A 55,886-nucleotide genomic window follows, 5' to 3' on the forward strand; every position below is an offset into this window, starting at 1 on the left:
CAGACGACCTTCGCGGTCACCTGGCCCAGCCGGGGAAGGGCGAGGCGGACGATCGAACCCTTGGGTGTCTCGCCATATTCGCGCACCATGAAGCCGAGCGGCGAGATGTTCACCAGCAGAACGTCGCTGCCCTGATGGTCCTTGACGAACATGCGGGTCGGCAGCGCCACCTCGTCGCGCGGCGCCCGGCGCTGCTCGGCATATTTGGCGTCGTCATCGACATCGGTCGTCAATATTTGCGCGCTCTTGGTCATGGTCTCATGTCCTTGTTACCACACGAGAATTGCCTAGCGGCTTTGCCAACTCCTTAAATGTTTCGGTGAATCAGGGGTTAAGCCCGATTATTGCGACCAAGGTCTATGATCGTAACCGAAACGATCATGCGCGCCCCGTCAGCGACGAAGATCGGAGGGGAGCGTCGGTTGGCCGATGATCGCCTCCATCCGCCGCCAGCGGGCTCTGGCAGCCGCGCCGGAACGTGCCAGATCGGCGGCCACCATGTCCTGTCCCAGGCCATAGTTGATCACATAGCTGCGATAATTGTCGGTGAAGCTCAGCGACTGTTCGGCGCGCTTGCGGCTGACCAGCTGGTAGCGCTGGATCAGCTCCAGTGCTTCCTCGCGGTTCACCTTTCCGTCGAGATAGTCGGCGGCGATCGTCATGCGCGCGCCCGCCAGCTGGTGGAGCAGATCGAGCAGCCTGTCGTAGCTGGCCGCCGTCGCCGGATCGAGCCCGGCGATCGGATAGAGCTTCGCCGCCTCGAACCGCGCGCGCTGGGCGCCGGGAAAGGCCAGGCCGATTCCGGCATTGGCAGAGCCTTCGGCGATGAAGCTCTGCGGGCTGAACAGCGGATAGACGGTGAACTCCACCCACCCCCTGGCGCGGGCAAGGTTGCGCTCCAGCAACATGTTGAGCGCATGGTGCCCGGGATAGCCCTCGTGGCAGCCGAGATCGACCGCGCGGTCGATGCGGATCGGCAGGTCGGTGTTGACCTGGATCAGGCTGTGCGCATCGCCCTTGTACCAGTTGTAGCCCGACCAGCTCTTGCCGGTGACGAACTCCAGCTCGAACCGTTCCTGCGCGGGCAGGCGGAGATGCGCGACCGTCCGGGCGCGGCATTCGGCGATTGCGGCGCGCATGACGGGATCCAGCTTGGCGGCCGGGATGACGAAGCGGTTCTGCCACGCATCCACCCGCTCCCACAGCGGCCCCTTGCCCGGAACCATCGCCTCGATCTTCGCCAGCACCGGATCATAGCTGGCCAGAGGTTTCAGCTTCGGCCGCACCGCGAACAGCCCCTCCGCCTCGTCGGCGAAGCTGAATTTCGCGCCCGCAATCATCGCCAGCCGGGTTTCGGCGGCCTTGAGCTGGGCGGCGAGGAAGCGGCGGCGCTGGCGGTCGTCCGGGGTGAGCGTCTCGGGCGGTACGGCATTCAGTCGCGTGGCGAGCGTCCGGGCGTCCCGGCGCAGCGTGGCGATGTCCCGTGGCTTCTCCTTCGCGGCGTCGGCCCAGGCCTGGGGCCCATAATAGGCATCGACATAGCCCTTTTCGCGCTCGCCCGCTTCCAGCGTCAGGTGGACAAAATCCTCGGCGATCCCGTCGAGCGGCGATGGTGCGCGCTTGGCGCCGATGGCGAGGAACAGGGCGGCGGCGAGGAGGAGGGGGCGGATCATGGAGCGACCCTATCCGCTCTCCCCCTCGTGATGAACTTTTTTCAGCATCCGTCGGGCGCCGCATCCCAGCCCGGCGCTTCTGTCTCCTGGGTTAGTCCGGTTGCCGGTCCGGATAGCGGCCCATTGCGAGATAGCAGCAGGCGGCCAGCGCGAAGGAGGCGGAGGCCGCCATCAGCGCGACATTGTAGTTGCCGAACATGTCATAGGCCTTGCCGATCAGGCTGGCGCCGACCGCGACGCCCAGCGCGATGCCCAGCGTCGTCACCCCATAGATCGAGGCATAGCTGCGCAGGCCGAAATAGCGCGCGATCATGAAGGCGACGATGTCGATCTCGGCACCCTGGCCAAGGCCGATCAACAGGATCGCCCCATAGAACATGACCGGCGGCACATTGTCCTGGAGCAGGAACAGGCAGCCGATCGCGGGCGCGGCGTTCAGCACGAAGGCGACGGCAGGCGCCCAGAAGCGATCGACCAGCAGCCCGCTGAGCAGGGCCCCGGCCGCCGCCGCCAGCCCCAGCGTCGAGACCGCCGCGACCGCCATCGAGGCCTCCAGCCCCTTGGAGACCGCGAGGGGCTTCATCTGTGACATCAGCGAGACGACCGGCACATAGTTGAGCACCGCGGCGGCGGTGAGGATGCGGACCTTGGGCTGGGCGAGCAACACCCGCCAGCTGTCCGCCAGTCCATGTGCGGCCGCGCCGCCCGCGCGCTCCTGGGCCTTGGTCGGTACCCAGAACCAGACCAGCGGCAGCGCGAGCAGCAGTACGAAGGCGCCGAGCGTCAGATAGCCGCCGGCGGTTCCGAAGCGGGTGATGATCGGGAACAGCAGCATCGGCATCAGCGCCCCCGCCACCGCCAGCCCCGAACGGCCGATCGCCAGCGCGGTGCCGCGCGTGCGATGGAAGGCGCCGCTCAATATGCGGGTGAAGGTGATGCCGGTCGTCGACATGCCGACCAGCGAAAAGAAGAAATAGGCCGCATAATAATAATCGAGCGATCCCCGCATCAGCGACAGCAGGGCATAGCCGATCGCGGTCAGCACCAGCCCTGCCGACAGGACCGGGCGGACGCCATGGCGATCGGTGAGCGCCCCGACGACGGGGGCGGCAAAGGCGGTGATCAGGCCAAAACCATGAACCAGCGCGATATCTCCGCGCGACCAGCCGAACTGGGCCTGGAGCGGCTCGACGAACAGGCTCGATACCGCGGCGTATAGCGAATAGCTGATCGATCCGCCGATCAGCGCGACCAGGCCGGGCCGCCAGGCGTTGCGCCATTCATGCACGACCAGCGCGGCGTGCGACCGGCTGTCATGCGCCTTGCCGGCCGGGATTCGATTGGCGTGCACGTCCGCTCTCCTGCTCCAAGCCATCGTTCCTGCGCCCGTGCCCGCGCTGGTGCAAACCCAATGAGGGGGCGCCGCTGGCCCTACGCATATGTGAACATCGCTCCGCCGATGTTGCCACCCGCCCGGGCCCCTCGCACCTTCCCCTCGATCAGTCGCCGCGAATGCGGGAGAGGGGAATGTCGGAAGCAGCCGCCGAGCCGGACATCGTCGTCGAACGCCGCGATGACGGCATCGCGGTGCTGACGCTCAATCGGCCCGCGCGGCTCAACGCGCTGACCCGCGAGGCGGTCGCCGCGCTCAATACGGCGCTCGACGGGCTCGCGGCGGATGCGAGCTGCCGCGCGGTAATCCTGACCGGTGCGGGGCGCGGGCGCGGTTTCTGTTCGGGCCAGGACCTAGCCGCCGCCAATGCCCGCAAGGGCGATCAGGCGAGCGGTGTGATCGAGAAACTGTTCTGGCAGGAGCAGTTCGCCGGGATGGGCAAAAGGCTGCGGACGATGCCGCAGCTCGTCATCGCGGCCGTCAACGGGCCGGCGGTGGGCGCGGGCATGGCGATCGCGCTCAGCGCCGATGTTCGGATCGCGACGCCCACGGCGCGCTTCCTGGTCGCGGCGGTGCGGATCGGCCTGTCGGCCGGGGAGAGCGGGATCAGCTATTTGCTGCCGCGCATGATCGGCATGTCGCGCGCCTTCGACATATTGCTCACCGGCCGGCCGATCGAGGCCGAGGAGTCGGAACGGATCGGGCTGGTGCTGCGTCTGGCCAAGCCGGATGCGCTGCTGGCCGAGGCGATCGGCTATGCGCGGACGGTACTCGCCAACAGCCCCTATTCGGTCGCGCACACCAAGAAGCTGATGTGGGAGAATCTGGACGCCTCGTTCGATGCGGCGATCGGCGCGGAGAACCGCACCCAGATCCTCGCGACGATGACGCGGGATTATGCGGAGGCGACCGCCGCCTTCGTCGAGAAACGGCCGCCCCGCTTCGAAGGGCGCTGAACAGGAAGGATTATCGATGGACCTGGGTCTGGCAGGGAAGCGCGCGCTGGTGACCGGCAGCAGTTCGGGAATCGGCGCCGGCATTGCCCGCATGCTGGCGGCCGAGGGTTGCGTCGTGGTCGTCCATGGCCGGGATCGCGATCGGGCAGAGGCCGTGGCCCGAACGATCGGCCAGGCAGGCGGCGCGGCCGATCTCGCGATCGGCGACCTCGCCGATCCGGCCCAGGCCGAGGCGGTGGCCCGCGCGGCCGGCACGGTCGACATATTGGTCAACAATGCCGGCGGCGCGGCGGGGACGTCGGCGATGGGCTGGACCGAGGTGCCCGACGAAGGGTGGTTCGAAACCTACAACGGTAATGTGCTGGCCGCCGCCCGAATGATCCGGGCATTACTGCCAGCGATGAAGGGGAGGGGCTGGGGCCGGGTCATCAACATCGCCAGCGCCGCCGCCACCCAGCCGATCGCCTTCGGCCCCGACTATGGCGCGGCCAAGGCTGCGATGATCAACATGAGCGTCAGCCTCGCCAAGGCGCTCGGCGCCTGTGGCGTCACCGCGAACACGGTGAGTCCCGGCATGGTGCTGACCCCCGCAGTCGAACGCTGGCTGGAGGGCATGCGCGGCCCGATGGGCTGGGAAGGACTCGACATGGCTGAGATGGAGCGTCGCGCGGCGGCGCATCTGACGCCCATACCGGTGGGCCGGATCGGCCGGGTCGAGGATATCGGCCACGCCGTCTGCATGCTCGCCAGCCCGGCGTCCGGCTACATGACAGGCGCGAACATCCGCGTCGACGGCGGCCAAGTGCAGAGCATCAACTGAGCTGAACCGCTTGTGGTCTTCAAACCATCACATCCGCGATCAGCGCGGTACGGCGGTGACCGGGCGCAGGCATGTGGACACCAGCATGGCGAAACCCTCTGCCAGGAACTGGTCTTCGGGCATCACAGGACGGCCCTCGGCTAGGTCGCCGTCACGGTCGAAAGTCATATCGAACAGCGAGCAGCAGGCGTAGCGCAGACGATAGAACAGCAGCTCCTGGGGGATATCCCCTGCCAGATCCTTCAGCAGACGCAGCGCTTCCTGGCTCGCCGGGGTCGTGCCCATCTCCCGCGCACGCAGTTCCTGGCCCTGTCGCCAGCGCAGCGCATGCCGGAAAAAGGCTGTGTAGCGATGGATGCCCTGTGCATCGAGCAGTTCGTAATTAGGCAGGATGATGAGGCGCGCCACCGCATGGGGATCCCGGGTCTCCCCTCGGTCATGCATCTGGCGCAGAAGCATTTTACGCCGCGCTTCGAGGGCGGGAAGGCGGTGCTGCCAGATCGCGCGGACCAGTTCCGCCCGGTCCCCAAAATGATAGTTCACTGCCGATTTGTTGCCGACATTGGCCTCCAGTCCGATCTGGCGCAGCGACACGGTCTCGATGCCGTAGCTGCCGAACAGTCGCTCGGCCGCCTCGATGATTGCCATCGGCGTGGACCTGTAGGGTCGGGGCGAGCGGCTGGCCATGATCAAGGGGGTGCGCCGAATGCTTTCAGTGGTCAAGCCATGGCGTTTCGACCTTGCCGGCTCGATGTGGCATCGCTGCAACGACACCCGCAAAACCAAGCCCGCGGGGCTCCGGAGCCATATATCAGATAGACGATGAGGTGGCCGATCCGGGGGTGCCCCTCTTTGGACGGCGCCCCGAACTGGATATCTAGATGGGGCGAGGCCGGAGAACGGCCCGGGCATCACCGTACCAACCTAGCCATCCGATTTGTGGGGAGGAAAGCATGCGCTGTCGTACCATCTTTTTATCGGGCTGCGCTGTCGCGCTGACCGTCCTGCCGGGCACCGGCATGGCCCAGACCTCGGCACCGCCGCAGGCGGCCGAAGGCGCTGACACCGCCGATATGGGCGAAATCGTCGTTACCGCCCGCCGCCGCGCGGAATCGATCCAGGACGTTCCGATTTCGGTTTCCGCGCTCTCCGGCGAGCAGCTCCAGCGCGCCGGCGTGAACGACGCCCAGTCGCTGCAATATGCGACGCCGTCGCTGTCGATCACGAGCGCGCAGAGCCAGCGCAACACCGTCGCCTTCGCGTTGCGTGGCCAGCGCACCCAGGAGACCCAGCTCTTCACCGATCCGCCGGTCGGCACCTATTTCGCCGAGGTCGTGCAGCCGCGCCCCTATGGCTTCGGCAAGACCTTCTTCGATCTTCAGTCGGTTCAGGTCCTCAAGGGTGTCCAGGGCACTCTGTTCGGCCGCAACATGACCGGCGGCGCGGTGCTGGTGGAACCAAACCATCCGGTGCTGGGCGAGTTCGGCGGCGAGGTCCGCGGCCAGTACGGCAATTACGACATGACCGATCTCTATGGGGTCGTAAACGTCGCGATAGGAGACAATTTCGCCATCCGCGTCGCCGGCAAGACCCGCAAGCGCGACGGCTGGGCGAAGGAAGTCACCACCGGCCGCGATTATGACAACCAGAATTTCGACACCTTCCGCGTGTCGACCCTGTGGGAGCCGATCGAGGGCCTGCAGACGCTGACCGTCGGTGACTGGTACAAGTCCAAGGAGCATGGCACCGCGGCGTTCATCACCGATCTGCGCCTGCCGTCGGTCATCAGCAATTATGAAGGCCTGCGCGCCGCCGGGGCGATCACCGCCAATATCCCGGCGCAATATGCCGCCGCCCGCCAGCTTTTCTACAACAAGCACTTCACCCTCGACACCGGCGCGGGTGAGGGCGGCAATCTCGACGTGTTCGGCAAGCCCTACGAGAACATCAAGAACTGGGGCATCACCAACAAGACGACCTGGGAACTGAGCGACACGATCACGCTGAAGAACATCTTCGGCTATCGCCGCCTCCAGCGCGATCAGGTGCAGGATTATGACGGCATCCCCGCCTTCCTGATCACGCCTTATCAATTCGCTCGCAGCCGTAACATCAGCGAGGAATTCCAGATCCAGGGCAAGGCCTTCGACCGGAAGCTCGATTACATCGCCGGCGTCTATTATTTCGAGGAGAAGGGCAAGGACGGCTCGCTCGCCAACACCCTGCCCGAGCTCAACATCGCCGGCGCCCGCCTGAACCCGCGCACGGCCTCGGCGACCCAGTTCGTCACCGCCAACCCCGGTGTCGGCTATTCGCGCACGGCGGCGGCCTTCCTGGCCGGCACCTTCCACGCGACGGATCAGCTCAGCCTGTCGGGCGGCCTCCGCTACAATTACGACAAGCGCAAGATCACCGTCGCGCCGGCGCAGCCCTTCCGGCCCAATCCGGCGGGTGGCGTAGGCATCTGCTCGTTCGACATCGATGCGGCCACGGCAGGCGTCCAGACGGTGCCGTTCAGCCAGTGCTCCTTCACCAACCAGAAGTCGTTCAAGGAATGGACCTACGACGCGACGGTGCAATATGAGCCGTCGTCGAACGTCACCGCCTATGCCTCCTATCGCCACGGCTTCCGGGCGGGCGGCTTCTCGACCCGTGCGACCAGCTTCGTCACGCTCGCGCCGTTCCTGCCCGAGTTCGTCGACGAATATGAGATCGGCCTGAAGACCAACACGCGGATCGGCTCGTCGGGCCGGCTGACCACCAGCACGGCGATCTTCCGTCAGGACGGTTCGGACGTACAGAAGCAGCGCGCGACCTTCGTCAACGGCAACGTCTTCACGATCGTCGACAACACCGCCAAGCAGCGCAATTCGGGCGGCGAGTTCGAGGCGACCCTGTCGGTGCCCAACTTCTCGGTGACGGGCTTCTACTCCTACACCAAGGTGAAGATCCTCAGCGGCGGGGCGGTCTCGAACATCGGTCCGGAAATCGCCCAGCGCGGCACGCCGAAGACCCAGGCAGGCTTCACGGCGACCGTGTCGCCGCCGATGTCGGAGGATGTCGGCAAGCTCAACCTGATCGGCAACCTGACCTGGCGGAGCAAGAACCGGCTCGACGATTTCGAGCTGAGCGGCACCCAGCCGGCCTTCGCGCTGGTCAACCTGCGCGCCGAGCTCAACGACATCGGCGGGTCGAAGGCATCGGTGGCCTTCTTCGTCAACAACTTCACCAACGAGGTCTACCGCATCGGCGTGCTCGGCCTCGTCGCCGAAGGCCTGGGCTTCTCGTCCAGCGTCTATGGCGAGCCGCGCATGTATGGCGTGGAAGTCGGCTACAAGTTCTAAGGCCGATCATCGGACAGGAAGCAGGGGTGCACCGGCGGTGCGCCCCTGTTTTCGTTTTGAGGAAATAGACATGACGGATCGCGCGCTACCGCTGCCGCTGACGCCCGAGCAGGTCGATGCGGACTGGCTCGGCCGCGCCCTCCGCCGGGGGATCGAGGCGGCCGAGATTGTCGATATCCTCTGGGGAACCTCGACCAAGATCCGCGTGCAGCTGCGTGGGGAGGGGCTGCCCGAGACCTTGATCGTCAAGGGCGGCTTCGAGGAGCACAGCCCGAAGATGGCGGCGATGTATGCCAACGAGGCGCGCTTCTACACCGATATCCAGCCGCATGTGCCGATGCCCTCGCCGCGCTGCTGGTTCGCCGGGTCCGATCCGGGGTCGCACCAGTCGATCGTGATCATGGAGGATCTGCGCCGCGACGGGCTGGTCTTCTGCGATCCGCTGGAACCGCAGGGCTTCGCGCGGATCGCCCGGCGGCTGGAGGTGATGGCCGGCTATCATGCCGCGACCTGGGAGTCGGTGCGCTTCGAGGCCGGCGGCCCATGGTCCGATATCCACAGCCGGTTCGAGACCTGGGGCCTCGACTATATGCGTCGCTATCTCGTTCCCGATGTCTGGGAGCATTATATGACCTCGCCTCGCGGCGCGGCGACTTCACGGCGTTTCCACGACCGCGACTGGATGGAGCGCGCGCTGCTCCGGATCGGGGAGATCCAGCACGCCCAACCCAAATGCCTGATCCATGGCGACACCCATCTCGGCAACCTCTACGTCGCCGAGGACGGCACGCCCGGCTTCTTCGACGCGCAGGTCGCGCGCACCGCCTGGCACCATGAGGTGTCCTATCACATCGTCTGCGCCGCCGACCTCGCCGACCGCCGCGATTGGGAAAGGGCGCTGCTCGATCGTTACCTGGCGGCGCTGGCCGGCCATGGCGTGACGGTGGATCGCGACCAGGCCTGGCTCGACTATCGGCGTTCGATCGCCTGGGGCCTGTTCATCTTCCTGACCAACGAGGTCCGCTTCCAGACCGAGGCGGTAAACACAGCCTATGCCGCCCGCTTCTCGCAGGCGGCGCTCGACCATGATCTGCGGGGTTTGCTGCCCTAGCCGGTCACTCTTGGACGTCATGCTGACTTTTCACGGAGTTACGGCCCCTCGATCAGCCCATGCGCGGTCATCCCCGCGATCTGGCTGACTCCGGCGTCGACCGGTAGCAGCACGCCCGTCAGCAGCCGCGCTTCGCGCGAGGCGAGGAACAGGGTCGCGGCCGCGACGTCCCAGGCGTCGCCTTCGATGCCGAGCGGGCCGACCTTGCGCCGCTTCTCGCGCAGCGGGGTTAGCTGCGGGTTGTTGGCGACATGCGGGGTGTAGAGATGCCCTGGCGAGACGATGTTGGCGCGTATGCCCTGCCGGCCATAGACGGTCGCGATCTCGCGGGTGAAGGCGTCGAGCGCGGCCTTGGCCGGCCCATAGCCGAGCGAGCCGTGCGCCCGCTGGCCGGCGGTGGAGGAGATGTTAACGATCGCCTTGCCCGCGCCCTCAAGCAGCGCCGGGATCGCCGCGCGGCACATGTTGAAGGCGCCGGTCAGGTTCACGTCGACGATCTCGCGCCAGACGGCATCGTCGATGTCGGCGAGCTTCGGCCCGCCAAATCCGCGCCCGACATTGTTGACGAGGATGTCGAGCCTGTCGAACACCGCCACCGCCTCGGCGAGGATGCGATTGCAGTCCTCCGGCTTCGTCACGTCGCCTGCGCAGGCGAACGCCTGGCCGCCGAAGCCCTCGATCATCGCCACGGTGCGCTCGGCATTGGCGCGGTCGCGGGTGACGACGCAGACCCTGGCCCCCTCGCGGGCGAACAGCATGGCGATGGTGCGGCCGTTGCTCATGTCCTCGCCGGGCGCGCCGGCGCCGGTGACGATCGCGGTCTGGCCGGCCAGTCGGTCATAATATCGGCCCGGTTCGGGCATGACGCTTCCTCCCCTTCAGATCGCGCTGCGGCCGCCGTCAATGATATAGGCGCCGCCATGGATATGCGGCGCCTCGTCCGAGGCGAGGAAGGCGACCAGCGCCGCCACCTCCTCGGGCTGGCCGAGCCGTCCCTGCGGCGATCGGGCGACGAGCATCTCGATCATCTCGGCGCTGCTGTTGGCGAGGATGTCGGTGTTGGTGGTGCCCGGGCAGACCGCGTTGATGCGGATATTGTCCCTGGCATATTCGGCGGCGGCGGCGCGGGTCATCATCAGCACCGCGCCCTTGGAGGTGATATAGGGGCTCGACATGGCGGTGGCCCGGAAGCTGCCGGTGGAGGCCATGTTGACGATCGATCCGCTGCCCTGGGCCAGCATGTGCGGGATGATCGCGCGCTGCATCAGATAGACGCCGCGGACGTTGACCCCCATCACCCGGTCCCAGTCCTCCGGCGGCTGTTCGTGCAGGCGCAGCCGCTGGCGCGGGCCGATCCCGGCATTGTTGATCAGCACATGGATCGCGCCGAAGCGGGCGATCACCTCCGCCACCATCGCTTCGATCGCGGAGGGGTCGGCCGAGTCGCAGATCAGGCCATGCGCCCCGGGACCCGCCGCCGCGACCGCCGCATCCAGCTTGTCGCGGTTGATGTCGGTGCCGATCACGGTCGCGCCCTCGCTCGCGAGCCGGATCATGCACGCCCGGCCGATGCCGGCGGCCGCGCCGGTGACGATCGCGACCTTGTTCTCGAAGCGCCGGCTCATGCCACCGCCTCCGCCATATGCTGGTCGATGCGGGCATTGAGTTTCCGGACCAGGGCTCGGTCGGAAAGCTCGACGAAATAGCCAAGCTGGGCGACGGTATCGAGGTGGATCACCGCGGCGTCGCCATTGGGCATCGTCGCGCCCCAGCTCTCGAACACGCATTCGACGCCGCCGGGCCGTTGGCCGAGATCGTCGACCGCATAGCCGAGATGGAAGATCCCCTCGCCGCGCGTCTCCAGCCATTCCCTGGCATTGCCCTCGCCGATCACGGGCTCGATCATCTCGAGATAGACATTGCCCCATCGGGTGAAGGCGTTGCGGTTGGCGAAGCGGCCCCGCCAGTCGCGGTAGCGCCCCTCATAATCGGTATCGAGCCGCCAGAAGGGGCCGAGGCCGAGCAGCCTGGAATAATGCTCTATGCCGGCGTCGATGTCGCGGACGACGACGCCGATCTGATAGAAATCGCCCTGAAACTTCATGGCCTTGCTCTCCGTCATGCGAGGTCGTGGCGTGCGATGTAATCGGCGAAGCGGGCGCGGACCTGATCGTCGGTGATGCCGAATTCGCCCGACGAATAGTCGTGCCGGCCATGCTTGCCCTGCGGGTTGTCGCCGATGAATTCGCGCATCGCTGCCTCGGCTTCGGGGCTCAGCACCAGCCCGAAATGGGCATAGATGCGCCGCACCGTGCCCAGCTTGTCGGCGATCAGGTCGCGATATTGGATGTCGAGCACATCGGCCTGGGGATGCGCTTCGCGCGCCGCCTGCATCCGCTCGACCGCGCGGGCGAAGATGTCGAGCCGGATCGGCCCGGTCTCGGCCTTGTCGAACAGCTGGCCGTTGCGCCAGATCAGGCTCGCGCCCGAGGCGATCGTCTCGACCGGGTTGCGGTGGAGCACCACCACCCGCGCATCGGGGAAGACGCGCAGCATCGCGTCAAAGCCATAGGTGTGCGACGGGTTCTTGAGCAGCCACGTCCTGTCGCGTTCGCGCGCGCCCATCAGCCGCAGATTGTCCTTGTAGCGGCGGTAGGAGGGCTCCTCGTCGGCCTCGTACCACCAGCGCCGATAGTCGGGCAGCGGCAGGGTAGAGTTGAAGGCGTTGGTCATGAAGCTCTGGCCCATGACGGTGATGCATTCGTCGGCCAGCGCGGCGCCCATGTCGTGCGCGGCGCGCAGGCCCGGATTGGCGGCGAAGGTCGCCTCCAGCCGATCATGCACCTGGCGATATTGCGGATGGCTCTCCCATTCCTCGCGCGGCGGGCGGACAAGCGGCGCCTCGCCCACCCAGCGCGGTGTCCACTGGAACTGCGGATCGACCGACATCAGAAAATGCAGGATGGTCGTGCCGCTGCGCGGCAGGCCGGTGATGATCAACGGTGCCGGCACCGGATCGATGAGGACTTCCGGGTGCGCGTTCCAGCCAGCTTGCGAGGACAGCCGGCTAGCGAGCAGGTTGATCGCCATCGCGCCAAAGCGCGGTGCGATGCGGTCACGGCGCGGGCTGCTCCGCACCGCTTCGATCAGCACGCCTAGTCCTTCGCGATAGTCGCCATCGCCGAAATCGGCGAGGCCGGTGCGCATGATCGCTTCTTCATGCAGCGCATCGGCGTTGGTAGGGTCGAAACCGCTCATCGCTGGAACCGCTTGGCGAGCTGTTCGCGCCGCTTCGACAGGGTCGCGCGGCGGGTGGCGGCGTCGACCGTCGGATGATCGGCGGGCAGGACCTCGCGCACCGCGTCCGCCTTGATCAGCCTTGAGGTTGGCGTGGGGATCGCCTGGTCGGGACGGAACCAGCGATAATGGAGGAATCCGCGCCGGGTGCCGCCGGTGTCGAGCCAGTTGGGCACCCCCGGATCGCGCGCCGAGATCACGAAGCGAGCCTTGCCGTCGCCATCGACATGCGCCTGCCGCGCGTTGAGCGAAGTCTGCCGGTTCATGATGTCGGGCGCTTCCCACCACATATTGTAGAGGGTGAAGCTCCAATAGGGGCCGTCGGGCAGGTCGGTCTCGATCAGGATCGCCTCGTCCTCGGCCAGGTCGAGGCAGATGATGCCATAATAGAGCCACGCCTTGCCGCCGGTCATCGGCGGCTTGAAATTCTTGACCCCGGGTGGCTCGGTGCTGGGCGGGGTGATGATATTGGCGGGGTTGTCCGCACGGACATTGGCCGCGCGCCGGTTCCACCAGCGCGCGGCGGCCAGGAACAGCCGCGTGGCATTGGCGATCTGGCCGGCCAAGGTGTCGGCGGACAGGGCAGGGGGATAGGCGGGGGCGCCTGGATCGATCCGCTCGATCGTCAGCCAGCCCGGCGGCAGGTCGCGGTCCCAATCCCAGTCGTAGCGGCGCACGGTCAGGCCGTTGCCGGCGGTGGGATATTGGTCGGGGATGGTGATGTCGCCGGTCAGGTCGGCGGCGATCGGGGTCCAGTTGCCGGGCTGTTCCTCGGCGGAGACGATCACCTCGAAATCGCCGTTCGCGTCCGTCGCGATATTGTCGTGCCACAGCCGGCCGATATTGACGCTGCGGCCCTCACCGCCATTGTTGCCGCGCAGCCTATAGGTCGCGTCGCCGCGCAGCGCGGCAAGCAGGTAGGCGATGTTGTTGTCGGGCCCGCCATAGCGGAAGCGGTCGTCCATCTGGCGCAGGAAAAGCGGGAAATCGGGATCGTTGAAGTCGAGCCGGTGCTGGAGGCTCATCGCCGCGATGCGGGCGATCGACCGCAGCAGCTCGGCCAGCTCGTCGCCGTCGGAGGGATCGCCGAGCGCGCCGTCGATCGCCTCGCCGGCAACCTGTTTCAGCGCATCGCAATGGCCGTTCCACGCTGCGCGCAGCGCTTCGCGTTCCTTGGGGCTTATCGCCATGATCCTCTCCTGCAATGGGGGGGAGGATTGCGCGGCCGGGGGCACTGGACCAGCAGCATTCAGGACATTATCATAGGTAGAAGTGACAAACTCCTCCGATCTGGTTCGTATCGCGATGCTCTGCGAGCCCGCCACCCAGCGCGCGAGCCTGGCGCCGCTACGCGATCTCGCCCGCCTGTCCGAACGGCTGGCCGGAGAGCTGGACGGACAGGCCGGGATGCTGCCGCTCCAGCTTGATCTGCTCCACGATGCGCGGCTCGGCGAAGCGCCCTTGTCGGAGAGCCGTCCGCTGCCGCTTCGCCCCGGCGGCCAGCGCTACGACGTCGTCTTCATGCCGGCCGGCGACGATCCGGTCGCGGGCGAGCCCTGGGACGATGCGGCGCGTAGCGCCTGGCTGCGCTGGCAGCATGGCATCGGGGCCTGGGTGGCGGGGCTCGGCTCGGGCGTGCTCGCGCTGGCGGCGGCAGGGCTGCTCGATGGTGGCCCGGCCTCGGTGCCGCCGCGCCACGCCCGTCAGGTGCGCCAGCTCCATCCGCAGATCCGCCTCGCCCATATCGGCGCGCTCGCCGAACATGGCCGGGTGCTGACCGCAGCCGAGCCCGCCTCGGTGTTCGCGCTGGTGGTGGCGCTCACCCGCCGCTTCCATTCGCACGGCCTTGCCGAGCGCTATCGCCGCGCCTGCGGCCTGCCCGAGACGGCGGTGCCCGACAATGCGCTGCTGCCGATGCGCAACAACCAGGATCTGCTGATCGCCGAGGCGCGCGCCTGGATCATCGCGCACATGCATGACGATATCGACATGGGCGCGGTGGCGGCGCAGTTCCACGTCAGCACGCGCACGCTGGCGCGCCGCTTCGAGCGGTCGATGGGGATCACCCCGGCGCGCTACCTGCGCGAGGCGCGGCTGGACGCTGCCCGCTCGATGCTGCACCGGACGCGCTTCTCGATCGAGCAGATCGCCCATCTCGTCGGTTATCGCGACGTCGGCTTCTTCCGCGATCTGTTCCGCAAGAGCAGCGGCTGTTCGCCGAGGGCATATAGGATGGCAGCGCAATAGAAGATCCTTCCCATTCTGCGCATAGGGAGGATCTTCAGGCCGTCAGCCTGTCCCGCAGCACGAATTTCTGGATCTTGCCGAGCGGAGTGCGCGGGAAATCCTCGACCAGGAACAGGTGGCGCGGCACCTTGTAATTGGCCATGCGCTCGCGGCTCCAGGCGGTCAGCTCGGCCAGGGTCAGGCTGGCGCCGGAGCGCAGGATGACGCAGGCCGCGCAGACCTCGCCCATCCGGTCGTCGGGCCAGCCGATGATGCAGATGTCGGCGATCGCCGGATGCGCGCGCAGGATATTCTCGACCTCGGCCGGATAGGCGTTGAAGCCGCCGACGATGACGACATCCTTCAGCCGGTCGAGGATGCGCACCGTGCCGTTGGGGTTCAGGCAGGCGACGTCGCCGGTGTGCAGCCAGCCGTCGGCGTCGATCGTCGCCGCGGTCTGCTCGGGATCCTCGAAATAGCCCTGCATGACGTTGGGCCCGCGCACCAGCAGTTCGCCGGTGTCCTCGGCGATCCGCACCTCGACTCCGGGCAGCGGCACGCCGACGGTCCTGGCGATCGTCTCGAAATCGCTGTCGGGATAGTTGACCGTTACCAGCGCGGTGGTCTCGGTCTGGCCGAAGCTGGTCAGGAACAGGTCGAAGCCGAAGACCTCGCGGCCGGCGCGGATCAGCTCGACGGGCACGTTGGATGCGCCGGTATGCCCGACCCGGAGCGAGGAGATGTCGAAATCGCCGAAGCGCGGATGCTCCATCAGCGAGGTGAAGATGGTCGGCGGACCCATCAGCACGCTGATCCGTTCGCGCTCGATCAGGGCGAGCACCGCTTCGGGATCGAAGCTGGCGACGGGGAAGACCGTCATCCCCGCGACGAGGCCGGACACCCAGCCCGAACGATAGCCGAAGCTGTGGAAGAAGGGATTGACGATCAGCGCCCGGTCGCCGGCGTGCAGGTCGTTGGAGCGGTTCCAGTTGGCGACCATCCACAGTGCCTGGCCGTGATTGTGCATCGCGCCCTTGGGGTAGCCGGTGGTGCCGCTGGTGAAGAGGATGTCGGCGATGCTGTCTGGCCGGACGGCGGCGATGTGCGCGGCAAGCTCAGCCTCGCCGCATTGTTTGGCTTCGAACACCGCCAGCGATGCGTCGTCGAGCAGCACGATCCGTTCGAGGGCCGGCAGCGCCGCGACCGGCCCGGCCGCGCCCAGACCATCCCCCGCCTGCGCCAGCATCGCGACATAGTCGTTGCCGAGGAAGCTGCCCACGGTGAACAGCAGGCGCGCGCGGGTCTTGCCCAGCGCGTAGAGCGCCTCGCCGCCCTTGAAGCGGGTGTTGATCGGCACCATGACCGCGCCGATGCTCTCGATCGCCGAGGCGGCAATCATCCATTCCGGGCTGTTCGGTGCCCAGATCGCGACGCGATCGCCATGGGCGATGCCCTGCGCCACCAGCGCCGCCGCGAGGCGGTTCACCCGCTCGGCGAATCCCGCGAAGCTGGTCGCCCGCCCGTCCTCGCCGACGACGAAGGGCGTGTCGCCATAGGTGGCCGCGACATGGGCGATCAGCTCGGGCAGCGTATGCTCGAGCGATATCGTCAGCCCGGAGAAATGCGGGCTCACCGCGTCGTCCATGTCAGAGCAGGCCGCGTTCTTCCGCCGTCTCAAGGCCATCGGGCGAAACCCCGGCCTCGCGCATCGCCTCGACCACGGCGGTGGTCGCGGTGGCGATGCAGGGGAAGCCGACATAGGGGGCGAGCTGGACGAGGATGCCCTCCAGCTCGGCGACGGTCAGGCCGTTGGCCAGGCCGATCTTCACATGGTTCTTCAGTTCCAGCGGCTGGCGCTGCGCCACCAGCATCGAGACGATCGCGATGCTCTTTTCCTTGCGGCTGATGCCGGGATGCTGCCACGCATCATGAAAGCACGCCGTCGCCGCCATCCGGGTGATCGGCGAACCGAACCGGTCGGAACTGGCGGCGTCGCGGAAGGCGTCGCCGAATTTCTCTCCCATGATCCCGGCGATGAAGTTGACGCCGATCTCCTGCTTTTCATCGAGCTTGGCCACGCAATCCCCTTTCGCTCTGGTTCGTTTCTTTGCGGCTCAGTGCGCCGTTTCGGGCGTGGGGCGCCCGAAGCGCACCAGCCGGCCCGGCAGCTGGCCGGTCGGCCGGCCGCGCCGATAGGTGATCTGGCCCGAGACGATCGTCGCCTCATAACCGTCCGATTGCTGGCTCAGCCGCTTGCCGCCGGCCGGAAGATCATGCTTCACGCGCGGCGCGTAGAGGTGCAGCCGATCGAGGTCGATGACGTTCAGGTCGGCCTTGTAGCCCGGCTTGATCACGCCGCGATCGAACAGGTTCACCGTCTCGGCGGTCTCGCGGCTCAGCATGCTCACCGCCTGCTCGATCGTCATCTTGTGGCCGTCGCGGACATATTGCGAGAGCATGTAGGTCGGATAGGCGGCGTCGCAGATCATGCCGTAATGCGCGCCGCCGTCGCCCAGGCCCAGCACGGTGCCGGGCTTGCCGAACAGGTCCACCGCCGCGTCGAAGCGGTTGTTCTCGGTATTGCCCATCGGGCAGTAGATGATCGCCCGGCCGTTCTGGCGCAGCAGCTCGTCATACATCAGCTCGCGCTCGTCGATGCCCAGCGTCTCGGCGCGCGCCTTGATGCTGTCGCTGGGATGCGGGTTGTAGTTGGGCGGATCGCCGAGCGGGAACAATATATGGGTCTGCTGGACCACCCACAGGAAGAAGGGGTTGGGGTCCTCGGGCTGCTCGGACAGCAGCTGCTTGCGGAAGGCGGGGTCGCGCATCCGCGCCACCTTCTCGTCCAGCGGCAGCTTCTCGATCTGCTTGTAGCTCGGGTTGAGCGAGAAGGGGTGATAGCTCAGCTCGATGCCGAACAGCATGCCGATCGGCCGCGGGAAGAACTGGCCGTGGATGCGGCGCCCCTCCTGCTTGGCCCGGGCGAGGCCGTTGAGCAGCGGTTCGGGCCCGCCTACCACCTCTGATCCGGTGAACAGGCTGAAATTGACCGACTTGCCGCCCGAGACCCGGTTGAGATTCTCGATGATGCCCCATTCGTGGGTGGTCGGCTGGCCTGTGTTGGGGATGATCTGGAAGACGCCGGCGCCGGCATCCTTCAGCCCTTCGGCCAGCGCCTCGAGTTCGTCCACCTCGGTCTTGGTCGAAGGGGCGGGACGGCCGTCGCGGAAGCTGTGGGCAAGCTGGCGCGAGGTGGTGACGCCGAGCGCGCCGGCCTCGATCGCCTCGCGGGTGAGGCGGCGCATCTCGGCCAGATCGGCCTCTGTCGGCGGCTCCAGGTTGGTGCCGCGCTCGCCCATCACATAGACGCGCAGCGGGCTGTGCGGCAGCTGCGCCGCGAAGTCGACATCGGTGCGCCGGGTGTCGAGGAAGTCGAGATATTCGGGGAAGGTTTCCCACTTCCACGGCACGCCGTCGGCCATCACCACCTCGGGGATGTCCTCGACGCCTTCCATCAGCTTGATCATCAGCTGGCGATGTTCGGGCCGCGACGGCGCGAAGCCGACGCCGCAATTGCCCATCACCACCGTCGTCACGCCATGGTTGGAGGAGGGGGCGAGGGTGTTCTCCCAGGTGACCTGCCCGTCATAATGGGTGTGCACGTCGACGAAGCCCGGGGTCACGATCAGCCCGGCGCCGTCGATCTCCTCGATGCCCCGGCCGCCGACCGCGCCGACCGCGGCGATCACGCCGTCCTTGATCGCCACATCGGCCTGGAAACCCGTCGCGCCGGTGCCGTCCACCACCGTGCCGCCACGGATCACGATGTCAAATTCCGCGCTCATCCTGTTCCTCGCTTTCGCCCGGGATCCTGCCGTCGTCGATGGGCGATCCGCGATCCGGCGGCGCCGGTCATGCTGGGCTCTGGGGAAAGATAGGATGCCGGGGTGGGGCGTCAACCGGACGATGGGCCGGGGATGCCGGGGCGCCCGATTCATCGGTCATCTGATGATCGTGTGCGTCTGCCATCAGATAACCGATGGACGCGGCCGGCTTCTATTCGGCCCTCCGGCGGTGTCGTATATCCCGGTCGAACACGCGGTGCGGTGGCAAGGGGCAATTCGATCCCCCGCACGCGGTCTCTTCAGTCTTATGGAGTCGCCATGTCTTCCCCAGCGCAGATCAAGTCGGCGGATCGTCCTTCGCTCTACACGGGGCCGATCTTCGATGCGGACACCCATTTCTGGGAAACCGACGACGCGTGGACCAAATATCTGCCCCGTGACGCGGCGGAGAAATACGGCATCAGCTTCAAGGCTGGCGATGACGGCGATTTCGCCATGTATGTCGGCCCGCGCAAGGTGGAGATCAGCGCCGATCACCTGTTCGAGGACGGCCGCGTGCCGGCGCCGGGCAAGCTCCACGAATGGCTGCGCGCGATGAAGGAGGGCAAGGCCGAGATCGACCTGCACGTCCCCAAGACCGCCGACATGATGGAACCCGCCGCGCGGGTGAAGAAGCTGGACAGCTGGGACGTGCGCTCGTCGATCCTGTTCATCGGCAACATGATCACCGCGATCAGCTTCCTCGACGACCCGCGCTACGCCTATCCGGTGCTGAACGCCTACAACGCCTGGATGTACGACCAGTGGCGCTACAATTATGACGACCGCATCTACACCGCGCCGATCATCACGCTCGACGACCTCGATGAGGCCTGCAGGCAGCTGCGCGGCGTGGTCGAAAAGGGCGCCAAGCTGATTCTGATGCCGATGGGCCCCTATAACGGCAAGGCGCCCGCGCATCCCGATCACGATCCCTTCTGGGCGATCGCCAACGAGGCCGGCATCCGCGTCGTCTTCCACGTCTCCGAAGCGATCTACATGAAGCATCATATGGCGGTGTGGGGCGAGCCGGTGCAGCAGTCGCGCATCAAGCAGACCGCCTTCGTCTGGATGCACGGCTATTCCGAGCGGCCGGTGATCGAGACGCTGTCGAGCTTCATCTTCTGGAACTTCTTCGCGCGCTTCCCCAATGTGAAGCTGCTCTCCGCCGAAAACGGCGCCGAGTGGGTTCCGGCGATGCTGACCAAGATGGACAAGTGCCGCGGCATCGCCAAGAACGGCTATTGGCCGGGTGGCCAGCTCAAGGACCGGCCGAGCCGTATCTTCGCCCAGCATGTCTCGGTCGTCGCCTATCCGGAGGACGATCTGAAGTCGATCGTCGACCAGGTCGGCACGGCGGACTGGCTGCTGATGGGATCGGACTATCCCCACGCCGAAGGCGTCGAGGAACCTCGCATGTTCGCGGACGAAGCGTGCCGGGGGCTATCGGACGGCGACGTCCACAAGATCATGTACGAGAACGGCATGCGCTTCATGGGCCTGCCCTATTGAACGGGCAGGGGGCTGGCGCGCGTCAGTCCCCCTGGCCGATCTCCGGCACCGGGGTCACCGGTTGGCCGGAAGCCTCATGCCCCGCATCGATCAACATCTGCAGGAAGCTGTCATAATTGACCCGCATGCGATCGAGCGGCGCGGCCAGCATCATCGCCCCGATCGCCTGATCGTCCGGGCCGAACACCGGCACCGATAGCGCGGCGGTGTCGCTCAGCATCTCGCCGAAGCTGGCGCAGTAGCCGATCCGCCGTATCTCCTCGAGGTGCGCCATGATCTCGGACTCTGTGGTGCGCGTGCTGTCGGTCAGCGCCCGCAGCTTGGCGCGCCGCAGATAGGCCGTGATGCGGGCCGGCTCGGCATAGGCCAGCAGCACCCGCCCGGCCGCGCTGGCGTAGAGCGGGGCGCGGATGCCGACATGCATCGCATAACGCACCGGCTGGGTGCTGTTGATCGCCTCGGTATAGATGGCCTGGCCGATCTCCCAGTCGGCAATGGCGAAGCCCACCGACTCGTGCGTCGCCCGCGCCAGCATCTTCACCGGCTGCCGGACGATGTCGGGCGCCGACCAGGTCGACATGATGTGTCCCGCCAGGCGATAGGCGACTGGACCCAGCCGGTAGCGGCCCTCCTCCTGCATCAGGTAGCGCAGGTCGCACAGGCCGCGCAGCGTATCGAGGAAGGTGCTCTTGGGCACGGCCATCGCCGTGCTGATCTCGGCGAGGCTCAGTCCCTCGCGATGCTTCGACAGCAATAGCAGCAGATCGAGCACGCGCCCTATCGCCTTCGGTCCCTTGGGCGTGCGCCCCTTCTCCCCCGTCGATGATGTCATTTTCCGCTCTCTTTGCATCCTCCATTTCGGACATAATCGTTCGAATATTCGAACACAATTCGAAAAAACTTTACGCATCGTATTTGTGATGCTACCCCGGAGGCAGGATCAGCGAGTCTCAGGAGAGGGAGAGCATCGATGGCCAACAGCGACCCGAGAACGATCAAGTCGGCGCACCGCGTCCTCGAAATTCTCGAATATTTTGATCAGGACAGGCGCTACGCGACGGTGATGGACATGTCGCGCAAGCTGTCCTACCCGCAGTCGAGCACGTCGGAACTGCTGCGCTGCCTGACGCGGCTCGGCTATCTCCACTATAACCGCTTCCGCCGCACCTATAGCCCGACCGCGCGTGTCGCCCTGCTCGGCGCCTGGGTGAAGCCGGCGCTGTTCCGTGGCGGGCCGGTGTTGTCGGCGATCGACCGCGTGGCCGACCTGATCGGCGAGACGGTGATCCTGTCGACGGCTTCCAACTATGTCGTCCAGCATCTCCACGTCATGCATGGCCCGGGCGAGGATGCGGTCGACGCGCATGTCGGCGATACGCTGCCGCTGCTGCACAGCCCGCAGGGCAAGCTGCTGCTCTCGAGCTACCAGAACGATCATGTGCGGTCGGCGGTGCATCGGCTCAACGCTGAGGAAAGCGATCCCGAGCGTCATGTCCGCCTTGCCGATGTGATGGAGGAACTGGCCAGGCTGCGTGAGCAAGGCTGGCTCATCACCGACGAGGCCGACGGCACGGGCTGCATCGCGGTGCTGCTGCCGGCGCGGCGCGGCATGGACCGGCTGGTGATCAGCGTGCTGGCCTCGCGTGAGGTGATCGCCCGGCGCTCGGGCGAGATCATCGCCGCGCTGCTCGACCATCGCGAGGAGATCGACGCGGCCGATCGTTCGGACGTCAAGGAGATGGCGGACAACAGCTTCGTCCGCATGAACGACAATGTGAAGATCATCAGCTATCGGCGCCACTTCGCCTGACGCCATCGACCACGGAATGAGCCCGCCGGCCAATATCGCCATATTGGCCGGCACGGCGGGCGAGGTCCGGCCGATGCCCGTGCCGATGCCCGGCCCGCCCGAGCCCGGTGGCCTGCTTGTCCGGATGCTGTTCGCGCCGGTCAATCCGGCCGACCTCCTCGCCATTGACGGGCGCTACGCCCTGACGCTCGATCCCGGGGCACCGATCGGGGCCGAAGGGATCGGCATGGTTGAGCAGGCGGGCGAGGGGGTTCTGGATCTCCGTCCCGGCGATCTCGTCCTCCCGCTCGATCGCGGCAACTGGACGAGCTGGCGTCGGCTCGACCGGGCAAGGGTGATGCCGGTGCCGCCGGGAGTCGCACCCGAACAGGCGGCGATGCTGCGGATCAATCCGGCGACGGCCTGGCTGCTGCTCGACATGAGCGGCGCAGGCCCGGGTGATTGCATCGTCCAGAACGCCGCCCATTCGGCCGTCGCCCATTGGGTTCGCAGCTTCGCGGCAATGCGTGACATAACAGTGATCGACGTGGGACGTCGGGGCTCAGCACCGTCCGAGATCGCTGCATTTCCAGACGACGGCGATCTCGCGGGGGCGGTCCGCGCGGCGGCGGCCAGCCAGCCTATCCGCGCCGCGCTCGATTGCGTCGCCGGGTCCGCAAGCGGTCGCCTTGCCGCCTGCCTTGAAGAGGACGGCGTTCTCCTTGTCTTCGGCCATCTGTCGGGCGAGCCGGCAAGCATTCCCTCGACGCTGCTCACCGGGCGCGGCCTGACCGTCAGGGGCTTCACCTTGCGCCGCGTCGAGGCGCGGATGACCCCTACCACCCGCGAAGCGATGGCCGCGGCGATCGCCGCAGCTGTAGCCGGGGGTGCGGCGGACCTGCCGATCCAGGCGGTGCTCCCGCTTGCCGAAGCCGATCGCGCCATCGCGCTGGCCCGCACGCCGGGACGTGGACGGGTGCTGCTCGACCTTCAGGCAATATCGGGCATGTGAAGGCTGCCCGCCGCCGCGTTGACACCCGCCCCCAAAGACTGGTGGGGATGATCGCCGACCAACGGGAATATTACGATGAACCTGGATTTCACGCCCGAGGAGATCGCCTTCCGCGACGAGGTGCGCGCCTTCTTCCGGGAGGCGCTGCCCGACGATCTGCGCCGCAAGATGATCGACCGCGAGCATCTGGAAAAGGACGATACTGTCCGCTGGCAGCGCATCCTCAACGCGCGCGGCTGGGCGGTGACGCACTGGCCCGTCCAATATGGCGGCCAGGCCTGGACGCCGGCGCAGCGCTACATCTTCCAGGAGGAGATGGCGCTCGCCCATGCGCCCGAGGGATCGCCGTTCAACGTCAACATGATCGGCCCGGTACTGTGCCGCTTCGGCACCGACGAGCAGAAGGCGCGTTTCCTGGCCGCCACCGCCAATCTCGATATCTGGTGGTGCCAGGGCTTCTCCGAGCCCGGTGCCGGATCGGACCTCGCCAGCCTCAAGACCAGCGCTGTCCGGGACGGCGACCATTATGTGCTCAACGGCCAGAAGATCTGGACCACCCAGGCGCAGCATGCCGACTGGATGTTTGGCCTGTTCCGCACCGACAATAGCGGCCGTAAGCAGCAGGGCATCAGCTTCCTGCTGCTCGACATGGGGACGCCCGGCATCACCGTGCGGCCGATCGAGACGATCGACGGCGGTCATGACGCGAACGAGGTGTTCTTCGACGATGTCCGCGTGCCGGTCGCCAATCTCGTTGGCGAGGAAGGCAAGGGCTGGGACGTCGCCAAGCACCTGCTCGGCAGCGAGCGCAGCGGCATCGCCCGCATCGGCCTGTCCAAGGAGCGGCTGTCGCAGCTTCGCAGTCTTGAGCGCCGGCTCGCCGATGACGGAACGCTGACCACGGCCGAGCAGCAGCGCCTCGCCTTCAAGCTGGCCGAGGTCGAGGTTGAGCTGCGCGCGCTGGAACTGACACAGTTGCGCGTCGTCTCGGCCGATGCCCATGGTGGCGGCGCCAATGCGGCGGCCTCGATCCTGAAGGTGAAGGGCACCGAGATGCAGCAGCGCATGACCGAGCTGGTGCTGGAGCTGGCCGGGCCGGCCGGACTCGCCACCGCCGCGCATGGTGCGCCCGGCGATCCCGACCAGGGCTGGATCGCGGCGGCGGCGCCCTTCTACTTCACGATGCGCAAGGTCTCGATCTTCGGCGGATCGAACGAGATTCAGAAGAATATCATCGCCAAGACGATGCTGGGGCTGTGACCAGAAATGGATTTTGAACTCACCGACGAGCAGAAGATGCTCAGCGAGACGGTCACCCGCTATATCGCGGAGACTTATGAATTCTCCAAACGCGAGCACGCGTTGCGCGGCGATGAAGGCTGGAGCCGCGAGGCCTATGCCGGGCTCGCGGAGATGGGCCTGCTCGGCCTGCCCTTCGCCGAGGAGGATGGCGGCTTCGGCGGCGGCGGCGTCGAGATGATGCTGATCATGGAGGCGATCGGTCGCGGCCTGATGGTCGAGCCCTATTTCGCGACGGTGGTACTGGCGGGCGGCGTGCTCCGCCATGGCGCCTCGGCGGCGCAGCGCGCCGGGATCGTGCCGGGTCTGGTCGCGGGCGAGCATATTCTTGCGCTCGCCCATGACGAGGCGGGCATCGCGCGTCACACCCTGGCGGTCCGCACGACGGCGCGTGAGACAGGCGGCGGCTGGACGCTCGATGGCGCCAAGATCGCGGTGATCCACGGCCAGAGCGCCGACACGCTGATCGTCAGCGCAACGACCGGGCAGGGGCTCGGCCTGTTCCTCGTCGATGCCCGCGCCGAGGGTGTCTCGATCGAGGGCGCGCGGGGCTATGACGGAGTGCCGGTGGCCTCGGTCCGCCTGTCGGGCATGACGGTCGGCGCCGACGCGCTGATCGGCACGGCGGGCGATGGCGAAGCGATCCTCGACAAGGTGTTCGACGAAGCGCGCGCCGCGCTTGCCGCCGAGGCGGTCGGCGCAATGGCCGAGACCTTCGACATCACGGTTGACTATCTCAAGACGCGCCAGCAGTTCGGTGTTGCGATCGGCAGCTTCCAGGCGCTCCAGCACCGCGCTGTTGACATGCTGATGCAGCTCGAACTGTCGCGCAGCATGGCGGTGCTCGCCGCCTTGTCGCTCGGTGGCGAGGTGGACCAGCGCCGCCGCAACATCGCGGCCGCCAAGGCGCAGATCGGCAAGTCCGGCCGGATCGTCGGGCAGGAGGCGGTGCAGATGCACGGCGCAATCGGTATCACCGCCGAATATAAGGTGGGTCACGCCTTCAAGCGGCTGACCGCGATCGACGCTTTGCTCGGCGACCGCGACCATCATCTGGCGCGGCTGGCGGCGATGGGCGGGGTCTACGCAGCGGCCTGACCGTCGCCCCGGCGTTCGCCGGGACGACGCTTTGTCTCAGCCTTCCGATGCCTTGCGCAGCATCACTGCACGGTCGCCGTCGCGGACCACCACCAGCCGCATTCCTGGCCTGGTATAGTCGGCGAAGCCTTCGAAGGGCTCACGCTTGCCGGGGTGCAGCACCCGGATGAAGGTGCCCTCGTCCACCTTCAGCGTGATCGTGCCGCGCGCGCCGGCATCGACGGTAATCGAGTCGGGCGTCACAGCCGTCACGGTGGCGGCGATCGCGCTGGGGTTGGAGGCCGACTGGACCCGCGAGTCGAACGAGATGCGCAGCCGGTCCGAATGGTTGGGCATGCCGCAATGCGGGGTGTAGGGGTTCACGATCAGAACGTCGCCAGGCATGTAATCGGTGGTCGCCCAGGCGTCGTCGGGGATCGCGTCGCGTGGGATCGGATAGGGCGCGGGCTTGGCGGTGTTGTGGAAGAAGCCGCGCTTGTTCTGGCCCACCGCCAGCGCCAGCCCGCCCATCTCGCGGGTGCAGGGCGTCAGCGTGATCCAGACCGGTTTATAGTCCTGGATGCCGGGGCTGTAGAAGCCGTCCTGATGGACGACGGTGGTCGGGCCGTTCGGCGGATAGGTGCGATACTGGACGATCGGCACCGCGCAGGCCGGTTCGCCCAGCACCTTCTCCATCACCGCCAGGTTGGCGGGATGCTCGATCAGCTTCGCGGCGATGCCCGAATAAAGATCGCTTTCCTCCATGCCGCCATCGAAGGCGCCGCCGATATATTTCCCTTCCGGGTCGTCGGCGCGGGCCAGGCCAAGCTTCTCGGCAACCTTGAGCATCGCATCGCGCGCTTCTGCCACGGCGGCCGGATCGAACACGCCGCGCAGCAGGATATAGCCATTGTCCTGATAGAAGCGCTCGAGCGCGTCATGGTCTTCGAGCAGATGGTTGCAGCTTTCGAGCTCGCGATCGGGCCGGACATCGGTGACCTTGATATCCTCGGCATCGGGCCGGCTGAGCGTTGCGACAGACATGGAACCTCTCCGTTCTACGGGACTCGACGCCTCGGGACGTCACTGCACAGAAGACGCTTTCGCGGCGCTAAAGTGAGGGATGTTTTTGAACAATAGCCGGATGAAACCGATCAAGACCCCTCCTGCGCGAACAGGGCGAGCATTTCCATCAGCAGCATGTCCTGCCGCCGCGCGATCTCCTCGACGCTCTGCCCCGCAGCGGCCTCTTCGATCTGGTGGACCAGCTTGGCCTGCAGCGTGGGATCGGCCAGCGGCGGGTCGGCCATCGTCTCCCAGCGCTGTACGATGCCGGGCGCGAATTTGGGCAGGAAATCGGCGAAGCCGCCGGCACCGCCCGATGTGTGGAAGGTGGTGAACTGGCCCTGGATCGCCCATTTGAGCGCGGGGCCGAAGCGGATCGCCTTGTCGATGTCGCCGACGGTCGCATAGTCTTCGGCCACCAGCCGGACGGCCTCCCGAAACATCGCACTGGTCAGCCGATTGGCGATATGGCCGAATATCTCGCGGTTGAGGCGGACCGGCTCCTTGCCCAGCGCGACATAGAAGGCCTGCGCGGTATCGATCGCCGCCGCGTCGGTCGCCTCGCCGCCTCCCACCTCGACCAGCGGGATCAGATGGACCGGGTTGAACGGATGGCCGAGGACGAAGCGGCCCGCGGTGGCGAGGCCGGCCTGCAATTCGCTGATCGGCAGGCTGGAGGTGCTGCTGCCGACCAGAATGTCGGCGGGCACCAGCCGGTCGAGTTCCTCGAACAGCGCCCGCTTGATCGGGATGCGTTCGGGCGTACTTTCCTGGACGAAGTCGGCACCCTCCACCGCATCGTCGAGCCGGTCGTGGAAGGAGAGCCGGCCGGACCAGTCGTCATCGGCGCGGGCGAGCCCCAGCGCCGCCATTTGCGGCCAGGCGCGGGCGACATGGTCTCGCGTCTTCGGCCCGGCATCGGGTGCGGGATCGTACAGCCGCACCGCGCGGCCGCCGCCGAGGAAGGCGGCAACCCAGCCGCCGCCGATCACGCCGGAGCCGATCGCGGCGACCGTCTGGATGTCGTCCTTGCCCCGATAGGCGGCCATGTCGATCAATAGCCCTTGAAGACCGGCTTTTCCTTGTTCGCGAAGGCCTGGGTCGCCGCCTTGTAGTCCTGGGTCAGCATCGTCATCGCCTCATAGGCGATCGACAGCTCGCCGGTCAGGTTGACCTGGTCGCGGATGCACTTGTTCACCGCCGCCTTGGACCAGCGCACGGCCCACATCGGCTGACCGGCGATCTCGCGCGCGATCTTCATCGCCTCGTCGAGCACCTGCTCCTTCGGGAAGGCATAGTTGACCAGGCCGATCTCCTCGGCCTTCCGGCCGTTGAGCAGCTTGCCGCGCATCAGATATTCCTTGGCCTTCTGCGGGCCGACCAGCAGCGGCCACATCACCGATCCGCCGTCGCCGGTGACGAGGCCGACGCGGACATGGGTGTCGCCCAGCTTGGCGTCTTCGGCGACGATGCTCATGTCGCAGAAAGCGAAAAGCGAGGTCCCGAGGCCGATCGCGTCGCCGTTCACCGCGGCGATGATCGGCTGCGGCGTCATCAGGATCTGATCCCAGATGCGAAGCGTGTTGATCGGCACGCGCAAAGCGTATTTCAGGCCATATTCGGTCTGGGCGCGCTCGGCCATCAGCTTGATGTCGCCACCGGCCGAGAAGGCCTTGCCGGCGCCAGTCAGCACGATCACCTTGATCCGCTCGTCGCGGGCCAGCTTCAGCCAGATGTCCTCGAGTTGCCAATGGTTATGCGGGCCGACCGCGTTGAGCTTGTCGGGATCGTTCATGGTGACGACGCCGACGCCGTCCTCGCCGATCTCGACCGTGAAGAAATCGAACTCGCTATAGTCGATCTCGCGCTGGAACTCGTTGTCACTCATGAAACTCTCCTCGAAACCCTGTTGCGGCCGGCGGCCCGGCGCGATGATCAGTTGGCGGCGCGGCTCTTCTGCCATTCGGAAAAACCCTGTCCCTTCTCGGCCAGCTCGACGAGCAGTGCGGCGGGCTGGAGCGAGGGATCGCCCGGCGTGTCGGCCGCGAAGGCGCGCAGGCGCGCGACGATATGGGGCAGGCCCGCCTCGTCGGCATGGAACATCGGCCCGCCCAGATGGCGCGGCCAGCCATAGCCGTTGATCCAGACCAGATCGACGTCAGAGGGGCGGAGCGCGATCCCCTCCTCGATGATGCGGGCACCCTCATTGATCAGCGGGAACAGCAGCCGTTCGACCATCTCGCTTTCGGACATGTCGCGCCGCTCGATGCCCAGCCTCTTGGACGTTTCCAGGATCAGCGCCTCGGTCTGCGGATTGGGGCGCGGCGTGCGGTCGCCGGGCTCGTAGCGATAATAGCCGGAGCCGGTCTTCTGGCCGAGCTGGCCGCTCTCCACGATCGCGTCGGCGATCGGGAAGGGCGTGCCGCGCCGCTTGCGGATCGAATAGCCGATGTCGAGCCCGGACATGTCGTTGGTGGTCAGCGGCCCCATCGGGAAGCCCAGATTGGTCAGCGCCGCATCGACCTGCTGGGGGAAGGCACCCTGCTGGAGCAGCCGTTCGGCCTGGGCCGATCGCTTGGCGACCATGCGGTTGCCGATGAAGCCGTCGCAATTGCCCGACAGGATCGGCATCTTGCCGATCCTGCGGCCCACCGCCATCGCGGTGAGGATCGCTTCGGGGCTGGTCTTGGCGGCCTTTACCACCTCCAGCAGCTTCATGACGTTGGCCGGCGAGAAGAAGTGCATGCCGACGAAGTCGCCCGGCCGCTCCAGCACCGACGCGATCTCGTCGACGTCGAGCGCCGAGGTGTTGGAGGCGAGCACCGTGCCCGGCTTCACCCGCTTCTCGATATCGGCGAAGATCTCCTGCTTGACGGCCATGTCCTCGAACACCGCCTCGATCACCACATCGGCATCGGCTACGGCGGCGCGGTCGACCGCGGGCGTGATCAGCGCCAGCCGTTCGTCCATCTGCGCCTGGCTGATCGAGCCGCGCTTGACCGAGGTGGCGTAGTTTGTTCGGACCCGCTCCATGCCGCGATCGAGCGCTTCCTGGGTGGTGTCGATCACGGCGACCGGGATGCCGGCCCCCGCGAAGCACATCGCGATGCCGCCGCCCATCGTGCCCGCGCCGATGATCGCCGCCTTGGCAACGTCGCGCGCCTTCGCGCCCTCGGGCAGGCCCGGGATTCTGGCGGCCTCGCGCTCGGCGAAGAACAGGTGGCGCAGCGCGCGAGACTGGCTGCCCGCCATCAGCGCGCGATTGGCCTCGGCGTCTATCGCCATCGCTTCGTCGAACGGCAGGGTGAAGGAGCGGCGGACCGAGGCGACGTTGGCCGCGGGCGCCTCCTGCCCCTTGCTCCGTGCCGTCAGCTTCGCCGCCAGCGCGTCGAAGGCACTCGGATCGGCGCGGGTCGCGGCGATCTTGTCGTCGCGGCGGCTGACCGGCACCGCCGTCAGCTTCTCGTCGATCACCCGCCGTGCGAAGGCCGCGCCGATCGCGTCGGGGGCGCCTTCCTCGACCGCGTCGAGGATGCCGAGCGCCAGCGCCTGGGCCGCGCTTACCGGCTTGCCCGACAGCACGAACTCCAGCGCCTTTTCAGGGCCGATGATGCGCGGCAGGCGCTGGGTGCCGCCGCCGCCCGCGAACAGGCCCAGGTTGATCTCGGGCAGGCCCACCTTGGCGGAGGGGATGGCGACCCGGAACGGGCAGCCCAGCGCGGTCTCGAAGCCGCCGCCCAATGCGGTGCCGTGGATCGCCGCGATCACCGGCTTGGGCGAATTCTCCAGCGCCAGGATCATCTCCTGGATGGTCGGGGGCACGCGCGGCTTGTTGAACTCGGTGATGTCGGCGCCGGCGAAGAAGGTCCGTCCTTCGCAATAGAGCACGATCGCCTTGACCGCCGGATCGGCGTTCAACGCCTCCAGTGCTTCCACCACGCCGGCGCGCACCGCCTGGCCCAGCGCGTTGACCGGTGGATTGTTGCTGCAGATGAAGCCGATGTCGCCGTCGATACGCGTCGAAATCTTGTCGTTTACCTGGGTCATGATGGCGGTGTCGGCTCTCATTTTGACGATATTCCGATCTTGCAGAAGCTACCGGCGGGGCGGACTGTCAATAAAAGCGCGGGCGCGGGCCAGAGGTATCGTGGATGTGAAGGGTTAGCCGTCCGCCTTCGCATCGCACCGATCGCGATTTAGGCCAAGGGTGCGACGATGCGCGTAACCGCGCGACACCAAGGGAAGCTTTGTTGATGCAGTTCGACCTGACCGAAGAGCAGACGATGTTCCGCGATGCCGTGGCGGCCTTCGCGCAGCGCCATCTGGCGGCGGGCGCGCTCGAACGGGCGCACAGCGACGATTATCCGTGGGAAATCGCCCGGATGATGGCCGAACAGGGCCTGATCGGGATCACCATCCCGGAAGACAAGGGCGGGCTCGGCGGATCGCTGATGGATGCGGTGATCGCGATCGAGACGATCGCCTCGGTCTGCCCGCGCTCGGCGGATGTGGTTCAGGCCGGCAATTTCGGCGCGATCCGCACCTTCGCCCAGTTCGCCAGCGATGCGCAGAAGGAGCAATATCTGGCGCCGCTGCTGAAGGGCGAAGGGCTGATATCGGTGGCGATGACCGAGCCCAATGCGGGCTCGGCGGTGACCGAGCTGACCACCACCGCGGTTCCCGATGGCGATGGTTTCCGTATCACCGGTCAGAAGATCTTCACCACCCATGGCACCCACGCCACCGTCTTCCTGGTCTATGTCCGCTATGGCCCCGGCACCGGCAATATCGGCTCGGTGCTGATCGAGCGCGGGCAGGAGGGGTTCAGCTTCGGCAAGCCGGTCCGCTTCCTGTCCGGCGAGGAATGGAACCCGCTTTTCTTCGATAATGTCTATGTGCCGAAGGAGAAGGTGCTGCTGGGCCCGGGCGGGTTCAAGAAGCAGATGAGCGGCTTCAATGTCGAGCGGATCGGCAACACCGCGCGCAGCCTGGCGCTGGGCCGCTATGCCTTCAACGCGGCGGTCGAGCATGCCAAGACGCGCAAGCAGTTTGGCCGGGCGCTGTGCGAGTTCCAGGGCCTGCAATGGAAGTTCGCCGAGATGAAGCTGAAGCTCGATGCCGCGCAGCTGCTGCTGTACCGGGCCGCGACCAACGCCGACAAGGGCCTGCCCTCGCCCGACGAGACCGCGATCGCCAAGGTCGCCTGCAACCGCGCCGGCTTCGACTGTGCGAATGAGGCAATGCAGATCATGGGCGGCAGCGGCTACAGCCAGGATGGCCTCGTCGAATATTGCCTGCGCCGCACACGCGGGTGGATGATCGCGGGCGGCGCGATAGAGATATTGCTCAACCGCATCGCCGAGGGCGTGTTCGACATGCGGTTTCCCCAGGGGCCCGCCAGGGCCTGACATGAAAGCCGGGGAGAGGATGGAAGAATGAACGAGATCAGCAAGGTGACGACAGCGGGGAGCGGGGCGGTCCGGCCAGACTATGTCCCGGCCGACGCCTATATCTCGCCCGACTATGTGAAGCTCGAGAAGGAAAGGCTGTGGCCGCGCGTCTGGCAGATCGCCTGCCGCGAGGAGGAAATCCCCAACCCCGGCGATTTCTACACCTATGACATCGCCGACGAGTCGATCGCGGTGGTGCGCAAGACCGACGGAACCGTCGCCGCCTACCATAATGTCTGCCCGCATCGCGGACGGCGGCTGACCGCCGGCTGCGGCCGGATGGGCAAGTTCCACTGCAAATATCATGGCTGGCAATGGACGCTCGACGGCAAGCCGGCCGAGGTGGTCGACCGCAAGGACTGGGGCGATCTGCTCCAGGATGGCGAGATCACGCTGCAATCGGTGAAGGTCGCGAGCTGGGGCGGCTGGCTGTTCATCAACATGGACCCCGACAGCGAGAGTCTGGAAGACCATCTCGGCGAGGCCAAGACCCTGCTTGATCCGTTCGAGATGGACCGGATGCGCTATGTCTGGCGCAAGCGCATCACCATGCCGTGCAACTGGAAGACCGCGCAGGAAGCCTTCATGGAAGGTTATCATGTGCAGACCACGCACCGGCAGCTGCTGCCCTATCAAGACGACTACACCTTCTCCCGCGCCTTCGGGAAGCATGCGATGTTCGGCTATGCGCCGACCGCCCTGTTCGGCCTGCCGAGCCCGCGCATCAGCGATCAGAGCGGCGACATGCGCAAGGGCCTCTACGAGTTCAACAAGGAGATCTGGGACACGCTGAAGGCGACCACGACCGACGAGATGCTGGCGGCCGGCCGGCGGCTGATGGAGTTGCCCGAGACGGCCAACCCGTTCGAGATCTACGTCGCCTTCGCCCGGTTCCACCGCGAGGAATCGGAGAAGGCCGGCCGCCCCTGGCCCGCCATCACCCCCGAGCAGCAGATGGCGGCGGGCACCGACTGGAACATCTTCCCCAACCTCGTCTTCCTCCAGCAGCCGACCAACGTGCTGTTCTATCGGGCGCGGCCCAATGGCGACGATCCCGATAGCTGCATCTTCGAGGTCAACGTGCTCGAGCGCTTCGCGCCGGGTGCCGAACCGAAGAATGTCGAGGTCGAGGTCGCCGATGACTGGCGCAAGGTCGATTGGGGCCTGATCCTGGAGCAGGACTTCCAGAATATGGAGGCCGTCCAGAAGGGGATGAAGTCCCGCGCCTTCAAAGCGGCGCGGCCTAGCCCCGTCCAGGAGGTCGAGATCAGCAATTTCCATGCGACATTGCTCGCCTATCTGCACGGGGATCGGTGATGGCGGCACCGGATTGGGACGAGATCGCGGACTTCGTGATCTGCGGGTCCGGCGGCGGATCGATGGCCGCCGCGCTCTACCTCAAGTCGATCGGCAAGCAGCCGCTGATCCTGGAGAAGACCGATAAGCTGGGCGGGTCGACCGCCATGTCGGGCGGCGTGCTGTGGATCCCCAACAACCATCTCCTCGCCCGGGACGGGATCGTCGACAGCCACGAGGCGGGCCGCACCTATATGGATGCGACCGTCGGCAACGACGCCGGCCCCGCCGCCTCGCCCGAGCGCAAGGAAGCCTATCTGCGCAACGGCCCGGTCATGATGAAATGGCTGGAAGAGCAGGGCATGAAATGGCTGCGGACCGAGGGCTGGGCGGACTATTATGACGACCGCCCCGGCGGCTGCACCCGTAGCCGTTCGGTCGGCGCGCCGATGCTCGACGGACGCGCGATGGGGCCGCTGTTGGACAAGCTTCGCCTCGGCCCGATGGTGATGCCGCTGCCCACCGACAAGGCCGGCATCATCGGCCTCGCCACCCGCACGCCCAAGGGCATGTGGGAGGGCATGAAGCTGCTGTTCCGCATGTGGCTGGTCAAGAAGCGCGGCGTGCCGATCCTCAGTTTCGGTGGCGCGCTTCAGGGCCGGATGCTGATGCTCGCCGACAAGGCGGGGATCGACATGCGCACCGGCCATGGCGTCGTCGATCTGGTCGAGGAGAAGGGCCGGGTGACCGGCGTGATTGTCGAGCATGAAGGCAGGCGGCTGCGCATCGGCGCGCGCGACGGCGTGCTGATCAACGCGGGCGGCTTTTCGAAGAATGCCGAGATGCGCAAGAAATACGGCCCGCAGCCCAGTTCGGTTGAATGGACCAACGCCAATCCCGGCGACACCGGCGAGATGATCGAGATCGCCGAGAAGCATGGCGCCGCGCTCGACCTGATGGACCAGGCTTGGTGGGTGCCGGGAACGATGGTGCCCGAAGGCGGCCCCGCCAACATGCACAATACCGACATCTCCAAGCCGCACTGCATCATCGTCAACCGCCACGGGCGGCGCATCCTGAACGAAAGCGGCTCCTATATGGAGAACGGCCAGCGGCTCTACCGCAACGACGTGCCGGCCTATGTCATCCTCGATAGCCGCCACCGTAAGCGTTATGCCTGGGGCTATTATCCGCCGGGCAAAACGCCCCAGTCCTGGTTCGACAGCGGCATGATGAAGACCGCCGACACGATCGAGGACCTTGCGGTGAAGGCGGGGATCGACCCCCACGGCCTCAAGGACGAGGTCGCCAAGTTCAACCGCTATTGCGAGACCGGCAAGGATCTCGACTTCAACCGGGGCGGGCGCGGCTACGACAACTGGTTCGGCGATCCCACCGTCAAGCCGAATCCCAATCTCGGCAAGATCGAGAAGCCGCCCTTCTATGTGATGGAGATGGTGCCCGGTGACGTCGGCACCAGCGGCGGCATATTGACCGACGAGAATGCACGGGTGCTGAGGGCGGACGGATCGGTGATCCAGGGCCTCTACGCCACCGGCAATTCGACTGCGTCGGTGATGGGCCGCTGCTATCCGGCGGCGGGGGCCAGCATCGGCGCCTCCTTCGTTTTCGCGTGGATCGCGGCGCACCATGCCGCCGGCCGCAACGACTGAGGCCTGCTGTTCAGCCCGGCCGGTTCCGCCGGGCCTGGGCGGCCTCGCGCCATTGGGTCGCGGCCATGCCGGTCCGCTGGCGGAACATGCTGCGGAACAGGCGGCTGTCGGAGAAGCCGACCAGTTCGGCGATCCGGTCGATCGAGCGGTTCGACTTCTCCAGCATCCGCGTCGCGGCCTGGAGGCGGAGCTGCTGGACGTAGCTTTTCGGTGTCAGACCCAGCGCCTTGCGGAAGCGCCGCACAAGGGTGGGCTGGCTGGTCGACAGCGCCTCGGCGAGCTGCTGGATGCCGATCGGTCCGGTGAAACGCTGCTCCAGCCAGATCTGGGCGCGGGCGACGAGCGGGTCGCTTGCCAGCAATTCCTCTTCCTCGCGGTCGAGCCCCATGATGGAGGTCAGCCAGCGGCCGACATCGGGGGACAGCGTTCGCTCCATCGCCCGCACGATCAGCGCCAGGTCGTTGCCCATGCCGTTGGCGATCAGCAGATCGCCGTGATCGGCGAGGCCCAACTGCTCCTCGGCGCGGTGGCGCGGGAACAGGGCGCGGGCGACAGGTTGCAGCGCCCGCGCGATCGGCACGGCGATGTCGCGGGTAAGCCCCGCTGCCATCAGGAACAGCGCCGATGCCCCGCTCGCGCCGATCACCGCACCGCGATCGGCCTGCTGCTGGAGCCAGCCGAGCAGCGCATGGCCACGCTCCAGCCTTTCCTCCATCGCCGCATAACCCATCGCGCGGAAGGCGGGCAGCCAGACGAAGGCGTGCTCGTCGGTGCTGCTGATCGCGCCATCCACCTCCAGCGGGCGGCCATCGGCCATCCGGATCGGCGCACCGTCGATCGACAATATCCGCAGCCCCGTTTCCATCCGCATCGGCCCGCTGTCGGCGAAGACCTGCTCGATCCGGTCGCGGGCCAGGATAAAACTGTCGGTCAGCGCCCCGACGCTGGCATGATAGGCGCCGTCAAGAGCGATCAGGGCGAAATCGGGCATGGCGCGATGCTGACAGGAATCAGCCGCTTAATGCAAGATATCATCCTGTCCAGCCGGGGTGGCGGCCGGGATAGTCGGACGGATAAGAGAATGTCAGGAGAGCGCCGATGACCATGGCGACCGCGCCGCTCATCCCCGCGATGGGCGAGTATAATGTTTCCAATCATCTGCTCGGCGATCCGGCCGGCCTGAAGGCTGCCTGGGATCGCGACGGCTACTGGTTCTTCCGCGACGTGCTCGACCGGCAGGCGATCGCCGAACTGCGGCAGATCTACATGGATTATCTGAGCGAACTCGGCGTCGCCGATCCGCAGGACCCCGAGGCGCGCTACAACGGCGCCGACTTGTCGGCGATGCCGAAGATGGTCAACGAGACCGCGATGAACGAGCGGCGCGTCGATCGGGTGCTGCACCGCGATCCGCGCATTGCCTCCTTCTTCCGGCGGCTGTTCGGTTGCGATCCCTTCTGGGTGCCGTTCACCGTCCATCGCCAGGTGCCGCCGGCGCAGGACCGCTGTGCCCGCCGACTGGAGTTCATCCATCAGGACGGCACCTATAATGACGGGCTCGATTTCCTGATCTGCTGGATTCCGCTGGCCGAGATCACCCCCGATGTCGGCGGGCTGGCGCTGGTCGAAGGGGTGCATCGGCGCGGCAGCCTGCACCGCAAGGACGGCATGAGGATACTGCCGATCGCCGAGGAGGATATCGAGGTGGAGCGCTGGCGCAGCACCCATTACCGGCCCGGCGATGTGCTGCTGATGGACCTCAACACGCCGCATTCGGGCATCACCAACCATTCCGACCGCTTCCGTCTGTCGGTCGACACGCGGATCATGCCGTCCAACGGGAATGTGCCGGTGGTCGGCGCGATCGACGCGGTCGGCGCCGAGGGCGTCACCATCGGCGGCCGTGCGCTGCGTTTCGATGCGACCAGCTTCGTACGGGGATTGCGCGGAGACCAGATGCCGCTCGCCGACGTGCCCGGCCGCTATCGGATCGGCCAGGAGGTGATCGCCGCAGTCACCGGGGATATCGTCCGCAATATGCGCCCCATCCAGTAAGCCGCAAGGAGTCACGATGCCCGAACCCACGCGCTATCTCGGCCGGCTGACCGGCAAGGCCGCGATCGTTACCGGTGCCGGGGCGGCGGAGGACGAGATCGGCATCGGCCGCGCCATCGCCTATATCATGGCGCGGGAAGGGGCGCGGGTCGCCTGTGCCGATCTCGACGGCGGCCGTGCGGAAGCCACGGCCGCGCAGATTCGCGCCGAGGGCGGCGAGGCGATCGCCGTCGCTGCCGACGTCAGCCTGCCCGGCGATTGCGAGGCGCTGGTCAAGGCGGCGGCCGACACGTTCGGCGGGGTCGACATCCTGGTCAACAATGTCGGCATCTCGGTGCCGACCAATCTGGAGTCGGTGACTCTCGACCTGTGGAACCGGACGATCGCGGTCAATCTGACCAGCGTGATGCTGATGAGCAAATATGCGGTGCCGCTGATGGCGGCGCGCGGCGGCGGGTCGATCGTCAACATTTCCTCGCTCGCCGGCATGCGGGCGATGGGTGCGATCGCCTATGGCCCGACCAAGGCGGCGATGGCGCAGCTTTCGCGCGAGATCGGGGTGCTCCACGGCCGGCAGGGTATCCGCGTCAACACCGTCGCGCCCGGCCATGTCATGACCCCGCACGCGATGAGCAAGCTGCCCGCCAGCATGCGCGAGGCGCGCCGCAAAGTCGGCCCGCTGGGTATCGAGGGCGACGCCTGGGATGTCGCCCAGGCGGTGCTGTTCGTCGCCAGCGACGAGGCCCGCTTCATCAACGGCGTCCACCTCGCGGTCGACGGCGGGGTTGAAGGGATCGGGCCGCTGGCCGGCCACGCCTTCGTCTCCGAACCATGAGCGACCGCTGGCTGCCGCTGCTGCCCGAGCATGTCACGCCGGGCTGGCTCGGCGAGGTGCTTTCGGAACAGGTGCCCGGGGTCGTCGTCGAGCAGCTGGAGGTGGCCGATATCCTCTGGGGCACCGGCACCAAGATGATGGTGACGGCCGTCTATAACCAGGCCGGGCGCGCCGCCGGCCTGCCCGAGCGGCTGTGCGTCAAGGCCGGGCTCGCCGAACATCGCGAGCTGGTCAAATTCTGCTACCAGACCGAAGCCCGTTTCTTCGCGGAGGTAGCGCCGCGCCTGTCGATCGGCCTGCCGCGCTGCCTGTTCGCGGCGGCCAATGCCGATCAGGGCATGGTGGTGATGGAGGATTTGCGGCCTGCCGGCGCGCAGATCTGCACGGTCCAGCAGCCGCTGACCCGCGATCAGGCGGCCGCCTTCCTCGACGATCTCGCCGCGCTCCACGCGCGCTGGTGGAACAGCCCCGCGCTCGATGACGACGGCGAACTCGGCTGGCTGATGCGGCATGATCCGCTGCCCGACGAAGCCTGGGGCGATTTCGGCCGGGGCCAGCTCCAGCCCGAAACCTGGGCGCATTATATGGGCCTGCCCCGTGCGCTCGGCCTGCCACGCGTCTGCCGGGACCGCGCGACGATGCACGACGCGCTCCAGCAATTGCGCCGTTTCGCGCCCGACGGGCCGGTCTGCGTGATCCATGGCGACGCCCATCTCGGCAATATGTACCTGACCGCCGACGGCCGCCCCGGCTTCCTCGACTGGCAGACTGCCCGGCGCGGCCATTGGGCACAGGACGTCGCTTATTTCTACATCTCGGCGCTCGATCCGCTCGATCGCCGGGCGTGGGAGCGCGGGCTGATCGCCGGCTACCTTGCCGCGCTCGCCCGCCATGGCGCCATCGGCGTCCCAAGCGAGGCGAGTGCCTGGGAGGCGATCCGCGCGCATGTCGTCTACGGCCTGTTCTACTGGATGGTGAACCCGGTCGAATGGCAGGCCGAGGCGAATAATGCGGCGGTTGCGCCGCGCTTCGGCTGGGCAGCGGTCGACCTGGGCGCGCCGCCGGCTGCGGCTATGTAGCATTCACACCACAGTCTACTAAAAAACGTAGCCCGCGGGCCTCGGCCCGTCCAAATCACAGGGCCGATATGGTCTGTGGTGCCGTTGCGTCATCGCGGTCTTTGGCGGTTCTCTTCCCATCGAAACACAGCCCGAAGAGGCAATGAGGAGGAGGATCGAAATGGCTATCCGGAAGAGATTTATCCTGGCTTGCGCAGTGTCGCTGCTGCCCCAGCTCGCCACCGCGCAGACCGCTGCCTCGCCCGCCGGAGCCGAGGCGGTGAGCGGTAACGAAGCGGGCGAGATCATCGTCACCGCGCGCCGGCGCGAGGAGACGCTGCAGGACGTGCCGATCTCGGTCAGCGCGCTTTCGGGCAAGGCGCTGACCCAGGGCGGCGTCACCGATGCGTTGAGCTTCCAGTCGCGCGTGCCGTCGCTCAGCCTCACCAACCAGGGCACCACCCGGTCCGAGCTGGGCTTCTCGATCCGCGGCCAGCGCACTCAGGAATCGCAGCTGCTCACCGATCCGCCGGTCGGCACCTATTTTGCCGAGGTCGTGCAGGCGCGCAGCATCGGCTTCGCCAACACGCTCTACGATCTCCAGTCGGTGCAGGTGCTGAAGGGCGTGCAGGGCACCTTGTTCGGCCGTAACATGACCGGCGGCGCGGTGCTGGTAGAGCCGGCGAGGCCGACCGATCAATTCGCTGCCGAGCTGCGCGGCCAGATCGGCAATTTCGACCTGCGTGACGTCTATGCGATGGTCAATGTGCCGGTGACGGACGGCATCGCGCTGCGCTTCGCCGGCAAGATGCGCGAGCGCGATGGCTTCACGAGGGACGTCAGCAGCGGGCGCGATTATGACGACCAGAATTATGACAGCTTCCGTGTCTCGCTGGCGTTGAATCCGACCGAGACGATCGAGTCCACCACCATCTTCGACTGGGTGCGTACCCGTGAGCATGGCACTGCGCTTGTCGGCACCGCCGCCGATCCCGCCGCGCCCGCGATCGCCGGCTATGGCGCGCTGCGCGGCTTCGGCATTCCCGTGTCCGACGTGCTGGGCCAGTTCGCGCAGCAGGCGGCGCGCCCGCACTACCGCTTCGACACGGCCGCCGGCGAGGACGGCTCGCTTGACGCCTATGGCGTCAAGCCGTTCGAGCATCTCAAGAATTACGGCATCACCAACCGCAGCTCGATCGAACTGGGTGACGTCACGATCAAGAACATCGCAGGCTATCGCCGGGTCAAGTTCAACCAGATCATGGATTTGGACGGGGTCCCGGCCTTCCTGATCAACAGCAACCGCTTCCGCGACATCAAGCAGTATAGCGAGGAGCTGCAGGCGCAGGGCAAGGCGTTCGACGGCCGGCTGACCTATGTGGTCGGCGCCTATTATTTCCTGGAGAAGGGCACCGACGGATCGACCTCCAGCCAGTTTCCCGAACTGGCGATCGCCGGCCAGGGCCTGCCGCTGACCACGCCCGCGGCGACCTTCCTCAATGCCTATATCGGCCAGGGCAAGGCGAAGACCGGCGCGGTCTATGCGGCGGGCACCTTCAATGTCACCGACCGGTTCAAACTGTCGGCCGGCATCCGCTATACCGAGGACAAGCGCCGCGCGACGGTCACCTCCTTCTATCCCAATCTCGGCCTCTGCCTGTTCCGGCTGGCCAACGGCACCGTGCCGTCGCTGGCCAACTGCCCGCAGACCAACAGCAAGAAATGGGACGATGTCACCTGGGACCTGACCCTGCAATATGAGCCAAGCGACGCGCTGACCACCTATGTGTCGACCCGGCGGGGCTTCCGTGCCGGCGGCTTCTCGTTGCGGGCGGCATCGGCTGCCGAGCTGGCGCCATTCAATCCCGAGACGGTGCAGGAATATGAGATCGGCCTGAAGAACCGCAGCGATCTCGGCGGTGCCACGCTCAGCGCCAATCTCGCGATCTTCTACCAGGACTATAAGAACGTCCAGAAGCAGGCCTCGTCGATCGACGCGGCCGGTAACGTCAACACGATCATCACCAACACCGCCCGCCAGAAGCATTATGGCGGCGAACTGGAGGTGACGCTGACGTCCGGGCCGATCGACCTGACCGCCTTCTATTCCTATGTGAAGGTCGACATCAGCCAGGGCCGGCAGGCCGGCGAGTTCGAACTGGTCGGTGCGCCGCATCACCAGCTCGGCGCCAATCTGAGCTACCGGTTGCCCCTCGCCGACAGCGTCGGGGCGGCGTCGCTGAATGCCAATGTCGCCTATCGGAGCCGCCAGCATCTCGACAAGAACGACGTGCTTGCCACCGAGCCCGGCTATGCGCTGGTCAACCTGCGTGCGAACCTCGACGATATCGCGGGCACCGGCCTGGGCGCGGCGCTGTTCATGAACAACGTCTTCGACAAATATTACCGGATCGGCGTGATCGGCATCTACAACGAGGCCGGTTATATCTCGAGCGTCTATGGCGAGCCGCGCACTTACGGGCTCGAACTCTCCTACCGCTTCTGACGGTCCAAAGGGGGAAGGGGCGGTCGGCCTTCGCGCCGCCCGCCATTTTCCTTGTCCTCAGCCGTGTCTGACGAACCGGTTGGGGATGTCCCCGAAAAGATAGGTGCGGTTGGCATCTTCGTCGAAGGCATCGAGCGTCCAGCCACCGGGGTTGATGCTGGTGCGGATCGCCTCGGGTTCGGGGATCAGCGCCACCTCGTCGCCCTGGATGTAGAAATCGCGTCCGCTGATATGGCCGGCGGCGTCGGTGCACAGCCAGACGACCAGCGCCGCGACATGCTCGGGAAGCGCGGTCATGCGTGGTGCCGCCATCGGCTTGTTCCACAGCAGCGGGATGCCCAGCCGCGCCGATTCGGCGATGGTCTCGTCGATCTCGGGCGTGTGGGTGCCGGTCAGGTGCGACACCGGCCGGATCATGTTGCAGCGTATCCCGAACTCGCCCAGGTCACGTGCGATCGACCGGGTGAGGCCGAGCACGCCCTCTTTGGCCGCCGAATAATTGCCCATTCCCCAGTGGCCGAAGCCCGAAGGCGAGCCGGTGTTGACGATCACGCCGGAGCGTTGCGCGATCATGTGCGCGGCGGCGGCCCGGCATGTGTGGAAGCTCGCGGTCAGGCTGACGTCGACGCAGAGCTGCCAGTCCTCGTCGGTCATCCGATCGATCCGCGCGGGGCGGACGATGCCGGCATTGTTGACGAGGATGTCGATCCGGCCCCAGGCGTCGATCGCCTTCTGCACGGCGGCTTCGGCGCCCTCGCGCGTCGCGACGCTGGAGCACTGGCCGATCGCCTCGCCGCCCGCATCGCAAATCTCCCGTGCGACCGCGTCGGCCAGCGAGGCGTCACCCGCCTCGGTGCCATAGGGCCCGCCGCCAAGATCGTTGACCACCACCCTGGCGCCCTGTTCGGCCAGCAGCTTCGCCTCGGCCCGGCCGATGTTGCGCCCCGCGCCCGTGACCAGCGCCACCTTGCCTGCGAGTCTTCCCGCCATCCGTCCCTCCATCGATGAGCGGGGACAGCCTATGAAGTGAAAACTATACAGGCCACATAAGGGCTTTCCCCATCATGGGGATGATGAGTTTGCGCTGCCGCCGCCGCATGATAGCCTGCATGAAATTCGCGGAAGGAGAGGCCGTGACCAAGGACATCAGCGACGAGGAAAGCCGCCGTATCATGACGACGGCGATGGACGTGCGGCCCGATGAGAATGTTCATCGCGATCCTACCCTGGCCCCGCCGCCGGTTTCGCGGGCACGCCCCGTCACCAGTGAGGAAAGCCGGGTGATCATGTCGCTCGCCGCCAATATGCGGCCGCTCGAGAATTTCCACCCGGAGCGCGACGAGGAAGCCTAACCCCTTTCCATATCCGGCCCGAAATCGGCCTGGGACTCGGCGTTCCAGGGGAAGTGCGCGAAATAGCGGGCGCCGGCCTCGGCCTGGTTGTGGACCACGCTCAGCCGGCTTTCGTCGAGGATCGCGGGCAAATGCGCGGCGATCCGCTCGGCGTCCAGTCCGGGTTCGCAGACCTCGCCGGTTTCCGCCATCACCAGGCTCGACAGCCGGCCGCCGCCGGTCAGCCAGATTCGCCCGCTCTCGGAGCAGTCGCGGCTCAGGAACCACGCCATCGCCGCTGCCACCCGCTCGGGGGCGAGGTTGTCGCGGAACCAGTCGACCGTCGCCTGGTCTGGAATCTGCTCAATCATCCGCGAATAGGAGGTCGGCATCACCGCGTTGACGAGGATGCCGATTGGCCGGCCCTCGATCGCGGCGTCGAGGGTCAGGCCGATCATCCCGGCCTTGGCCGCCGCATACGCGGCGTTGCCCCCGACGCCGAGCGCGCCGTTGGAGCTGATGTTGAGGATGCGTCCATAGCCCTGCACCGCCATCAGCGGCCAGACCGCGCGCATCAGATGATGGCCGCCGATCAGGTTGGTCGCATAATGGCGCTCGATCGCATCGTCATCATGGATTGTGAAGCTGCCCGCCAGCGCGGTGCCGGCATTGTTGACGAGGATGTCGATCCGGTCGAACGCATCGAGCGCGGCGCGGACGATCGCGCGGGCCGCGTCGGCGGTGCCGACCGCCCGGCCGTTCGCTTCGGCAATGCCCCCGGCCGCCCTGATCTCGGCGACCACTGCCTGGGCGGGTTCGGCCGAGCCGTCCCGCTGGCCGAGCACGCCGCCGCCATAATCGTTGACCAGCACCCTGGCGCCGCGCCGGGCCAGTTCCAGCGCATAGGCGCGGCCCATGCCGCCGCCCGCGCCGGTGACGATCGCGACCTGTCCGTCGAAGCGGATCATGGTTGTTCCATCGCCTTCGCCAGTTCGGGCATCAGCTCGGCGCCCGAGGCGAAGGAACTGGTCCATTCGGGATTCGGCTCCAGCCGCGCCATCACCTCGTCCAGCGTGCCGCTCGACAGATCCTCGATCGGTCCTTCGAGGATCTGGACGCGGCGGACATGGCCGGCGCCGGCATGATAGATGCCGCCCGAGCTGCGGCAGCGCTCGCTCGCCAGCCAGCCGACCACCGGGGCGACCTTGTCGGCCGAGGCGTAGTCGGCCCATCGCTCGCCGAAATGCGCCGCCGACATCGGGGTGTAGGCGGCGGGCGCGACGACGTTGATGCGGACGTCGGCGCCATCGGGCACGTCGAGCGCGAGTGAGCGGGCGAGGCCGATCATCGCGCCCTTGGACGCGCCATAAGCGGAAGACTGCGCCTGACCCCACAGGCCGGCGCTCGATCCGGTCAGGACGATGCGGCCATAGCCGCGCCCCGTCATCACCGGCCACACCGCCTTCAGGCCGTACACACAGCCCCACAGGTTGATGTCGATCACCTCGCGCATCGCGTCGATCGTCATCGCGCCGAAATCGCTCCAGCACAATACGCCGGCATTGCTGATGAAGATGTCGATTCCGCCGAACCGTTCGAGTGCCAGATCGGCCATCCCGATCGCCGCGGCCTCGGATTCGACCGGCCCGTCATGCGCCGCCGCCCGGCCCCCGGCGGCGGCGATCTCGTCCACCACCGCCTGCGCCGCCGATGTGCCGTCCGCCGCCGGCCGGTTGCTGACCACCACGGCGCAGCCACGTGCAGCCAGCCAGCGGGCATAGGCGCGGCCGAGGCCCTTGGCCGCGCCGGTGACGATGGCCGTGCGGCCTGAGAAATCGGGATCGGCCATCACAGCATCATCTGGCCGCCATCGACGTTGATCGTCTGGCCGGTAACATAGCGGCTGTCGTCGCTGGCGAGGAACAGCGCGGCGGGCCCGATATCGTCGGCGCAGTCGCCGAGATAGCCGAGCGCGACCAGCTTCATCACCTTCTCGGCTTCCTCGGGAAAGTCCTTCACCCATTGCTCGGCGATCGGGCTCAAGGCGGCGGGGCAGATGACATTGACGCGGATCCTGTGCTTGCCCAGCTCGCGCGCGGCGGTGCGCGACAGGCCCCGGATCGCCTCCTTGGTCGCGGCATAGGCGGCGAAGCCGATGCCGCCATGGATGCCCTCATAAGAGCCGAAATTGATGATCGATCCGCCCTTCGCCTTCATGTGCGGCAGCACCGCCTGCATATGCTGGAAGGTGCCGTAGAGGCCCGATTCTATCGTCAGTGCGAACAGCGCGTCGTCGGTCTCCTCGAACATCGCGCCGGGCTTCGATGTCTGGGCATTGTTGACGAGGATGTCGATCCCGCCGAACAGCTCCACCGCCTTCGCGGCGGCGGCTTCCGCATCGGCGCGGACGCCGGTGGTGCCCGCGACCCAGGCAGCCTTGCCCCCAGCCGCGTTAAGCGCGGCGGCGGCGGCCTCCAGCTTGTCGGCGGTGCGGCCGGTGATCAGGACATTGGCGCCCTCGCGCGCGAAGACCTGCGCGATGCCGTTGCCCACGCCCTGGCCGCCGCCGGTGATGATCGCGGTCTTGCCGCTCAGCCTGCCCATCTCACTCGTCTCCCGTCATATCCCGATGAATTCGCGCAGCGCGCGGTGGAAATTGGACACGCTCTTCTCCTGGACAGGATTGGTGCGCGAGCCGTTGAAGCCCATCGATCGCATGCCGCGCTGGACCTCGGTCATGTTCCGGAAGTCCTGCTCCAGGATCAGCCCCCAGGCGTCATGGTCCTTCCAGTCGGCGAAATATTGCCGTTCGAGCGGTGGCTCCTCGCCCTCCGGATAGAGCACCAGCGAATAGACCTCGAAGATGCAGCGTTCAGGATCGTCGCGGTCGGGCCGGGCGCGATAGGCCAGCATCGCGTCGGGCGCGGGCAGGAACACCATGTTGGGAAACAGGTGCCAGTCGGCCCCAGCTCGGGCGATTTCCTCGGGAGTCAGGGCCGGGAAGGGGATGCCGCGCTCGCCGGCCGCCTCATAGGCGATCTGGCCATATTTCATCAGCACGTCGAGCAGGCTCGCCTCGGGCGGCAACTCGTCGACCAGCCGGTCCATCAGCCCGGCCATGTGCGGCGGGATCGACGCCTTAAGGTCCTGTTCCAGCATCAGGATGAAGTCGCGGACATTGTGCCGGTAATCGACCTTCTGCGCCGCCAGCCGCCCGGACCGCTCGCCAAGCGAGATGCGGCCGGGCGCGAGCTGGTAGCTGCCGTGCCGGCCCTCGGCGAAGGCCTGCGCCTCGTCGTCATGGACGGGGAGGAGCTGGGTGTGGGTGGTCTGGACATGATAGCCTTCGTCGAAGGCTTCGAGAGCGGTCTTCCAGTTGCAGGCGATGCCGGTCGACTTATACCAGCGGTAGCGCATCTTCTCGAACGGATAGTTGCGGAACACCTCGGGCAATGGCGCCAGGAATTCGAGCAGCGGCTCGGTCTCCGCGCTCATGCAGACGAACACCCAGCCGCCCCAGCTGTCGACCCGGACCCTGGGCAGGGCGATGTCCTCGTCCTTCAGGCTGCCGTCCCAATTGTCGCGATCGACGACATGCGCGATTGTCCCGTCTAGCTTCCACGACCAGCCATGGAAGCGGCAGTGGAGGCGTGCGGCATGGCCGCAGCCTTCGGTCAGCCGGCGGCCGCGATGCTGGCAGGCATTGTGATAGGCGGCGATGCGATCGGGCGCGGTGCGGACGACGATGATCGACTCGTCGAGCAGGTCGTAGGTCACATAATCGCCGACCCCGGGAATCTCCTCCTCGCGGCAGGCCATCTGCCATGTCCTCGGCCACAGCCGTTCGGCCTCGCGCCGGGCGAAATCGCGCGAGACGTAATCCTCCTTGGGAATGAAGTTGTCAGGCCCCGCCTTGGCGCGGCGGGTGATCTCTGGCTGCAACTGCTGGACGGGCTGGTTCACGTCGCTCGATCCTCTCCGGCGTGGCGGGGAGAGGACAGCGGCGGCTATCCCGCGTCAATGTCTTGAGGCACGTGCCTGCATGGTCATCACCAGTCTGATCGGTTGCGCCGCGCCGTTGTGCGGCCCCGCGCGAGCCAGCATCCCCTCCCGTGGAAGAGAGGAGCGGACGGCATGGCGCAGCGATGGTTCATCACCGGGGTAACCGGCGGGATCGGGCGGGCCCTGTCCGCCATGCTGCTCGATCGCGGTGATATCGTCGTCGGCACCGCCCGCCGCGTGACCGAAGCCGATGATTTCGCGCGGACCCGGCCTGGGGCCTCGCACGGCGTCGCGCTCGATCTCGACGATCATGGCCGCATCGCCGCCGTGGCGGAGCAGGCGGTGGCACTGGCTGGCGGGTCGATCGATGTGGTCGTCAACAATGCCGGCCGCAGCCTGTGGGCGCCGGTCGAGGAGACCCCACTCGACGACGCCAAGGCGCTGTTCGCGACCAATGTCTTCGGGCCGATGGCGGTGATGCAGGCCTTCCTGCCGCATTTCCGCCGGCAGGGGCGGGGGATGTTCGTCAACATCTCCTCGGGCTGCGGACTGTTCGGCGTGCCCGGCGTCGGTGCCTATTGCGGCAGCAAATTCGCGCTGGAGGGCCTTTCCGAGACGGTCGCGCTGGAGGCCGCCCCGTTCGGGGTGAGGGTGATGCTGGTCGAGCCGGGGGCGGTGCGCACCCGCTTCATCAGCCATGGCACCGCCGAGGTCGGCGCGCGGGGCGGCCATTATGGCTATCTCGATAGCGGCAAGGGCGCGCTCGACGCCTATTATGAGGAGAAGGCGATGGCGCCCGAAGCGGTCGCCTCGGCGATCCTCGCCGCGCTCGACGGTGGCGATCCGCCGCCGCGCCTCGTTCTGGGCGACGATACCCGGCCCGGCGCGCGCGCGAAATTCCAGGCGCTGGCCGATCTGCTGGCTGACTGACGGGAGAGGGACGATGACCGGAACCGATCGGGCCTGGGCCGACTATCAGCGCGTGATCGACGAGGCCCGCACCAGGGCGATGACCTCGCGCTGGGCCGACACGCCGCAGATGCGCGCCCAGGCCGCCTATTATATCTCGATGCTGCAGGCCTTCGGCTTCAACCTCTACATGGCGCCGCGGCAGGCCTATCCGACCTTTTTCTCGCATATGATCTTCACGCCGGTCGAATATCAGTGGGGGGCGCCGAGCCCCGATTTCCGGTATCACTGGACCGCGATCGACGGCGCGCGGACCTATCGGATATGGGGCCGGCGCGGCAACACCCGCTGGCTCGACGTCCAGGCGCAGCATGGCTGGTGGGGCGATGCCGATCAGCGCAACCTCGCCAACTGGGACATTGACGAATTCGAACTCGGCCCCGACGGCAGCTTCGAGGCGATCGCCTCGCCCGATCCGCAGCCCGGCAACTGGATGAAGCTCGACCGCGACAGCCGCAACATCTGCCTGCTGGTGCGCGACGTGTGGGACGACTGGGCCAATGCCGACGGCGCCACCATCCACATCGAATGCATCGACCGCGATCCGTCCCACAGCGTGCTGCTGAGCGAGGCGCAGATCGCCGAACGGCTCGGCAAGATCGCGCACATGACCAGCTATTCGGTCGACTGGTACCAGGACATGTCCGACACCGTCCTGCGCGAGGCGGGCGGCACCAACCGTTTCTGGCTGCCCACGACCTCTGTCTCGAACGTCGGCGGCAATCCGCGTGCGGTCTATATCCAGATGATCTACGATCTGGCCGAGGATGAGGCGCTGGTCATCGACTGCGATATTCCCGACTGCAAATATTGGTCGCTCCAGCTCGCCGATCCCTGGTTCCAGACCACCGACTATCGCTTCCACGCCAGCTCATTGAACGACAAGCAGGCGCGGCGCGATGCCGATGGCCGGGTGCGGATCGTCCTGTCCCCGCGCGATGCGGGCGTGCCCAACTGGGTCGATACGGCCGGGCTGCTCAAGGGACTGGGCATGTGGCGCTGGTATCTGTCGCCGAGCCATCCGGTGCCCGAGACGAAGAAGGTCAAGCTGGCCGAGGTGCGCGATCATCTGCCGGCGGACACCCCGGTCGTCACGCCGGAGCAGCGGGCCGTGATGCTGGCGACACGGCAGGCGCAGGTGGCGCGGCGCTTCGGGTTCTGAGGGGCGCGTTTCACCCCCGACGCCATGCTGAAACGAGTTCAGCATGGCGGCCGGAGAAAGACCTCAGCGCGCCTCGTGATCGACGAACAGGCGCGTCAGCTTCATCTCCATGATCAGCCAGCGGCCGTCCCGCTTCGCATAGCGCTCATGGTAATGGCCGAAGCCGTGCAGGCGGCGCAGCGGCATGTCGGGAGCGTCGTCGTCCCAGCGGAGGATGTCCTCCATCGCCCAGATCGCCCGCGCCTCCGTGGGGGAGATGATCTCGACCTCGGGGCAATGGCCATGGTGAACGGTGCGGCAGCGGGCCAGTGGAACGCTTGCTGCCTCGACGATCGCGGCCCGGCCCCGGATGACGGTGCCGGGCACGTCGTCGCTGATGTCGAACAATGCGTCCTCGGCGAACAGCGCGGCGAAGCCTTCCCAGTCCTTGGTGTCGACGCAGCGGAAATAGCGCGCCTTGACAGCGCGGACCTCCTCGATCGCCAGCAGCGTCTCGATCGGGTCCATCAGGCCACGCCCGCCGCCGCGATCGATGCCATGATCTCCTCGCTGGTCGGGTTACGCCGCAGGGTCAGCCCGCCGGTGACGTGGAAGGTCTGGCCGGTCATGAAGCATTCGTCGCTGGCGACGAACAAAGCGGTGTTGGCAATGTCCTCGATCGTGGTGATCCGGCCCAGCGGATATTCCTTCGCATAGGCCTCTACCAGGCCGGGGACATTATAGCCGTCGAGCATCGGCGTGAGGGTGAGGCCGGGCGACAATATGTTCGCGCGGATGCCGTGCTTGCCATAATCATGCGCGACGAAGCGGGTCATTTGGTTGAGACCGGCCTTGGCACCCATATAGCTGCAATGGTCGTCGGACATGATGTCGGCCACCGCCGACGAGATGTTGATGATCGATCCGCCCCGGCCGATCGGGCGCTTCATCCGCCCCACCACCGCCTGCATGAAGAACAGCCCGCCCTTGAAGATGATCGACAGCATCTCGTCGACCTGTTGCTCGGTCTCCTCCTCGAACGGCGCCAGGCTTCCGGTCGCGGCGGCGTTGACGGCGATGTCGATGAAGCCATGCCGTTCGACAACCTGATCGGCCAGCGCCTCGATCCCGGCGCGGCGGCGCACGTCGCAGGGGATGGCGGTGGCGCCCGTCTCGGCCGCGAAGGCGTCGAGACCCTCGCGCCCGCGTCCCGACACCACCACCGTCGCGCGCTCCTCGATGAAGCGCTGGGCGATCGCCTGGCCCATATTCCCCGCGCGCGTCGCGCCCATGATCAGCGCGACCTTGCCGTCCAGCCTGCCCATATGATCCTCTTCCTGTCGGGAACGGCCGTTATGCGCCGGAAGGAATCGGCGCTGCCAGCCGGGCGCGCCGAAGCATCACAGCCATGATCGGGGTCAGGCGGTGGGCGGGAGCTGCCGCTCCGGCGCCCATTTGAGGCGAAAGATGCCGTTGGCCCGCAGGGCGAGTTCGCCATCGGCGGTGAAGGTCGCGTCGACGAAGGCCAGCTTGGGCGTCTTGCGCAGCAGGCGGGTCCGGCCCTCGACCCATCGGCCAATCGCCGCCTCGCCGAGATAGTCGAGCGACAGCGACACCGTGGGGCCGCTCAGGCCGGTCATCGTCCCGACATTGATGCCGAGCTGGACGTCGGCGACACAGGCCCATACCCCGCCCTGGCACACCCCCCGACGGTTGCAATGCTGCGATCCGACATGGAAGCCGAGCGCGATATGATCGCCTTCGCGCCGGAAATGGATCGGCGCATAGTTCGCCATCACCTCGTCGATCGGGGGAAGCAGCTCGAAGCCGGGTGGCGGTTGCTGGGTCATGTCGTCTCGTGCCAGCCGCCGCGCGGCGGGACAAGCGCGCCGATAGGCAGCAATCACATAGGCGATTCCCGGCCGTTCGGGCTCGCGTCGGCCCTGCGCCCTATGTCATGCACCACCGAAGGATGACGAGAGGGCGTGTCATGGGCATGAAGTGGCTGAAATCGACCGATTGCGTGGCGTTCGACGTGCGCGACAATGTCGCCCGCATCACGCTGAACCGGCCTGAAAAGCGCAATGCGCTCTCCGGGCAGACGATTCGCGAACTGCATCAGGCGCTGCTCGAGGCCGACGACCGGCGCGACGTCAACGCGATCCTGCTGTCGGGCGCGGGCAAGGATTTCTGCGCGGGCTATGACCTCACCGACAGCTATGGCGGCGCTGCCGACACCGCGCTCGATTATGATCCGGCCGAATATCGTACCCGCGCCGGCACGCTCGATGACGATATCTGGAACCTGGAGCGGCAGCAGGACCTGACCCTGATCATGCTCGACCTGCACAAGCCGATCATCGCCAAGATCCAGGGCAATTGCCTGGCCGGCGGCACCGACCTTGCCTTCTCCTGCGACATCGTCCTGGCCGCCGACGATGCCAAGATCGGCTTCCCCGCCGCGCGCGCCAACGGCACCCCGCCGACCAACCTCTGGTTCTACCATTGCGGGCCGCAATGGTCGAAGCGGATGCTGTTCACCGGCGACACGATCAGCGGGATCGATGCCGCGCGGATCGGCCTCGTCCTCGAAGCCTATCCCGCCGACGAGATCGACGCGCAGGCCGACGAGATGGTCCGCCGCATCGCCTGCGTCGACGCCGAGATACTGGCGACCCACAAGCGGGTGATGAACATGCAGATGGAGCTCGCCGGCGCCAAGCTGTCGCAGCGCTATGCAGCCGAGCTCGACGCGCGCGCGCATCTCAGCCAGGGCCCGCGCCGCAGCCAGTTCCGCAAGGACATGGCCGAAAAGGGGCTGAAGGAAGCGCTGACCAACCGCGATGCGCCGTTCGGCAACAGCCGCGTCGCATTGCGCGCGCGGGTGCCGTCAGCCTAGCACCCGACCCCAGAAGGCCTGGGCATCGGCATCGAGCATGTCGGCGCCATAGGTGATCCGCCCGCCCTCGACGCGGTAGAGCATCGCCCATTCGTAGCTTATGTCCTCGCCGGTCGCGCGGCTGCGGCGATAGGCTTTCGCGTGGACCAGCGCGCATTGCTCGTCGATCCCGCTGATCGCGACGATTTCGTCACTGCGTTCGGAGATCGCCTCGGCGCAGCGGGTGACGAAGGCGAGGAAGGCGTCGCGGCCGACCAGCATCTCCTTGCTGCCCGATGGGCCGAACAGGCTGTAGCAGGCGTCGGGGTGGATATGCGCCCAGCTGTCGGCGCGTGATCGGTCGATCGTCGCGATGGCATCGATATCCTCGCCGAAGCGGAACACGTTTCGCAGCAGCTTCTCCGCTTCGTTCATCTCACCCCCGCGCCAATATCACCGTCGCTTCGCTCGACAGGACGCCGCCATTGCCGTGCGCCACCGCCAGCTCGGCGCGGGCAAGCTGACGCTCGCCGGCCTCGCCGCGCAGCTGTCGCACCGCTTCGACCAGCAGAAACAGGCCGTACATGCCGGGATGAACGCAGGAGAGGCCCCCGCCATTGGTGTTGACCGCCAGCCGCCCGCCGGGCGCGATCGCGCCGTCGGCGACGAAGCGGCCGCCCTCGCCCTTGGGGCAGAAGCCGAGATCCTCGAGGAACAGGATCGGCGTGATCGTGAAGGCGTCATAGACCATCGCCAGCTCGATATCGGCCGCCGTCACCCCCGCCTGGGCAAAGGCCTGCGGGCCGGAGATGGCGGCGCCCGTCACCGTCAGGTCGGGCATCGAGCTGATCTCGCGATGGGTGACGGCATGGGCCGCGCCCAGCACCGGGATGGGCCGTTTCGCGCAATCCTTCGCCCGGTCGGCACGGACCATCACCACCGCCGCGGCGCCGTCGTTGAACAGGCAGCAGTCGCGCACCGTCAGCGGATCGGAGACCATCCGCGCCGACAGCACGTCTTCGATGCTCAGCGGATCGCGCACCGCCGCTTCGGGATTGAGCTGCGCCCAGCGCCGCGCCGCCACCGCGACCTCGGCGAGCTGCGCCCGCGTCGTCCCATAGACATGCATGTGCCGGCTGGCCGCCAGCGCATAGGAGGAGAGCGGGGCTAGCGGCTTATAGGGAGCTTCCCAGGGGCTCTGCTGGGTCATGCCGACGCCGGGCGGCGGGTTGCTCGCCGGGTTGGAGCCATAGGCAATCAGCGCGCAGTCGATCAGCCCGGCCTCCAGCGCCAGCGCGGCCTGCTGGACATAGACTTCGAACGCCGATCCTCCGGTGCGGTTGCAGTCGACCACCTTCGGCGTCAGGCCAAGATACTCGGCCAGTTCCATGCCCCCCAGTGCCTCATAGGGCGCCGAGGTATAGAGCGCGTCGACATCCTTCAGCGACAGCCCGGCATCGGCCAGCGCCAGCATCGATGCGCGCGCGGCCATGTCCACCGCCGCGACGCCAGGGCATCTGCCGATCCCGAAGGTGGCGGCGCCGACGATCGCGGTGCGCCCGCGCGGGAAACCATGGACCATCGTCATGCCGGCACGAAGACGAGCAAAGGCTTGTCCCCCTCCGCGACGATGCGTGCCGTCACATCCATGCCGATCCGCACCGAATCGACGTTGATGCCGTCGACCCGGCTCATCATCCGCGGCCCCTCGGCAAGGTCGACCAGCACGACAGTATAGCTTTCCGCCGGGTCCTTCTTGCGAACCACGGTGAGGGCGTGGACAACGCCCTTGCCCGACGCCTCCACCCATTCCAGATCGTCCGCGCCGGTACCCGGCTCGACGATGCGCGGATAGAAGACATGGCCGCCGGTCGATCGGCTGCGCTGGATCATGAAGCGGCCCTCGGCCAGATGGGCGCGCCACTCCGCCTCGGGCTGGATCATCGCGCTCACTCGCCCTTGAACACTGGCTTGCGCTTCTCGCGGAAGGCGGCGAGCCCTTCCTCATGGTCCTCGGTGCGGCTCGCGATCGGCTGCATCGTCGCTTCCATGTCCAGATATTGTTCGAAGCTGCTGTTCCAGGTGAGGTCGAACTGGCGCTTGGCCAGGCCCATCGCGACGCTCGGGCCGGCGGCGAAGCTCTGGGCCAGTTCCATCGCCCGGTCCATCAGCTGGTCGTCGGCGGTCTTCTCGAACACCAGGCCCAGCGCCAGCGCCTCGTCGGCGCCGATGATCCGGCCCGAATAGATCAGCTCCTTGGCCTTCTGGATGCCGAGCTGCTGGCGCAGGTGCCAGACCATCCCGCCATCGGGCGCCAGCGCGATGTTGCGGAAGATCGCGGCGAACTTCGCCTTTTCGGCGGCCAATATGATGTCGCAGGCCAGCGCGTAGGACCAGCCCACGCCGACGCAGACGCCGGGCACCGCCGCGATGGTCGGCTTCTTCAGCGAATGGATCGCCCTGGCGATGCGGTTCAGCGTGTGCATCCGATCCATCGATCCTACCACGCCGCCCCGGCCCATCCCGCCGACGTCCATGCCCGAGCAGAAGGCGCCGCCGGCCCCGGTCAGGATCACCGCGCGAACCTCATGGTCGAGCGCGATCTCCTCGAAGGCGTGGTACATCTGCCCGCGCATCTCCTGGGTGATTGCGTTCTTGGTTTCCGGGCGGTTCAGCGTCACGATCGCGACGGCCGCCTGCTTCTCGACGGTGATGGTCATCAGGCGCTCCAAGCCAATATGTCGGGGCCCGGTGTGTTGGGGGAGCGGCCGGCGGTCAAGCGAGCGGGGAAACATCGCAGACGTGATGAGCTTGGCGGCCGATGGAAAGCCGCCCTCGCGCGGCCTATCTCGCGGTCAGGCTGCGGGAGGGCAGAGATGAAGGAAGCGGCGATCGTCGCCACGGCGCGGACCCCGATCGGCAAGGCCCATCGCGGCGCGCTCAACAATGTCCATGGCGCCACCATGGCGGGGCATGTGATCGCCGCCGCCGTGGCGCGCGCCGGCATCGATCCGGGCGAGGTGGAGGACGTGCTGCTCGGTTCGGCGCGCTGCGAGGGCGCGGTCGGTTCGAACATCGCACGGCAGGCGGCGCTCCGGGCCGGGCTGCCGGTCAGCGTCTGCGGCGTCACGCTCGATCGCAAATGCTCCTCAGGCCTCCAGACGATCGCCTTCGCCGCGCTGCGTATCCGAAGCGGGGAGGGCGGCATCTATGTCGCAGGCGGGGTCGAGACGGTCTCGCTGGTCGATCCGCACCGCAATACCTTCCGCAACAAGGATGAGTGGCTGGTCGAGCATAAGCCCGAAATCTACATGGCGATGAACCTGACCGGCGATATCGTCGCGCGCCGCTACGGCGTCAGCCGCGAGGCGCAGGACGCCTTCGCCGTCGCCAGCCAGGCGCGCACCGCCGCGGCGCAGGACAAGGGCATGTTCGACGAGGAGATCGTGCCGATCGCCGTCACCCGCAACATCGTCGACAAGGCGCTGGCGGTGACGGGTCAGGAAGAGGTTCGCTTCGAGCGCGACGAGTGCAACCGGCCCGGCACCGATCTGGAGGGGCTGGCGAAGCTCAGGCCGCTGTTCGAGGGCGGCACCGTCACCGCCGGCAATTGCAGCCAGCTCTCCGACGGATCGAGCGTCTGCGTGGTGATGGACGCGGATGAGGCGTCGCGGCGCGGCATTCCGATTCTCGGCCTCTACAAGGGCATGCAGGTCGCCGGATGCGAGCCCGACGAGATGGGGATCGGCCCGGTCTTCGCCGTGCCGAAGCTGCTGGCGCGGGCCGGGCTGACGGTCGACGATATCGACCTCTGGGAACTGAACGAAGCCTATGCCAGCCAGGCGCTCTATTGCCGCGATCGGCTCGGCATCCCGCAGGAGCGGCTGAACGTCGACGGCGGCGCGATCGCGCTTGGCCATCCGTTCGGGATGACCGGCTCGCGGATGACCGGCCATGCGCTGCTTGCGGGACGGCGGCTGGGTGCGAAGAACGCCGTGGTGACGATGTGCATCGGCGGGGGCATGGGCGCGGCGGCTCTGTTCGAGATCGCCTGACCCTTCACAACCGCGATATCCTCGCGCGGCGGCTTCCAACCAGCGCTGGACATGGCAGAGCAGATATGAACGACCGACGCGCCAGCAACAGAAAGGCCGACCGATGACCAACAGGGCTGTCCCGGACGCCGCGACCCAGCTCGAGATTTATCGCCGCATGGCGCTGATCAAGGCCAATG

The 55,886-nt window shown here is 66.8% G+C and carries 53 protein-coding genes (2 of these 53 only partly in view); 23 read left to right on the plus strand and 30 right to left on the minus strand.

Translation table 11 applies throughout. The annotated features are described in order from the left end of the window. The 3 genes from CMV14_RS05445 to CMV14_RS05455 form a co-directional block, all read right to left on the minus strand. Positions 1-254, minus strand: partial view of a PilZ domain-containing protein gene (locus tag CMV14_RS05445; protein WP_066963935.1) — the 5' portion only. The gene continues 112 nt to the left of window position 1, outside the view; 254 of the gene's 366 nt are visible here — the first part of the coding sequence; the start codon lies at positions 252-254; the stop codon falls past the left edge of the window. 138 nt (positions 255-392) lie between these two features. Beyond that, the gene (locus CMV14_RS05450; protein ID WP_066963932.1) at positions 393-1,673 is read right to left on the minus strand and encodes a hypothetical protein; all 1,281 of its coding nucleotides are present in this window, start codon (positions 1,671-1,673) and stop codon (positions 393-395) included. 91 nt (positions 1,674-1,764) lie between these two features. Beyond that, complete coding sequence (locus tag CMV14_RS05455; RefSeq protein WP_238147196.1) at positions 1,765-3,024, minus strand: MFS transporter; 1,260 nt, start codon at positions 3,022-3,024, stop codon at positions 1,765-1,767. 176 nt (positions 3,025-3,200) lie between these two features. Between CMV14_RS05455 and CMV14_RS05460 the strand changes: the two genes are divergently transcribed. Next, entirely contained in the window at positions 3,201-4,022 is an 822-nt protein-coding gene (locus tag CMV14_RS05460; RefSeq protein ID WP_066963929.1) for an enoyl-CoA hydratase/isomerase family protein, read from the plus strand. A 16-nt stretch (positions 4,023-4,038) separates the two neighbouring features. Further along, the gene (locus CMV14_RS05465) at positions 4,039-4,842 is read left to right on the plus strand and encodes an SDR family NAD(P)-dependent oxidoreductase (RefSeq protein ID WP_066963926.1); all 804 of its coding nucleotides are present in this window, start codon (positions 4,039-4,041) and stop codon (positions 4,840-4,842) included. A 39-nt stretch (positions 4,843-4,881) separates the two neighbouring features. On the opposite strand, the gene CMV14_RS05470 is transcribed toward CMV14_RS05465, so the two are convergent. Beyond that, positions 4,882-5,490, minus strand: a complete 609-nt coding sequence (locus CMV14_RS05470; RefSeq protein ID WP_066963923.1) for a TetR/AcrR family transcriptional regulator — start codon at positions 5,488-5,490, stop codon at positions 4,882-4,884. A gap of 305 nt (positions 5,491-5,795) precedes the next feature. On the opposite strand from CMV14_RS05470, the gene CMV14_RS05475 reads away from it, so the two are divergent. Both CMV14_RS05475 and CMV14_RS05480 read left to right on the plus strand, forming a co-directional pair. Continuing rightward, a complete protein-coding gene (locus CMV14_RS05475; RefSeq protein WP_066963920.1) occupies positions 5,796-8,186 on the plus strand; it encodes a TonB-dependent receptor in 2,391 nt (796 codons plus the stop codon). Between the two features lie 70 nt (positions 8,187-8,256). Further along, complete coding sequence (locus CMV14_RS05480) at positions 8,257-9,297, plus strand: phosphotransferase family protein (protein WP_066963916.1); 1,041 nt, start codon at positions 8,257-8,259, stop codon at positions 9,295-9,297. Positions 9,298-9,335: 38 nt separating this feature from the next. Here the strand turns inward: CMV14_RS05480 and CMV14_RS05485 are convergent, their stop codons facing one another. Genes CMV14_RS05485 through CMV14_RS05505 form a run of 5 tightly spaced genes read right to left on the minus strand, consistent with a single transcriptional unit; the run spans position 9,336 to position 13,784 of the window. Then, complete coding sequence (locus CMV14_RS05485; RefSeq protein WP_066963913.1) at positions 9,336-10,160, minus strand: SDR family NAD(P)-dependent oxidoreductase; 825 nt, start codon at positions 10,158-10,160, stop codon at positions 9,336-9,338. Between the two features lie 15 nt (positions 10,161-10,175). Then, positions 10,176-10,922 carry an SDR family NAD(P)-dependent oxidoreductase gene (locus CMV14_RS05490; RefSeq protein ID WP_066963910.1) on the minus strand — a complete coding sequence of 249 codons (747 nt, stop codon included), beginning with the start codon at positions 10,920-10,922 and terminating at the stop codon, positions 10,176-10,178. Continuing rightward, positions 10,919-11,401, minus strand: coding sequence for a VOC family protein (locus tag CMV14_RS05495; RefSeq protein WP_066964178.1), 483 nt, complete (start codon positions 11,399-11,401; stop codon positions 10,919-10,921). Before CMV14_RS05495 ends, CMV14_RS05490 begins: the two co-directional genes overlap by 4 nt. Positions 11,402-11,415: 14 nt before the next feature. Continuing rightward, entirely contained in the window at positions 11,416-12,555 is a 1,140-nt protein-coding gene (locus tag CMV14_RS05500) for a sulfotransferase family protein (RefSeq protein ID WP_066963907.1), read from the minus strand. Next, positions 12,552-13,784, minus strand: coding sequence for a DUF1214 domain-containing protein (locus CMV14_RS05505; RefSeq protein WP_096367679.1), 1,233 nt, complete (start codon positions 13,782-13,784; stop codon positions 12,552-12,554). Before CMV14_RS05505 ends, CMV14_RS05500 begins: the two co-directional genes overlap by 4 nt. A gap of 82 nt (positions 13,785-13,866) precedes the next feature. On the opposite strand from CMV14_RS05505, the gene CMV14_RS05510 reads away from it, so the two are divergent. Next, entirely contained in the window at positions 13,867-14,841 is a 975-nt protein-coding gene (locus CMV14_RS05510) for a helix-turn-helix domain-containing protein (protein WP_238147197.1), read from the plus strand. Positions 14,842-14,875: 34 nt separating this feature from the next. Here CMV14_RS05510 and CMV14_RS05515 read toward each other — a convergent pair whose 3' ends face one another. Genes CMV14_RS05515 through CMV14_RS05525 form a run of 3 tightly spaced genes read right to left on the minus strand, consistent with a single transcriptional unit; the run spans position 14,876 to position 18,665 of the window. Next, positions 14,876-16,465 carry an AMP-binding protein gene (locus CMV14_RS05515; protein WP_066967846.1) on the minus strand — a complete coding sequence of 530 codons (1,590 nt, stop codon included), beginning with the start codon at positions 16,463-16,465 and terminating at the stop codon, positions 14,876-14,878. A gap of 1 nt (position 16,466) precedes the next feature. Next, positions 16,467-16,898, minus strand: coding sequence for a carboxymuconolactone decarboxylase family protein (locus CMV14_RS05520; RefSeq protein ID WP_066967843.1), 432 nt, complete (start codon positions 16,896-16,898; stop codon positions 16,467-16,469). Between the two features lie 36 nt (positions 16,899-16,934). Beyond that, entirely contained in the window at positions 16,935-18,665 is a 1,731-nt protein-coding gene (locus CMV14_RS05525; RefSeq protein ID WP_066967840.1) for an N-acyl-D-amino-acid deacylase family protein, read from the minus strand. Positions 18,666-18,983: 318 nt separating this feature from the next. Here CMV14_RS05525 and CMV14_RS05530 point away from each other — a divergent pair, with 318 nt between their 5' ends. Continuing rightward, the gene (locus CMV14_RS05530; RefSeq protein WP_066967837.1) at positions 18,984-20,216 is read left to right on the plus strand and encodes an amidohydrolase family protein; all 1,233 of its coding nucleotides are present in this window, start codon (positions 18,984-18,986) and stop codon (positions 20,214-20,216) included. 22 nt (positions 20,217-20,238) lie between these two features. Here CMV14_RS05530 and CMV14_RS05535 read toward each other — a convergent pair whose 3' ends face one another. Further along, the gene (locus CMV14_RS05535; RefSeq protein WP_066967834.1) at positions 20,239-21,048 is read right to left on the minus strand and encodes an IclR family transcriptional regulator; all 810 of its coding nucleotides are present in this window, start codon (positions 21,046-21,048) and stop codon (positions 20,239-20,241) included. 138 nt (positions 21,049-21,186) lie between these two features. On the opposite strand from CMV14_RS05535, the gene CMV14_RS05540 reads away from it, so the two are divergent. The 4 genes from CMV14_RS05540 to CMV14_RS05555 all read left to right on the plus strand — a co-directional run bounded on the left by CMV14_RS05540 (position 21,187) and on the right by CMV14_RS05555 (position 25,414). Beyond that, positions 21,187-22,026, plus strand: a complete 840-nt coding sequence (locus tag CMV14_RS05540) for an IclR family transcriptional regulator (protein ID WP_066967832.1) — start codon at positions 21,187-21,189, stop codon at positions 22,024-22,026. Positions 22,027-22,042: 16 nt separating this feature from the next. Next, a complete protein-coding gene (locus tag CMV14_RS05545; protein ID WP_066967829.1) occupies positions 22,043-23,017 on the plus strand; it encodes an MDR family NADPH-dependent oxidoreductase in 975 nt (324 codons plus the stop codon). 75 nt (positions 23,018-23,092) lie between these two features. Continuing rightward, the gene (locus CMV14_RS05550) at positions 23,093-24,277 is read left to right on the plus strand and encodes an acyl-CoA dehydrogenase family protein (RefSeq protein ID WP_066967826.1); all 1,185 of its coding nucleotides are present in this window, start codon (positions 23,093-23,095) and stop codon (positions 24,275-24,277) included. Between the two features lie 6 nt (positions 24,278-24,283). Then, positions 24,284-25,414, plus strand: coding sequence for an acyl-CoA dehydrogenase family protein (locus CMV14_RS05555; protein ID WP_066967822.1), 1,131 nt, complete (start codon positions 24,284-24,286; stop codon positions 25,412-25,414). 36 nt (positions 25,415-25,450) lie between these two features. Here the strand turns inward: CMV14_RS05555 and CMV14_RS05560 are convergent, their stop codons facing one another. The 4 genes from CMV14_RS05560 to CMV14_RS05575 all read right to left on the minus strand — a co-directional run bounded on the left by CMV14_RS05560 (position 25,451) and on the right by CMV14_RS05575 (position 30,526). Further along, on the minus strand, positions 25,451-26,437 hold the full coding sequence (locus CMV14_RS05560) for a phytanoyl-CoA dioxygenase family protein (protein WP_066967819.1): 987 nt from the start codon (positions 26,435-26,437) through the stop codon (positions 25,451-25,453). Between the two features lie 110 nt (positions 26,438-26,547). After that, a complete protein-coding gene (locus CMV14_RS05565) occupies positions 26,548-27,507 on the minus strand; it encodes a 3-hydroxyacyl-CoA dehydrogenase NAD-binding domain-containing protein (protein ID WP_066967871.1) in 960 nt (319 codons plus the stop codon). A 5-nt stretch (positions 27,508-27,512) separates the two neighbouring features. After that, complete coding sequence (locus CMV14_RS05570) at positions 27,513-28,346, minus strand: enoyl-CoA hydratase/isomerase family protein (RefSeq protein ID WP_066967867.1); 834 nt, start codon at positions 28,344-28,346, stop codon at positions 27,513-27,515. Between the two features lie 47 nt (positions 28,347-28,393). Continuing rightward, positions 28,394-30,526, minus strand: a complete 2,133-nt coding sequence (locus tag CMV14_RS05575; protein WP_238147198.1) for a 3-hydroxyacyl-CoA dehydrogenase NAD-binding domain-containing protein — start codon at positions 30,524-30,526, stop codon at positions 28,394-28,396. A gap of 185 nt (positions 30,527-30,711) precedes the next feature. On the opposite strand from CMV14_RS05575, the gene CMV14_RS05580 reads away from it, so the two are divergent. Genes CMV14_RS05580 through CMV14_RS05590 form a run of 3 tightly spaced genes read left to right on the plus strand, consistent with a single transcriptional unit; the run spans position 30,712 to position 34,877 of the window. After that, positions 30,712-31,866, plus strand: coding sequence for an acyl-CoA dehydrogenase family protein (locus tag CMV14_RS05580; protein WP_066967816.1), 1,155 nt, complete (start codon positions 30,712-30,714; stop codon positions 31,864-31,866). 27 nt (positions 31,867-31,893) lie between these two features. Continuing rightward, positions 31,894-33,225 carry an aromatic ring-hydroxylating oxygenase subunit alpha gene (locus CMV14_RS05585; RefSeq protein ID WP_066967813.1) on the plus strand — a complete coding sequence of 444 codons (1,332 nt, stop codon included), beginning with the start codon at positions 31,894-31,896 and terminating at the stop codon, positions 33,223-33,225. Beyond that, positions 33,225-34,877 carry an FAD-binding protein gene (locus tag CMV14_RS05590; RefSeq protein ID WP_066967810.1) on the plus strand — a complete coding sequence of 551 codons (1,653 nt, stop codon included), beginning with the start codon at positions 33,225-33,227 and terminating at the stop codon, positions 34,875-34,877. The genes CMV14_RS05585 and CMV14_RS05590 overlap by 1 nt, the downstream gene beginning before the upstream one ends. A gap of 10 nt (positions 34,878-34,887) precedes the next feature. Here the strand turns inward: CMV14_RS05590 and CMV14_RS05595 are convergent, their stop codons facing one another. After that, the gene (locus CMV14_RS05595) at positions 34,888-35,868 is read right to left on the minus strand and encodes a GlxA family transcriptional regulator (RefSeq protein WP_066967807.1); all 981 of its coding nucleotides are present in this window, start codon (positions 35,866-35,868) and stop codon (positions 34,888-34,890) included. 107 nt (positions 35,869-35,975) lie between these two features. Here CMV14_RS05595 and CMV14_RS05600 point away from each other — a divergent pair, with 107 nt between their 5' ends. The 4 genes from CMV14_RS05600 (at position 35,976) to CMV14_RS05615 (ending at position 41,331) form a co-directional block, all read left to right on the plus strand. After that, complete coding sequence (locus CMV14_RS05600; protein ID WP_066967804.1) at positions 35,976-36,932, plus strand: phytanoyl-CoA dioxygenase family protein; 957 nt, start codon at positions 35,976-35,978, stop codon at positions 36,930-36,932. A gap of 16 nt (positions 36,933-36,948) precedes the next feature. After that, entirely contained in the window at positions 36,949-37,767 is an 819-nt protein-coding gene (locus CMV14_RS05605) for an SDR family NAD(P)-dependent oxidoreductase (RefSeq protein WP_066967801.1), read from the plus strand. Further along, positions 37,764-38,846: a phosphotransferase gene (locus tag CMV14_RS05610; RefSeq protein WP_066967799.1), complete on the plus strand. Its 1,083-nt coding sequence runs from the start codon at positions 37,764-37,766 to the stop codon at positions 38,844-38,846. Before CMV14_RS05605 ends, CMV14_RS05610 begins: the two co-directional genes overlap by 4 nt. A gap of 160 nt (positions 38,847-39,006) precedes the next feature. Next, entirely contained in the window at positions 39,007-41,331 is a 2,325-nt protein-coding gene (locus tag CMV14_RS05615) for a TonB-dependent receptor (protein WP_066967797.1), read from the plus strand. Between the two features lie 57 nt (positions 41,332-41,388). On the opposite strand, the gene CMV14_RS05620 is transcribed toward CMV14_RS05615, so the two are convergent. Beyond that, positions 41,389-42,321 (minus strand): SDR family NAD(P)-dependent oxidoreductase, encoded by a 933-nt coding sequence (locus CMV14_RS05620; RefSeq protein ID WP_066967795.1) that lies wholly within the window; start codon positions 42,319-42,321, stop codon positions 41,389-41,391. Between the two features lie 143 nt (positions 42,322-42,464). On the opposite strand from CMV14_RS05620, the gene CMV14_RS05625 reads away from it, so the two are divergent. Further along, the gene (locus tag CMV14_RS05625; protein ID WP_238147199.1) at positions 42,465-42,683 is read left to right on the plus strand and encodes a hypothetical protein; all 219 of its coding nucleotides are present in this window, start codon (positions 42,465-42,467) and stop codon (positions 42,681-42,683) included. Here CMV14_RS05625 and CMV14_RS05630 read toward each other — a convergent pair. Genes CMV14_RS05630 through CMV14_RS05645 form a run of 4 tightly spaced genes read right to left on the minus strand, consistent with a single transcriptional unit; the run spans position 42,680 to position 46,625 of the window. Further along, positions 42,680-43,630 carry an SDR family NAD(P)-dependent oxidoreductase gene (locus tag CMV14_RS05630; RefSeq protein ID WP_066967789.1) on the minus strand — a complete coding sequence of 317 codons (951 nt, stop codon included), beginning with the start codon at positions 43,628-43,630 and terminating at the stop codon, positions 42,680-42,682. The genes CMV14_RS05625 and CMV14_RS05630 overlap by 4 nt on opposite strands. Next, complete coding sequence (locus tag CMV14_RS05635; protein WP_066967785.1) at positions 43,627-44,511, minus strand: SDR family NAD(P)-dependent oxidoreductase; 885 nt, start codon at positions 44,509-44,511, stop codon at positions 43,627-43,629. Before CMV14_RS05635 ends, CMV14_RS05630 begins: the two co-directional genes overlap by 4 nt. Further along, a complete protein-coding gene (locus CMV14_RS05640) occupies positions 44,511-45,266 on the minus strand; it encodes an SDR family NAD(P)-dependent oxidoreductase (RefSeq protein WP_066967782.1) in 756 nt (251 codons plus the stop codon). The genes CMV14_RS05635 and CMV14_RS05640 overlap by 1 nt, the downstream gene beginning before the upstream one ends. 15 nt (positions 45,267-45,281) lie before the next feature. Continuing rightward, a complete protein-coding gene (locus tag CMV14_RS05645; protein WP_066967779.1) occupies positions 45,282-46,625 on the minus strand; it encodes an aromatic ring-hydroxylating dioxygenase subunit alpha in 1,344 nt (447 codons plus the stop codon). A 171-nt stretch (positions 46,626-46,796) separates the two neighbouring features. Between CMV14_RS05645 and CMV14_RS05650 the strand changes: the two genes are divergently transcribed. Continuing rightward, positions 46,797-47,594 carry an SDR family oxidoreductase gene (locus CMV14_RS05650; RefSeq protein WP_066967776.1) on the plus strand — a complete coding sequence of 266 codons (798 nt, stop codon included), beginning with the start codon at positions 46,797-46,799 and terminating at the stop codon, positions 47,592-47,594. Between the two features lie 13 nt (positions 47,595-47,607). Further along, positions 47,608-48,795, plus strand: coding sequence for a DUF1214 domain-containing protein (locus CMV14_RS05655; RefSeq protein ID WP_066967770.1), 1,188 nt, complete (start codon positions 47,608-47,610; stop codon positions 48,793-48,795). 63 nt (positions 48,796-48,858) lie between these two features. On the opposite strand, the gene CMV14_RS05660 is transcribed toward CMV14_RS05655, so the two are convergent. From CMV14_RS05660 to CMV14_RS05670, 3 genes are all read right to left on the minus strand, one after another. Continuing rightward, entirely contained in the window at positions 48,859-49,302 is a 444-nt protein-coding gene (locus tag CMV14_RS05660) for a nuclear transport factor 2 family protein (RefSeq protein WP_066967766.1), read from the minus strand. Further along, the gene (locus CMV14_RS05665; RefSeq protein WP_066967763.1) at positions 49,302-50,099 is read right to left on the minus strand and encodes an SDR family NAD(P)-dependent oxidoreductase; all 798 of its coding nucleotides are present in this window, start codon (positions 50,097-50,099) and stop codon (positions 49,302-49,304) included. Before CMV14_RS05665 ends, CMV14_RS05660 begins: the two co-directional genes overlap by 1 nt. A gap of 93 nt (positions 50,100-50,192) precedes the next feature. Beyond that, on the minus strand, positions 50,193-50,624 hold the full coding sequence (locus CMV14_RS05670; RefSeq protein WP_066967760.1) for a PaaI family thioesterase: 432 nt from the start codon (positions 50,622-50,624) through the stop codon (positions 50,193-50,195). Between the two features lie 146 nt (positions 50,625-50,770). On the opposite strand from CMV14_RS05670, the gene CMV14_RS05675 reads away from it, so the two are divergent. Continuing rightward, entirely contained in the window at positions 50,771-51,673 is a 903-nt protein-coding gene (locus CMV14_RS05675; RefSeq protein WP_238147200.1) for a crotonase/enoyl-CoA hydratase family protein, read from the plus strand. On the opposite strand, the gene CMV14_RS05680 is transcribed toward CMV14_RS05675, so the two are convergent. The 4 genes from CMV14_RS05680 to CMV14_RS05695 are packed head-to-tail and all read right to left on the minus strand — an operon-like array spanning position 51,665 to position 54,372. Further along, positions 51,665-52,087, minus strand: a complete 423-nt coding sequence (locus CMV14_RS05680) for a nuclear transport factor 2 family protein (protein WP_066967753.1) — start codon at positions 52,085-52,087, stop codon at positions 51,665-51,667. The genes CMV14_RS05675 and CMV14_RS05680 overlap by 9 nt on opposite strands. Position 52,088: 1 nt before the next feature. Then, the gene (locus CMV14_RS05685) at positions 52,089-53,240 is read right to left on the minus strand and encodes a thiolase family protein (RefSeq protein WP_066967750.1); all 1,152 of its coding nucleotides are present in this window, start codon (positions 53,238-53,240) and stop codon (positions 52,089-52,091) included. Next, a complete protein-coding gene (locus CMV14_RS05690) occupies positions 53,237-53,596 on the minus strand; it encodes a Zn-ribbon domain-containing OB-fold protein (RefSeq protein ID WP_066967861.1) in 360 nt (119 codons plus the stop codon). The genes CMV14_RS05685 and CMV14_RS05690 overlap by 4 nt, the downstream gene beginning before the upstream one ends. Positions 53,597-53,601: 5 nt before the next feature. After that, positions 53,602-54,372, minus strand: a complete 771-nt coding sequence (locus CMV14_RS05695) for an enoyl-CoA hydratase/isomerase family protein (RefSeq protein ID WP_066967858.1) — start codon at positions 54,370-54,372, stop codon at positions 53,602-53,604. Positions 54,373-54,528: 156 nt separating this feature from the next. On the opposite strand from CMV14_RS05695, the gene CMV14_RS05700 reads away from it, so the two are divergent. Continuing rightward, complete coding sequence (locus tag CMV14_RS05700; RefSeq protein WP_066967747.1) at positions 54,529-55,707, plus strand: acetyl-CoA C-acyltransferase; 1,179 nt, start codon at positions 54,529-54,531, stop codon at positions 55,705-55,707. A gap of 103 nt (positions 55,708-55,810) precedes the next feature. Next, on the plus strand, positions 55,811-55,886 hold the 5' portion of the coding sequence (locus tag CMV14_RS05705; RefSeq protein WP_066967744.1) for a thiamine pyrophosphate-dependent dehydrogenase E1 component subunit alpha. It continues 905 nt past the right edge of the window; only the first 76 of its 981 coding nucleotides appear in the window; it begins with the start codon at positions 55,811-55,813; the stop codon falls past the right edge of the window.

The organism is Rhizorhabdus dicambivorans (genome assembly GCF_002355275.1).
In the GTDB taxonomy this organism is placed as follows: Bacteria; Pseudomonadota; Alphaproteobacteria; order Sphingomonadales; family Sphingomonadaceae; genus Rhizorhabdus; species Rhizorhabdus dicambivorans.

Bases quoted from the DNA above. Each gene is read 5' to 3' on its own strand.
- CMV14_RS05450 (WP_066963932.1), bottom strand. From the start codon at position 1,673: ATGATCCGCCCCCTCCTCCTCGCCGCCGCCCTGTTCCTCGCCATCGGC.
- CMV14_RS05460 (WP_066963929.1), top strand. From the start codon at position 3,201: ATGTCGGAAGCAGCCGCCGAGCCGGACATCGTCGTCGAACGCCGCGAT.
- CMV14_RS05465 (WP_066963926.1), top strand. From the start codon at position 4,039: ATGGACCTGGGTCTGGCAGGGAAGCGCGCGCTGGTGACCGGCAGCAGT.
- CMV14_RS05470 (WP_066963923.1), bottom strand. From the start codon at position 5,490: ATGGCAATCATCGAGGCGGCCGAGCGACTGTTCGGCAGCTACGGCATC.
- CMV14_RS05475 (WP_066963920.1), top strand. From the start codon at position 5,796: ATGCGCTGTCGTACCATCTTTTTATCGGGCTGCGCTGTCGCGCTGACC.
- CMV14_RS05480 (WP_066963916.1), top strand. From the start codon at position 8,257: ATGACGGATCGCGCGCTACCGCTGCCGCTGACGCCCGAGCAGGTCGAT.
- CMV14_RS05485 (WP_066963913.1), bottom strand. From the start codon at position 10,160: ATGCCCGAACCGGGCCGATATTATGACCGACTGGCCGGCCAGACCGCG.
- CMV14_RS05490 (WP_066963910.1), bottom strand. From the start codon at position 10,922: ATGAGCCGGCGCTTCGAGAACAAGGTCGCGATCGTCACCGGCGCGGCC.
- CMV14_RS05495 (WP_066964178.1), bottom strand. From the start codon at position 11,401: ATGAAGTTTCAGGGCGATTTCTATCAGATCGGCGTCGTCGTCCGCGAC.
- CMV14_RS05500 (WP_066963907.1), bottom strand. From the start codon at position 12,555: ATGAGCGGTTTCGACCCTACCAACGCCGATGCGCTGCATGAAGAAGCG.
- CMV14_RS05505 (WP_096367679.1), bottom strand. From the start codon at position 13,784: ATGGCGATAAGCCCCAAGGAACGCGAAGCGCTGCGCGCAGCGTGGAAC.
- CMV14_RS05515 (WP_066967846.1), bottom strand. From the start codon at position 16,465: ATGGACGACGCGGTGAGCCCGCATTTCTCCGGGCTGACGATATCGCTC.
- CMV14_RS05525 (WP_066967840.1), bottom strand. From the start codon at position 18,665: ATGAGCGCGGAATTTGACATCGTGATCCGTGGCGGCACGGTGGTGGAC.
- CMV14_RS05530 (WP_066967837.1), top strand. From the start codon at position 18,984: ATGTCTTCCCCAGCGCAGATCAAGTCGGCGGATCGTCCTTCGCTCTAC.
- CMV14_RS05535 (WP_066967834.1), bottom strand. From the start codon at position 21,048: ATGACATCATCGACGGGGGAGAAGGGGCGCACGCCCAAGGGACCGAAG.
- CMV14_RS05540 (WP_066967832.1), top strand. From the start codon at position 21,187: ATGGCCAACAGCGACCCGAGAACGATCAAGTCGGCGCACCGCGTCCTC.
- CMV14_RS05545 (WP_066967829.1), top strand. From the start codon at position 22,043: ATGAGCCCGCCGGCCAATATCGCCATATTGGCCGGCACGGCGGGCGAG.
- CMV14_RS05550 (WP_066967826.1), top strand. From the start codon at position 23,093: ATGAACCTGGATTTCACGCCCGAGGAGATCGCCTTCCGCGACGAGGTG.
- CMV14_RS05555 (WP_066967822.1), top strand. From the start codon at position 24,284: ATGGATTTTGAACTCACCGACGAGCAGAAGATGCTCAGCGAGACGGTC.
- CMV14_RS05560 (WP_066967819.1), bottom strand. From the start codon at position 26,437: ATGTCTGTCGCAACGCTCAGCCGGCCCGATGCCGAGGATATCAAGGTC.
- CMV14_RS05565 (WP_066967871.1), bottom strand. From the start codon at position 27,507: ATGGCCGCCTATCGGGGCAAGGACGACATCCAGACGGTCGCCGCGATC.
- CMV14_RS05570 (WP_066967867.1), bottom strand. From the start codon at position 28,346: ATGAGTGACAACGAGTTCCAGCGCGAGATCGACTATAGCGAGTTCGAT.
- CMV14_RS05575 (WP_238147198.1), bottom strand. From the start codon at position 30,526: ATGAGAGCCGACACCGCCATCATGACCCAGGTAAACGACAAGATTTCG.
- CMV14_RS05580 (WP_066967816.1), top strand. From the start codon at position 30,712: ATGCAGTTCGACCTGACCGAAGAGCAGACGATGTTCCGCGATGCCGTG.
- CMV14_RS05585 (WP_066967813.1), top strand. From the start codon at position 31,894: ATGAACGAGATCAGCAAGGTGACGACAGCGGGGAGCGGGGCGGTCCGG.
- CMV14_RS05590 (WP_066967810.1), top strand. From the start codon at position 33,225: ATGGCGGCACCGGATTGGGACGAGATCGCGGACTTCGTGATCTGCGGG.
- CMV14_RS05595 (WP_066967807.1), bottom strand. From the start codon at position 35,868: ATGCCCGATTTCGCCCTGATCGCTCTTGACGGCGCCTATCATGCCAGC.
- CMV14_RS05600 (WP_066967804.1), top strand. From the start codon at position 35,976: ATGACCATGGCGACCGCGCCGCTCATCCCCGCGATGGGCGAGTATAAT.
- CMV14_RS05605 (WP_066967801.1), top strand. From the start codon at position 36,949: ATGCCCGAACCCACGCGCTATCTCGGCCGGCTGACCGGCAAGGCCGCG.
- CMV14_RS05610 (WP_066967799.1), top strand. From the start codon at position 37,764: ATGAGCGACCGCTGGCTGCCGCTGCTGCCCGAGCATGTCACGCCGGGC.
- CMV14_RS05615 (WP_066967797.1), top strand. From the start codon at position 39,007: ATGGCTATCCGGAAGAGATTTATCCTGGCTTGCGCAGTGTCGCTGCTG.
- CMV14_RS05620 (WP_066967795.1), bottom strand. From the start codon at position 42,321: ATGGCGGGAAGACTCGCAGGCAAGGTGGCGCTGGTCACGGGCGCGGGG.
- CMV14_RS05630 (WP_066967789.1), bottom strand. From the start codon at position 43,630: ATGATCCGCTTCGACGGACAGGTCGCGATCGTCACCGGCGCGGGCGGC.
- CMV14_RS05635 (WP_066967785.1), bottom strand. From the start codon at position 44,511: ATGGCCGATCCCGATTTCTCAGGCCGCACGGCCATCGTCACCGGCGCG.
- CMV14_RS05640 (WP_066967782.1), bottom strand. From the start codon at position 45,266: ATGGGCAGGCTGAGCGGCAAGACCGCGATCATCACCGGCGGCGGCCAG.
- CMV14_RS05650 (WP_066967776.1), top strand. From the start codon at position 46,797: ATGGCGCAGCGATGGTTCATCACCGGGGTAACCGGCGGGATCGGGCGG.
- CMV14_RS05655 (WP_066967770.1), top strand. From the start codon at position 47,608: ATGACCGGAACCGATCGGGCCTGGGCCGACTATCAGCGCGTGATCGAC.
- CMV14_RS05660 (WP_066967766.1), bottom strand. From the start codon at position 49,302: ATGGACCCGATCGAGACGCTGCTGGCGATCGAGGAGGTCCGCGCTGTC.
- CMV14_RS05665 (WP_066967763.1), bottom strand. From the start codon at position 50,099: ATGGGCAGGCTGGACGGCAAGGTCGCGCTGATCATGGGCGCGACGCGC.
- CMV14_RS05670 (WP_066967760.1), bottom strand. From the start codon at position 50,624: ATGACCCAGCAACCGCCACCCGGCTTCGAGCTGCTTCCCCCGATCGAC.
- CMV14_RS05675 (WP_238147200.1), top strand. From the start codon at position 50,771: ATGAAGTGGCTGAAATCGACCGATTGCGTGGCGTTCGACGTGCGCGAC.
- CMV14_RS05680 (WP_066967753.1), bottom strand. From the start codon at position 52,087: ATGAACGAAGCGGAGAAGCTGCTGCGAAACGTGTTCCGCTTCGGCGAG.
- CMV14_RS05685 (WP_066967750.1), bottom strand. From the start codon at position 53,240: ATGACGATGGTCCATGGTTTCCCGCGCGGGCGCACCGCGATCGTCGGC.
- CMV14_RS05690 (WP_066967861.1), bottom strand. From the start codon at position 53,596: ATGATCCAGCCCGAGGCGGAGTGGCGCGCCCATCTGGCCGAGGGCCGC.
- CMV14_RS05695 (WP_066967858.1), bottom strand. From the start codon at position 54,372: ATGACCATCACCGTCGAGAAGCAGGCGGCCGTCGCGATCGTGACGCTG.
- CMV14_RS05700 (WP_066967747.1), top strand. From the start codon at position 54,529: ATGAAGGAAGCGGCGATCGTCGCCACGGCGCGGACCCCGATCGGCAAG.